Annotated in this window: 47 protein-coding genes (1 of these 47 cut by a window edge); 19 read left to right on the top strand and 28 right to left on the bottom strand. The window is 54.8% G+C overall.

The features are described 5' to 3' along the window. Positions 1–384: 384 nt before the first annotated feature. The 4 genes from msrQ to ilvC all read right to left on the bottom strand — a co-directional run bounded on the left by msrQ (position 385) and on the right by ilvC (position 4,072). Positions 385–1,008, bottom strand: a complete 624-nt coding sequence (gene msrQ / locus AACY09_RS19870) for a protein-methionine-sulfoxide reductase heme-binding subunit MsrQ (protein ID WP_339490494.1) — start codon at positions 1,006–1,008, stop codon at positions 385–387. After that, positions 1,008–2,021 carry a protein-methionine-sulfoxide reductase catalytic subunit MsrP gene (gene msrP, locus AACY09_RS19865; RefSeq protein WP_339490492.1) on the bottom strand — a complete coding sequence of 338 codons (1,014 nt, stop codon included), beginning with the start codon at positions 2,019–2,021 and terminating at the stop codon, positions 1,008–1,010. Before msrP ends, msrQ begins: the two co-directional genes overlap by 1 nt. A gap of 63 nt (positions 2,022–2,084) precedes the next feature. Then, on the bottom strand, positions 2,085–2,900 hold the full coding sequence (pssA, locus tag AACY09_RS19860; RefSeq protein ID WP_339490490.1) for a CDP-diacylglycerol--serine O-phosphatidyltransferase: 816 nt from the start codon (positions 2,898–2,900) through the stop codon (positions 2,085–2,087). A 155-nt stretch (positions 2,901–3,055) separates the two neighbouring features. After that, entirely contained in the window at positions 3,056–4,072 is a 1,017-nt protein-coding gene (gene ilvC, locus AACY09_RS19855; RefSeq protein ID WP_339490488.1) for a ketol-acid reductoisomerase, read from the bottom strand. A 125-nt stretch (positions 4,073–4,197) separates the two neighbouring features. Here ilvC and ilvY point away from each other — a divergent pair, with 125 nt between their 5' ends. Continuing rightward, the gene (gene ilvY / locus AACY09_RS19850; RefSeq protein WP_339490486.1) at positions 4,198–5,082 is read left to right on the top strand and encodes an HTH-type transcriptional activator IlvY; all 885 of its coding nucleotides are present in this window, start codon (positions 4,198–4,200) and stop codon (positions 5,080–5,082) included. 52 nt (positions 5,083–5,134) lie between these two features. Here the strand turns inward: ilvY and ilvN are convergent, their stop codons facing one another. Both ilvN and AACY09_RS19840 read right to left on the bottom strand, forming a co-directional pair. Continuing rightward, positions 5,135–5,626 (bottom strand): acetolactate synthase small subunit, encoded by a 492-nt coding sequence (ilvN, locus tag AACY09_RS19845; protein WP_339490485.1) that lies wholly within the window; start codon positions 5,624–5,626, stop codon positions 5,135–5,137. A gap of 2 nt (positions 5,627–5,628) precedes the next feature. Continuing rightward, positions 5,629–7,353: an acetolactate synthase 3 large subunit gene (locus AACY09_RS19840; protein WP_339490484.1), complete on the bottom strand. Its 1,725-nt coding sequence runs from the start codon at positions 7,351–7,353 to the stop codon at positions 5,629–5,631. Positions 7,354–7,759: 406 nt separating this feature from the next. On the opposite strand from AACY09_RS19840, the gene AACY09_RS19835 reads away from it, so the two are divergent. Next, positions 7,760–8,200 carry a DUF4124 domain-containing protein gene (locus AACY09_RS19835; RefSeq protein ID WP_339490483.1) on the top strand — a complete coding sequence of 147 codons (441 nt, stop codon included), beginning with the start codon at positions 7,760–7,762 and terminating at the stop codon, positions 8,198–8,200. A gap of 39 nt (positions 8,201–8,239) precedes the next feature. On the opposite strand, the gene AACY09_RS19830 is transcribed toward AACY09_RS19835, so the two are convergent. Genes AACY09_RS19830 through mrcB form a run of 3 tightly spaced genes read right to left on the bottom strand, consistent with a single transcriptional unit; the run spans position 8,240 to position 11,605 of the window. Continuing rightward, the gene (locus AACY09_RS19830) at positions 8,240–8,569 is read right to left on the bottom strand and encodes a YqcC family protein (RefSeq protein WP_339490481.1); all 330 of its coding nucleotides are present in this window, start codon (positions 8,567–8,569) and stop codon (positions 8,240–8,242) included. Next, the gene (locus tag AACY09_RS19825) at positions 8,569–9,270 is read right to left on the bottom strand and encodes a tetratricopeptide repeat protein (RefSeq protein ID WP_339490479.1); all 702 of its coding nucleotides are present in this window, start codon (positions 9,268–9,270) and stop codon (positions 8,569–8,571) included. Before AACY09_RS19825 ends, AACY09_RS19830 begins: the two co-directional genes overlap by 1 nt. Positions 9,271–9,286: 16 nt before the next feature. After that, positions 9,287–11,605, bottom strand: coding sequence for a penicillin-binding protein 1B (gene mrcB, locus AACY09_RS19820; protein ID WP_339490477.1), 2,319 nt, complete (start codon positions 11,603–11,605; stop codon positions 9,287–9,289). 118 nt (positions 11,606–11,723) lie between these two features. Between mrcB and AACY09_RS19815 the strand changes: the two genes are divergently transcribed. The 3 genes from AACY09_RS19815 (at position 11,724) to AACY09_RS19805 (ending at position 14,701) form a co-directional block, all read left to right on the top strand. Next, on the top strand, positions 11,724–13,286 hold the full coding sequence (locus AACY09_RS19815) for a bifunctional aminoglycoside phosphotransferase/ATP-binding protein (RefSeq protein WP_339490475.1): 1,563 nt from the start codon (positions 11,724–11,726) through the stop codon (positions 13,284–13,286). Positions 13,287–13,522: 236 nt separating this feature from the next. Beyond that, on the top strand, positions 13,523–13,795 hold the full coding sequence (locus AACY09_RS19810) for a TfoX/Sxy family protein (protein WP_087515845.1): 273 nt from the start codon (positions 13,523–13,525) through the stop codon (positions 13,793–13,795). Positions 13,796–13,900: 105 nt separating this feature from the next. Then, entirely contained in the window at positions 13,901–14,701 is an 801-nt protein-coding gene (locus AACY09_RS19805; RefSeq protein WP_339490472.1) for a Crp/Fnr family transcriptional regulator, read from the top strand. A gap of 611 nt (positions 14,702–15,312) precedes the next feature. On the opposite strand, the gene AACY09_RS19800 is transcribed toward AACY09_RS19805, so the two are convergent. The 5 genes from AACY09_RS19800 to AACY09_RS19780 form a co-directional block, all read right to left on the bottom strand. Further along, the gene (locus AACY09_RS19800; RefSeq protein WP_339490470.1) at positions 15,313–16,197 is read right to left on the bottom strand and encodes a ChaN family lipoprotein; all 885 of its coding nucleotides are present in this window, start codon (positions 16,195–16,197) and stop codon (positions 15,313–15,315) included. Between the two features lie 9 nt (positions 16,198–16,206). Next, positions 16,207–16,929, bottom strand: coding sequence for a heme ABC transporter ATP-binding protein (locus tag AACY09_RS19795; RefSeq protein ID WP_445323898.1), 723 nt, complete (start codon positions 16,927–16,929; stop codon positions 16,207–16,209). 44 nt (positions 16,930–16,973) lie between these two features. Then, positions 16,974–18,005, bottom strand: coding sequence for a FecCD family ABC transporter permease (locus AACY09_RS19790; protein WP_339490467.1), 1,032 nt, complete (start codon positions 18,003–18,005; stop codon positions 16,974–16,976). After that, complete coding sequence (locus AACY09_RS19785) at positions 18,002–18,898, bottom strand: heme/hemin ABC transporter substrate-binding protein (RefSeq protein WP_339490514.1); 897 nt, start codon at positions 18,896–18,898, stop codon at positions 18,002–18,004. Before AACY09_RS19785 ends, AACY09_RS19790 begins: the two co-directional genes overlap by 4 nt. 224 nt (positions 18,899–19,122) lie before the next feature. Next, positions 19,123–20,187, bottom strand: a complete 1,065-nt coding sequence (locus tag AACY09_RS19780) for a hemin-degrading factor (RefSeq protein ID WP_339490466.1) — start codon at positions 20,185–20,187, stop codon at positions 19,123–19,125. A 187-nt stretch (positions 20,188–20,374) separates the two neighbouring features. Between AACY09_RS19780 and AACY09_RS19775 the strand changes: the two genes are divergently transcribed. Both AACY09_RS19775 and AACY09_RS19770 read left to right on the top strand, forming a co-directional pair. Beyond that, on the top strand, positions 20,375–22,693 hold the full coding sequence (locus AACY09_RS19775) for a TonB-dependent hemoglobin/transferrin/lactoferrin family receptor (protein ID WP_339490464.1): 2,319 nt from the start codon (positions 20,375–20,377) through the stop codon (positions 22,691–22,693). Between the two features lie 128 nt (positions 22,694–22,821). Next, positions 22,822–23,154, top strand: a complete 333-nt coding sequence (locus tag AACY09_RS19770) for a Rieske (2Fe-2S) protein (RefSeq protein ID WP_339490462.1) — start codon at positions 22,822–22,824, stop codon at positions 23,152–23,154. Positions 23,155–23,164: 10 nt separating this feature from the next. On the opposite strand, the gene sfsA is transcribed toward AACY09_RS19770, so the two are convergent. Together sfsA and AACY09_RS19760 are read right to left on the bottom strand one after the other, a co-directional pair. Then, positions 23,165–23,872: a DNA/RNA nuclease SfsA gene (gene sfsA, locus AACY09_RS19765; RefSeq protein ID WP_339490461.1), complete on the bottom strand. Its 708-nt coding sequence runs from the start codon at positions 23,870–23,872 to the stop codon at positions 23,165–23,167. Next, entirely contained in the window at positions 23,862–25,043 is a 1,182-nt protein-coding gene (locus AACY09_RS19760; protein WP_339490460.1) for a pyridoxal phosphate-dependent aminotransferase, read from the bottom strand. The genes sfsA and AACY09_RS19760 overlap by 11 nt, the downstream gene beginning before the upstream one ends. 382 nt (positions 25,044–25,425) lie before the next feature. On the opposite strand from AACY09_RS19760, the gene dksA reads away from it, so the two are divergent. From dksA to AACY09_RS19745, 3 genes are all read left to right on the top strand, one after another. Then, positions 25,426–25,869: an RNA polymerase-binding protein DksA gene (gene dksA / locus AACY09_RS19755; RefSeq protein ID WP_339490459.1), complete on the top strand. Its 444-nt coding sequence runs from the start codon at positions 25,426–25,428 to the stop codon at positions 25,867–25,869. Positions 25,870–25,968: 99 nt separating this feature from the next. After that, positions 25,969–26,856, top strand: a complete 888-nt coding sequence (gluQRS, locus tag AACY09_RS19750; protein WP_339490457.1) for a tRNA glutamyl-Q(34) synthetase GluQRS — start codon at positions 25,969–25,971, stop codon at positions 26,854–26,856. Between the two features lie 59 nt (positions 26,857–26,915). Then, the gene (locus AACY09_RS19745) at positions 26,916–27,446 is read left to right on the top strand and encodes a hypothetical protein (protein ID WP_339490455.1); all 531 of its coding nucleotides are present in this window, start codon (positions 26,916–26,918) and stop codon (positions 27,444–27,446) included. 45 nt (positions 27,447–27,491) lie between these two features. On the opposite strand, the gene AACY09_RS19740 is transcribed toward AACY09_RS19745, so the two are convergent. The 8 genes from AACY09_RS19740 to AACY09_RS19705 form a co-directional block, all read right to left on the bottom strand. Beyond that, complete coding sequence (locus AACY09_RS19740) at positions 27,492–28,661, bottom strand: iron-containing alcohol dehydrogenase (protein ID WP_339490454.1); 1,170 nt, start codon at positions 28,659–28,661, stop codon at positions 27,492–27,494. 7 nt (positions 28,662–28,668) lie between these two features. After that, a complete protein-coding gene (locus tag AACY09_RS19735) occupies positions 28,669–30,057 on the bottom strand; it encodes an aldehyde dehydrogenase family protein (protein ID WP_339490453.1) in 1,389 nt (462 codons plus the stop codon). A gap of 66 nt (positions 30,058–30,123) precedes the next feature. After that, positions 30,124–31,497 carry a glutamine synthetase family protein gene (locus AACY09_RS19730; RefSeq protein ID WP_339490452.1) on the bottom strand — a complete coding sequence of 458 codons (1,374 nt, stop codon included), beginning with the start codon at positions 31,495–31,497 and terminating at the stop codon, positions 30,124–30,126. Between the two features lie 159 nt (positions 31,498–31,656). Then, a complete protein-coding gene (dctP, locus tag AACY09_RS19725) occupies positions 31,657–32,706 on the bottom strand; it encodes a TRAP transporter substrate-binding protein DctP (protein ID WP_339490450.1) in 1,050 nt (349 codons plus the stop codon). Positions 32,707–32,845: 139 nt separating this feature from the next. Continuing rightward, positions 32,846–34,171 (bottom strand): TRAP transporter large permease, encoded by a 1,326-nt coding sequence (locus AACY09_RS19720; protein WP_339490449.1) that lies wholly within the window; start codon positions 34,169–34,171, stop codon positions 32,846–32,848. After that, entirely contained in the window at positions 34,171–34,677 is a 507-nt protein-coding gene (locus tag AACY09_RS19715) for a TRAP transporter small permease subunit (RefSeq protein ID WP_339490448.1), read from the bottom strand. Before AACY09_RS19715 ends, AACY09_RS19720 begins: the two co-directional genes overlap by 1 nt. A 204-nt stretch (positions 34,678–34,881) precedes the next feature. Next, on the bottom strand, positions 34,882–35,826 hold the full coding sequence (locus tag AACY09_RS19710; RefSeq protein WP_339490447.1) for an alpha/beta fold hydrolase: 945 nt from the start codon (positions 35,824–35,826) through the stop codon (positions 34,882–34,884). Positions 35,827–35,901: 75 nt separating this feature from the next. Beyond that, positions 35,902–36,792, bottom strand: a complete 891-nt coding sequence (locus AACY09_RS19705; RefSeq protein WP_339490446.1) for an esterase/lipase family protein — start codon at positions 36,790–36,792, stop codon at positions 35,902–35,904. Between the two features lie 250 nt (positions 36,793–37,042). Here AACY09_RS19705 and AACY09_RS19700 point away from each other — a divergent pair, with 250 nt between their 5' ends. Next, positions 37,043–37,273, top strand: a complete 231-nt coding sequence (locus AACY09_RS19700; RefSeq protein WP_339490445.1) for a hypothetical protein — start codon at positions 37,043–37,045, stop codon at positions 37,271–37,273. A gap of 4 nt (positions 37,274–37,277) precedes the next feature. On the opposite strand, the gene AACY09_RS19695 is transcribed toward AACY09_RS19700, so the two are convergent. After that, positions 37,278–38,174, bottom strand: coding sequence for an AEC family transporter (locus AACY09_RS19695; protein ID WP_339490444.1), 897 nt, complete (start codon positions 38,172–38,174; stop codon positions 37,278–37,280). Between the two features lie 197 nt (positions 38,175–38,371). On the opposite strand from AACY09_RS19695, the gene osmE reads away from it, so the two are divergent. The 8 genes from osmE to AACY09_RS19655 all read left to right on the top strand — a co-directional run bounded on the left by osmE (position 38,372) and on the right by AACY09_RS19655 (position 45,164). After that, complete coding sequence (gene osmE / locus AACY09_RS19690) at positions 38,372–38,737, top strand: osmotically-inducible lipoprotein OsmE (protein WP_339490442.1); 366 nt, start codon at positions 38,372–38,374, stop codon at positions 38,735–38,737. A gap of 140 nt (positions 38,738–38,877) precedes the next feature. Next, a complete protein-coding gene (locus AACY09_RS19685; RefSeq protein ID WP_339490438.1) occupies positions 38,878–39,546 on the top strand; it encodes a TetR family transcriptional regulator in 669 nt (222 codons plus the stop codon). Between the two features lie 141 nt (positions 39,547–39,687). After that, positions 39,688–40,188, top strand: coding sequence for an urease accessory protein UreE (ureE, locus tag AACY09_RS19680; RefSeq protein WP_339490436.1), 501 nt, complete (start codon positions 39,688–39,690; stop codon positions 40,186–40,188). Then, entirely contained in the window at positions 40,185–40,859 is a 675-nt protein-coding gene (locus AACY09_RS19675; RefSeq protein WP_339490434.1) for an urease accessory protein UreF, read from the top strand. The genes ureE and AACY09_RS19675 overlap by 4 nt, the downstream gene beginning before the upstream one ends. A gap of 14 nt (positions 40,860–40,873) precedes the next feature. Continuing rightward, the gene (ureG, locus tag AACY09_RS19670; protein WP_339490432.1) at positions 40,874–41,488 is read left to right on the top strand and encodes an urease accessory protein UreG; all 615 of its coding nucleotides are present in this window, start codon (positions 40,874–40,876) and stop codon (positions 41,486–41,488) included. A gap of 26 nt (positions 41,489–41,514) precedes the next feature. Next, entirely contained in the window at positions 41,515–42,087 is a 573-nt protein-coding gene (locus tag AACY09_RS19665) for a HupE/UreJ family protein (protein WP_339490429.1), read from the top strand. A gap of 153 nt (positions 42,088–42,240) precedes the next feature. Beyond that, the gene (locus tag AACY09_RS19660) at positions 42,241–43,152 is read left to right on the top strand and encodes a glycerophosphodiester phosphodiesterase (RefSeq protein ID WP_339490426.1); all 912 of its coding nucleotides are present in this window, start codon (positions 42,241–42,243) and stop codon (positions 43,150–43,152) included. Between the two features lie 1,424 nt (positions 43,153–44,576). Then, positions 44,577–45,164 (top strand): LOG family protein, encoded by a 588-nt coding sequence (locus tag AACY09_RS19655; protein WP_339490424.1) that lies wholly within the window; start codon positions 44,577–44,579, stop codon positions 45,162–45,164. A gap of 112 nt (positions 45,165–45,276) precedes the next feature. Here the strand turns inward: AACY09_RS19655 and AACY09_RS19650 are convergent, their stop codons facing one another. From AACY09_RS19650 to AACY09_RS19640, 3 genes are all read right to left on the bottom strand, one after another. After that, on the bottom strand, positions 45,277–46,050 hold the full coding sequence (locus AACY09_RS19650) for a type IV pili methyl-accepting chemotaxis transducer N-terminal domain-containing protein (protein ID WP_339490421.1): 774 nt from the start codon (positions 46,048–46,050) through the stop codon (positions 45,277–45,279). A 527-nt stretch (positions 46,051–46,577) separates the two neighbouring features. Continuing rightward, complete coding sequence (locus AACY09_RS19645; protein ID WP_339490417.1) at positions 46,578–48,548, bottom strand: type VI secretion system Vgr family protein; 1,971 nt, start codon at positions 48,546–48,548, stop codon at positions 46,578–46,580. Between the two features lie 335 nt (positions 48,549–48,883). Further along, on the bottom strand, positions 48,884–49,529 hold the 3' portion of the coding sequence (locus AACY09_RS19640) for a hypothetical protein (protein ID WP_339490414.1). Its footprint extends 416 nt past the window's final position; the window shows 646 of its 1,062 coding nt (coding positions 417–1,062); the start codon falls outside the window, past its right edge; its stop codon occupies positions 48,884–48,886.

The following is a 49,529-nucleotide window of genomic DNA, read 5'->3' as shown; positions in this document are numbered from 1 at the left end:
TTAAGTCTTTCGTCTCAACCGAGGCGCGCATTCTACAGCAGCCTCATTTACTGTCAAGCTATTTTTCGAAGTTCTTTTCCGAAGAAAACCGTTTCTACTCAACCACTTGCGCTATCCGATCAAACCAACTTCTCGTTAGCGGGAGGCGCATTCTACAGCGTTCAAACTCGCTGTCAACACCTCTTTTTCTACCGCCTTCGATCACCGTGGCGATCACTCCAAAAGGCTTTAAAACACCCTTCAGAGCCCGGCGCATTCTACACAACTTTCGTTGCTTTGCAACCCCTATTTTTAAGCTAACTTCTTGTTTTACAAGAGGTTTTCCGAGAGGTCTACGCCGGAAGAGGTGCGCATTATAGGCACCTCAGATTTGCCGTCAAGGGTTTATTGCGGATTTATTACCGGATTCGCTGTTTTCGTTCGAATACGCGGTAAAAGCTTGGCTACAGCCGGCACACGCAAGAGCATCAACGCAGCACCAATCAAGGCATATAGGCTCCATTCCTTCAGGTCAGCCCGGACTATCCAGAGCATATGCAACAAACCCAAGGCCAGAATCCCATATACAGCACGGTGCAGTTTCTTCCAGCGTCGCCCCAAACGCCGCTGACTGTAACGGTTGGAGGTTACTGCGAGCGCCAACAAACCGAGGAAACCAAGGGCCCCTACTATTATATAAGGGCGTTTACGCAACTCGACGCCAAGCTGTGCCCAATCGAGCCCCAAGACAAACACGCAATATGCGCTCAGGTGCAAGACGACAAAGGCAAAGCTCCAAAGGCCCAGTTGGCGGCGAGTAATGACCCAGCCCGACCACCCCGTAAGTTTCTGCAGCGGCGTCATGGCCAGCGTAATAAAGAGCAGGATGAGGGTTCCCAAGCCAAGCCGGTCGACCAGCGTCTTACCCGGATCCGGCCCGAGGGCAAAGGTCCATGCCTCATACAACCAGTACATAGGCACCGCAGCAATCACGACAAACACCAGCAAACGAAAAAGCGGATAACGCATTAGTAGTTAACCTTCAGATCCATACCGGCATATAGCGATGCGACTTCATCGCCATAGCCATTAAACATTAAGGTGTCGCGGACATTGGGACTGAACAAACCACTCGGCAGCCGCCGCTCACGGGCTTGGGTCCAACGTGGGTGATCGACGTTCGGGTTAACGTTGGCGTAGAAACCGTACTCGTCAGCAGCAATCGCCTGCCAGGTACTTTTCGGCTGCTCTTCAACCAGGCTGATACGCACAATCGACTTTATGCTTTTAAAGCCGTACTTCCACGGCACGACTAAACGCAGCGGTGCACCGTTCTGATTAGGCAGCACCCGGCCATACATGCCGACAGCAAGGATCGCCAGTGGATTCATTGCCTCATCGAGGCGCAGGCCCTCAACATAGGGCCAGTCGATCAAGCCAAAGCTCGACTGCTGCCCTGGCAGGTCTTTGCGATCAACCAGGGTTTCAAAACGAATGTATTTTGCCTTGCTGGTTGGCTGCACCTGCTTAAGCAGCGCCGAAAGCGGAAACCCCATCCATGGAATCACCATTGACCATGCCTCTACACAGCGCAGGCGGTAGATCCGCTCTTCCAACTCATAAGGCTTGATGAAGTCTTCCAATGCATAACGACCAGGCTTTGCCACTTCGCCATCAATAACCACGGTCCAAGGCTCGGTTTTCAGTGCAGTTGCATTGGCGGCAGGGTCGCTTTTGTCGGCACCCAGCTCATAGAAGTTGTTGTAGTGCGTGGCATCCTTGAATGGCGTGATCGCCTCGCCTTTAACGGTGACAGCTTGCCACTTGGTGGACTGCAGCTTTTGTTGGAACCACGCAGGGCCATCAATCGCTTCGACATCAGGGTAGCGCGAGGCCTCTTGCGCAAACGACATACCCGGCACGGCCGAAAGCGCCAAGCCAGCAAGAGAGCCACCTAAAAAGGTACGACGAGAAAGGTAAAGCGCTTCAGGGGTCACATCCGACTCTTTGCAAGCGGATGCAGAAGGAACCTTGATCAACATTGGGAACTCCGCGGCTACAGGTAAACATTGACCAGTAGACCACGAAGCCCCATTGAAATTACATCACGCGGCTTTTTTACGGCGACGTAACTGCAACAAATATTGAATCGGCCCCGAAAACGCATAGGCAAGGAAGATGATCAGCAGGATGCGTGGCGGATCACTAAAGATTACGGCAAAACCCAACACCACCGCGAGGATGGCAACAAAGGGTACCCGCCCCTTCAGATCAAGGTCTTTGAAACTGTGGTATTTGATATTGCTGACCATCAACATACCCGCAGCAGCAACCAGGATCGCAACCACGAAGGCCATCTTCGAGCCCTGAATACCGAAATCGCTAAACGCCCAAACAGTGCCCGCAACCACGCCAGCAGCAGCCGGGCTGGCCAAACCAATAAAGTAGCGCTTGTCAGTGCTGCCAATCTGGGTATTGAAGCGAGCCAACCGCAGTGCCGCGCCCGCCACATAGATAAAGGCAACCATCCAACCGACTTTACCTAAACTGCCCAGTGCCCACTCAAAGGCCAGCAAAGCAGGTGCAACGCCGAAGGCAACCATATCTGACAACGAGTCATATTCGGCGCCAAATGCACTTTGGGTATTGGTCATGCGTGCGACACGGCCATCGAGACCGTCCAGCACCATGGCCACGAAAACCGCCGCGGCCGCTACATAGTAGTTGCCGTTCATGGCATTGATGATCGCGTAGAACCCGGCAAACAAATTGGCGGTGGTGAACAAGTTAGGCAGCAAATAGACGCCGCGATGACGAACCTTGCGACCTTCGTCGTCATGGCCCTCTTCTTCGTGTTCATCGACCGGCAAAAGACTTTCTGCGTCGGGAGCCGTATTCGGCTCTTCTGGGCGTTCGCTCATGGGTTTACCTTACAACTGGGTTGAAAATTCAGCGCCTATGGTAACGCGCCGAGCACATTATATAAGCCTATTCATTACGCGCTTTATACCAGAAGGATACGTCATGCATAAAAAAACGCGGCCATAAGCCGCGTTTTTTCATAAGTCGCTAAGACTTAGTTTTTAGCTTTGTCGACGATCTTGTTCGCGGAGATCCACGGCATCATCGAGCGCAGCTGCTCGCCAACCACTTCGATACCGTGGGCAGCGTTGTTGCGACGATAAGCAGTCATCGAAGGATAGTTAGCAGCACCTTCCTGGATGAACATCTTGGCGTATTCACCATCTTGAATGCGCTTCAGAGCGTTACGCATAGCCTGACGGGATTCGGCGTTGATCACTTCTGGACCCGTCACGTACTCACCGTACTCAGCATTGTTCGAGATCGAGTAGTTCATGTTGGCGATACCGCCTTCGTACATGAGGTCAACGATCAGCTTCAGCTCGTGCAAGCACTCGAAGTAAGCCATTTCCGGCGCGTAGCCAGCTTCAACCAGCGTTTCGAAGCCCGCTTTAACCAGCTCAACGCAGCCGCCACACAAAACAGCTTGCTCACCGAACAGGTCGGTTTCAGTTTCGTCTTTGAACGTGGTTTCGATGATACCGGTACGGCCGCCGCCCACGCCCGAAGCGTAAGACAGTGCTACGTTTTTAGCGTTGCCCGAAGCATCTTGGTAGATGGCGATCAGATCAGGGATGCCAGCGCCTTTTACGAACTCGGAACGCACAGTGTGGCCCGGTGCTTTTGGCGCGATCATGATCACGTCGAGGTCGCTGCGCGGAACAACCTGGTTGTAATGAATCGCGAAACCGTGGGAGAAGGCCAACGTAGCGCCCTGCTTGATGTTCGGCTCGATTTCATTCTTGTACAACTGCGATTGGAATTCGTCTGGCGTCAGGATCATGACCAGATCAGCACCCGCAACAGCAGTGGCTACATCAGCAACTTTCAAGCCGTGGGCTTCAGCCTTGGCGACAGTTGAAGAACCTTTACGCAGGCCAACAGTGACATCTACACCGGAGTCTTTCAGGTTGCACGCTTGAGCGTGGCCTTGCGAACCGTAGCCGATAACAGCAACTTTCTTGCCTTGGATGATCGAGAGGTCACAGTCTTTGTCGTAATAAACTTTCATGTTCTTGGCTCTTTTAATCGAAGAATGAGTGGGTGCAAGCACCGCGACTGAGACACTTTAAGTGATCAAACCCATTGCGTAAAATGATATATTTGCAACACAACATGCCGATATATGAAATAACCATGGATAGCCACGCACTTATACTTTTCCTGTCTTTAGCAGACAACCTGCACTTCGGTAAAACCAGCCGCGAGCAGCACGTCAGCCCTTCCGCTCTGAGCCGCAGCATCAAGCAGCTTGAAGACGAACTCGGCGCAACGCTGTTTCTGCGCGACAATCGCTCGGTTCGCCTGACCCGTGAAGGGCAGCAGTTCCGCGAGTATGCCAAAGAGGTGATCAGTGGCTGGCAATCCATGCGTCAGACCTTCAAACAGGATCAACTGATCCTGCAAGGGGATCTCTCGCTGTATTGTTCGGTGACGGCCAGCTACAGCTTTCTCTATGACATTCTCAGCAGCTTCCGCCAGGATTTTCCACGCATTGAGATGAAGCTGCACACAGGCGACGCCGCAAAGGCAGTTGAGCGCGTGCAAGAAGGCCTTGAAGACTTGGCCATCGGCGCCCGCCCCGATAGCCTGCCCGCCGGGGTTGCATTTCAACCCATTGCCCGCTCAGCGCTCTGCTTTATCGGCCCCCAGTCGCCTCAGCTATTAACCGACGAACAGGTCAAGCACCCAAGTGCAGCGAGTTGGCGCGATGTGCCAATGATCCTCTCGGAAGAAAGCTTGGCGCGCACGCGCACTGATCGCTGGCTGAAAAGCCACAACATCAAACCGCGAATATATGCCCAGGTCAGCGGCAACGAAGCCATCGTCAGCATGGTAAGCCTGGGTTTTGGCATTGGCGTAGTACCGCAAATCGTGCTCGACAACAGCCCGTTGACCACGCGCATTCGCACTTATGATATCCAGCCACCACTCACCGCTTACGACATTGGCCTTTTTGCTCTGGAAAAACACCTGAAAGAGCCGCTGATTAATGCGTTTTGGAATCGCCAACGCAGATAAAAAGCTAAAAAAAACCCCGCAAAATCTGCGGGGTCTTTTTAATTCAGCGCAATCAGATGCTCAGTACCTTGTCGCCACGAGCAATGCCGGTAACGCCACTGCGCACAGTTTCCAGAATCGAGGCGGTGCCTACAGCCTGAATAAAGCTGTCGAGCTTGTCGCTCGTACCCGTTAACTGAATCGTGTACACGCTGGTAGTAACATCGACGATCTGGCCACGGAAGATATCCGTTGTGCGCTTGACCTCGGCGCGCTGAGCGCCTGTCGCCTTGACCTTAACCAGCATCAGTTCACGCTCGATGTGCGAGCTCTCTGACAGGTCAACCAGCTTGACCACCTCGACCAGCTTGTTGAGGTTTTTGGTGATCTGTTCGATGACGTCATCATGGCCAGCCGTCGTCAACGTCAGGCGCGACAGGGTCGGGTCTTCAGTGGGCGCTACGGTCAGGCTTTCGATGTTGTAATTACGCTGAGAGAACAGGCCCACCACGCGGGACAATGCACCTGGCTCGTTTTCCAGCAACAGGGAAATAATGTGTCGCATGATTAAGTCCGCTCCGTCTTGCTCAGCCACATGTCGCGCATTGCACCGTCTTTGATATGCATCGGGTAGACGTGCTCACTGGTATCAACCTGAATATCGAGGAACACCAGGCGATCTTTCATCGCGAAGGCTTTTTCCATCATCGGTTTCAGGTCTTTAAGGTCAGTGATGCGCATGCCAACGTGGCCATAGGCCTCGGCCAACTTAACGAAGTCCGGCAGGGACTCCATATAAGAGTGCGAGTGACGGCTGTTGTAGTTCATGTCCTGCCACTGGCGCACCATGCCCAACGCACCGTTGTTCAGATTGACGATTTTCACCGGCAAGCCGTACTGCAGGCAGGTCGACAGCTCCTGAATATTCATCTGGATGCTGCCTTCACCGGTTACGCAAGCAACGTCATCATCCGGGAAGCTCAGCTTGACGCCCATTGCCGCCGGGAAACCAAAGCCCATGGTGCCCAGACCGCCAGAGTTGATCCAACGGTTCGGCTTGTTGAAGCGGTAGTACTGCGCAGCAAACATCTGATGCTGGCCCACGTCGGAGGTGACATAGGCATTGCCATCCGTCACTTCGCTCAGTGTCTCGATCACTGTTTGCGGCTTGATGATGGTGCCGTCACCCTTGTCGTAAGGGAACATGCCGCGATCACCGCGCCATTCTCCAATCTGCTTCCACCAGCTGGCCAGCGCCTCTTTGTTTGGCTTCTCGCCAATTTCCTTGAGGATCGCGACCATCTCGGTCAGTACGCTCTCAACCGGACCGACAATCGGCACATCAGCCTTGATGGTCTTGGAGATCGAAGCCGGATCGATATCGATGTGGATAATCTTTGCATTCGGGCAGAACTTGGCTGGGCCATTGATTACACGGTCATCGAAGCGCGCGCCAACGGCGAAAATCACATCCGCGTGGTGCATTGCCAAGTTGGCGGTGTAGCTGCCGTGCATGCCGAGCATACCGAGGAATTGACGATCCGTACCCGGATAGCCGCCCAAGCCCATAAGCGTGTTGGTCACAGGGAGATTGAGCATCTGCGCCAGTTCGGTCAGTGGCTCAGCCGCATGACCCAAGATAACGCCACCACCGGAGTAGATGATCGGACGCTTGGCCGCGAGCAGGACTTCAGCCGCCTTGCGAATCTGACCTGAGTGGCCGCGCAAAGCTGGGCTATAAGAACGCAGTTTGACCTTCTTCGGGAAGACGTACTCGAACTTCTCGGCCGGATTGGTCATGTCTTTCGGAATGTCGACAACAACCGGGCCCGGGCGACCTGACTCAGCCAGGTAGAAGGCTTTTTTCAACACTTCAGGAATTTCTGAGGCGTGCTTGATCATAAAGCTATGCTTCACGATAGGACGCGAGATACCGATCATGTCGGTTTCCTGGAAAGCATCGGTGCCGACCATGCTGCTCGGTACCTGACCCGACAGAACCACCATCGGAATGGAGTCCATGTAGGCAGTGGCGATACCGGTAACTGCGTTGGTTGCACCGGGACCTGAGGTCACCAGCACCACGCCAGCTTTGCCTGTCGCGCGAGCGTAGCCATCGGCCATATGCGTTGCGGCTTGTTCATGGCGAACCAAAATGTGGTTCACCTCTGGTTCTTTGAACAGCGCATCATAGATATGCAGCAAGGCACCACCTGGGTACCCGTAAATATTTTTAACGCCTTCGTCACGCAAAAAGCGCACGACCATTTCAGCGCCGGATAAAAGCTCCACGTTGATCACCTCTAAACGCCAGAAACCGTCCATAAGGGAACGGTCTAAAATAGGTTTTACTGCTAAGCAGAGCATGAGCGACGGTGGTCGCCGACGTACGTCAGCTACTACTGAGCAAGTATTGGGAACGCCCCAAAGTGTTGCGGGGACTTCCCACCCAGCGCGAGGTAACGCGTTGCGGGTGTTGCAAGGTCGGCGCGGGTGTGCACCTCATCTCTACTGAGCTAAAGCCTGCTTGCGGCTGACTCCACTACAGCGAACGTGGGATTGTTGGGATTGCCGACCTTTAAGTCAAGTAATCTGTGCATGAATCGACAAACTTCTGCTGTGACATAGCGCAGGATGACGCTCTAAGGCTATTGGTTATAGTAATCTTAGGCATCGCAGTACTTACTAAGGAAACAGCATGCGCCGTATGATTCTCACCACCAGCCTGCTACTCGCTTTCAGCTCTGCAGCGATGGCAAGCCAGGTTTATAAGTGGGTTGACGCACAAGGGGTGACCCATTTTGGCGCGCAGCCGCCACAAGGCCAGCAGAGCACTGAAATCAATACCGCAGTGCCGACGCCATCAGGCGAGCCTGCGATAGACGACCCTGCGCCGACCTTCAACGACATCGCTGACCCAGAACAAGCTGAGATCGACAAGAAGGTCAAGCAGGAAGTGGCGGCCAAGGAAGCCGAACGTAAACAGTACTGCACGGATGTGCGAACCAGTCTCGCGCAAATAGAGAACAACCCGCGTGTTCGTGTGGAAATCGATGGGGAAGTCCGGCGGATCAGCGAGGAAGAGCGGCAGAAACGCATTGCTGAAACCAAGAAAGCCATTAGCGAAAACTGCCAGTAAAGCTGGCAGTTTTAAAGCTAAAACAACCTGCGGCGCGACTCAGTTTGCGCCAGTCAGTATTTCGTCAAACTCGCCGAGCAATTTGATTAGCTCGCGCGACTGAGCATTGCCCACCCCATACACCTGCTCCGCCATTGGCTGAATACCGGAGACGTTTGGCAGCGGCGCGCCCTGCTCAAGTATCACCTTCATACGCGGCAAGAAGATCCATTGCAGCCATTGATCAAATGGCATGCTGTCGACGCAAAAAGGTTCATGGCTGGCCATGGCCTCATCGCTGGGCGGCAAATCGGCCCACCACCCCTGCGTGCGCAGTTCGCGCTCGATCAACAGCAACTGCTCAGCTACTTCAAGTGTCCGTGCATCCATTACAAAGTGGCCTTCGCGCGCTCGCGGGCTTGGGCTGCGCCAGCAGCATCACCTTGCTTTTCACGAGCCTGCGCAACCAGATCCCACAAGCTTGCCTGCAGTTGTGGGCGGCCATTGGCATAGCTCAGGCCACGGCGAGCAAACTGTTCGGCTTGCGCCGCATCACCTTGAGCCAGACGGACTTCAGCCAGACGATAAAGCACCTGTGGCTCACGCGGCGCGATACGCTGGGCGCGCTCAAGACTTGAGGCCGCACCGTCCAAATCGCCACCGCCTTGTTGCTGTTGTGCCGTGGTCAACAGCGCCAGCACTGGGCCATCCAATTGTTCATCCGCAGATAAGCCACCTGCAGCACCAGAAGAACTGCCGCTATTGCTGGCAGGCGCTTGCGGCGCACTTGGCTGTGAATAAGGATTCGTCGGCGCCGAATCGGTGGTAATCGGCCCGGTGGTAATTGGGGAAGTAATCAAAGGTTGGCTACCAGAGCCACCAGGGGTGCCCGGGATCATCACCACAACCCCTGAATCTTGCGGCTGAGTTTGTGGCGCATTGGTAGGCGCAGCCCCACCGCCAACGCGATCCATACGATTGGCAGAGGCCGGGGCACCGGAATCCACGACGGGGATCGAGCCATTTGGCACGCTGGAGCAACCGGCCAATACTGCCGAAGCTGTTAATACTGGAATCAACCACTTAATCACGTTATGCCCTCTTCCCTTAATTCATCCAGCCACGAACCCAGTCCATGACCGAGTCAACCGGAGCTTGAATACCACATCCCGAGCCAGGTGCTGGCTCACTGCCGCGAATATACGGCATCTGCACGGCACCCGGGCAGCTAGAATCAGAACCTTGACCCGTCTTCGCATCAACCCATGCCTGAACCACGTTATCAGGTTGCGGCATATCCAACGGCAGCGGATCGGCTTTACCCATGAAACTGGTCCACACCTGCAGCGCGCCAGATGCACCGGTAAGCGGTGTTGGGCCGTTATCGTCACGGCCCAACCAGACAACCGCCAGCACATCCTGACTGAAACCAGCAAACCAGCTGTCACGCGAGTCATTACTGGTGCCGGTCTTGCCTGCCAAGTTCAGCGACCGTGGCAGCGTGCTGTAAACAGAGCGTCCAGTGCCTTCACGCATCACTCGCTGCATCGCGTTTTGCAGCAGGTAAATCGAACCGGCGTCAAAACGTTGTTGAATCTGGAACGGATAGCGTTTGAGTGGCTCGCCTTCTGCCGTCAGCACGCTACGAATACCACGTAATGGCGTATTAAAACCGCCATTGGCAATAGTCTGATACATCCCCGCCACTTCCATCGGGCTCAACGAACCTGCACCCAGCAGCATTGACGGATACGCAGGCCATTCACGCTCAACACCGAGACGCGCCAAGGTTTTGAGTACGTTCGGCACACCCAGTTCCAAGCCTAACTTGGAAGTCGACAGGTTGTAGGAGTGGGCCAAGCCCTGATACAGAAAAATCGTACCGTGGGACTTGCGATCATAGTTCTGCGGACGCCACACCTGGCCATCTTGGCCCTTCACCGAAAACGCTTCATCCTTGATAAAGCTGGTCAAGGTGTACTTGCTAGGCTGCTCCAGCGCAGTCAGGTATACCGCAGGCTTGACCAACGAGCCGATCGGACGCACCGCATCTATCGCCCGGTTGAAGCCGGCAAAGTTACGCTGACGCCCACCCAGCAAAGCCTGAACCTCACCCGTCTCTGGATTGGTGACAACCATGCCCGCTTCAACCTTATCGACACCTTTACGGCCCGACAGCCGCTTGAGTGTTTGACTGAGTGAGTCCTCGGCCTTGAGCTGCATGATCGGGTCAAAACTGGTGAAGATGCGCAGGCCTTCCTCAGTTAAATCTTCATCACGATAATCTTGGCGCAGTTGACGCTTAACCAGATCGAGGAAGGCCGGGAACGAGCCATTCGACATGCTGCCGCGGGTGGTCACACCCAACGGCCGCGCCTTGGCTGCAGCGGCTTGCTCAGGGGTAACCACGCCTTGGGTTGCGAGCAGATCAAGAATCATATCGCGGCGGGTTTTAGCACGTTCAGGATGACGTCGCGGGTTGTAATAGCTCGGCCCTTTGACCATGCCGACCAACAATGCGACTTGCTCCAGGTGCAACTCAGACAATGGCTGGCTAAAGAAGTACTGGCTGGCCAACCCAAAGCCATGCACGGAACGGCTGCCATCTTGCCCCAGGAATACTTCATTGAGGTAAGCCTCAAGGATGTCATTCTTGTCGTAATGCAGTTCCAGCAGCAAAGCCATCATCGCTTCCGTGGCTTTGCGTGTGAGGCTACGCTCGTTAGTCAGATAAAAGTTTTTCACCAACTGCTGGGTCAAGGTACTGCCGCCCTGACGCAATTGACCAGACGAGGCATTTACCCAGATAGCACGGGCAATGGATTTGGGCGACACACCATGGTGATTGAAGAACTCGCGGTCTTCCACTGCCACCAAGGTCTCCACTAAATAAGGTGGGACCTGATCCAGCTTGATCAGCACCCGGTCTTCACGCTGCGCAGGGTACAAACCGCCAATCAGCATCGGCTCCAGACGCGCCACCGCGAGCTTGCCGCCGTTAGCCTTCGCCAGGCCAGCCACATAGTCACCCGAGAACCGCACATTCACATGCTGCGCAGGCTCAGCACCTTCATAAAACTGAAAGCCCCGCGAATACAGCTCAATGCTGTTACCCGAAACTGAAACCCCACCCGGCCCGTCAACGGTTTTTTCACGGCGATAGCCCAATGCATCCAGTTCTTTAAGGAAGTCACTCTTCGCCAGTTTTTCACCGACGAACAGCTCCAGAGGTCTGGCATAGACCTTGGCGGGCACAGTCCAACGCTTGCCGGAGAATTTCTCTTGGACAACTGCATCGAGGTAAACCGCAAAGCCTGCAAACACCACTAAGCCAACTAAACCAAGCTTTACAGCCCAGCCAAGCCAAGGACGAGTGCCGCGCGAGCGACGTTTAGAACGGGAACGGGAAGATTTAGGTCGAGTCATGGCGCGGCATTATACGCATTTTACCGGGCGCAAGCAGGAGCCGCCCGCCAGTTTGCAGACTGACGTTCAGAGGCCATAATGAGCGCCACTATTTGTCGTTTAAATCCAAGGACCCTCCGTGAGCCAAGCCCTGATTGAAGCCCTGCAGAACCCGGCCTTGTACCCGCATCCGGTCGATAGCTTTCAAGTGATTGAAACCCATATTTCCTGGGTGCTGCTCACTGGTGAATATGCCTACAAGATCAAAAAACCGGTTAATTTTGGTTTTCTCGACTTCACCGACTTAAGCGCACGCGAGCATTTTTGCACTGAGGAGCTGCGTCTCAACCAGCGATTGGCCAAAGGCCTGTACTTAGAGGTTGTAACAATAAGCGGCAGCGCGGACGCACCCAACTTCTCTGCAGAGGGGCCGGTAATTGATTACGCGCTTAAAATGCGTCAGTTCCCGCAAGAGCAGATGCTCAGCGAGATACAAGCGCGCGGAGAGCTCAGCGAAGCCCACATAGACGCCTTGGCCGAGCAAATTGCCCACTTTCACCTGAGCGCCCCACAGGTTCCACAAGATCACCCGTTGGGAACACCAGAAGCAGTCATGGCTCCGGTCATGCAAAACTTCGAACAAGCGCGCGCGATGCTTTCGGACAAAGCCGATCTGCAGCAACTCGATGCACTCCAAGCATGGGCAGAAACCAGCTTTGACCGCCTGAAGCCACTGCTGGCAAAACGCAAGACAGAGGGCTTTATTCGTGAATGCCATGGGGATATTCACCTTGGCAACATCACAATGCTCGACGGCAAAGTCACCTTGTTTGACTGCATTGAATTCAACGAACCGTTTCGCATGACAGACGTGACTGCAGATGTTGGGTTTCTGGTCATGGACCTTGAAGACCGTGGCCTCAAATGCCTGGCGCGGCGCTTCGTCAGCAATTGGCTGGAGCACACCGGCGATTACGCATCGCTTGAATTGCTCAACTTCTACAAAGCCTACCGCGCGATGGTACGTGGCAAGGTCAGCCTGTTCCGCTTGGGACAAGAGCAAAGCGCGGTGCAGCGAAAGGTTATTTTACGCCAATACCGCAAATACGCCGCCTTGGCTGAAAGCTACAGCTCGATTCCTTCACGCTTCCTGGCCATCACCCATGGCGTCTCTGCGGTTGGCAAAAGCCAGGTCGCCATGCGCATGGTGGAAGCCCTTGGCGCCATTCGCTTGCGTTCTGATGTCGAGCGTAAACGCCTGTTTGGCGAACAAACAGACGCCAATAAAGGCAAGCAAAACCAAGGCATCTACGATCAAGACGCTAGCATTGCAACCTACCAACGCCTGCATGAGATTGCTGATGCCGCCCTGCATGCCGGCTTCCCTGTGGTGATTGACGCCACCTATCTCAAGCATGAGCAGCGTCAAGCCGCCATGCAGATCGCCGAAGAAACGGGCGTGCCGTTTTTGATCCTCAGCTGCAATGCACCGACTGAGATTATTGCTGGCTGGCTCAAGCAGCGTCAGCATGAAGGCCAAGATCCATCAGATGCAACGATGTCAGTGGTCGAGGCACAACTGGCCAATCGCGAAGCATTGACCACCACTGAACGGGTCAACGAGCAATGCATTGAAACCAATGACAGCGCCAGCCTTGACAGTTTGGTTGCGCGCATCCGCCAGCGCTTGCCAGGCTTGTAACAGCTGCAAATAGCACCGGGGCAGGCAATCTGCCCCGGTGTCATCAAATACCTTTCCCCACGTGTTTCGATGACCTGATCCCTGCCCTTTCCATCCTTGATTTATGAGCCTGCTGCGCTTGCCGGAACAGCAAGGATGTCAATTCGCCACACTTTTCTCAGGTGCCGCTACACTTTCGTTCAGGTAGATAACAGCGATTGCTAAAAACCGCAGATTAGCGGCGCCATGGAGGCTCGATGAACGATGAGCTGCAACACCTGAAAAACTTGGGGAAAACATCTGCGCAGTGGCTGCATGCGGCTGGGATCCATAGCGCCAACGACCTGCGCAGGCTCGGCGCAGTCAGCGCCTATCGAGCGGTCAAGGCGCGTGGCTTCAGAGCATCAAAAGTATTGCTCTATTCAATTGAGGGCGCGCTGCTTGATGTCTACTGGAACGAGCTGCCAGAGGCGCATAAAGCCGAATTAAATGGCCAATTGGACGCAGGAAGCTCGCGCAATAAGAGCTAGCTCACAACCTCCACCAAGAGTGATTTACCAAAACTGCAGCCCAGCATATTGTCGGAGGGATGTTCGTGCGTTTATGCCTGCCAAGCCAGTTCAAGGAATCACATTATGTATCTACTCGGGGAGCAACCCACTTACGCTGACCAGCTGATTAACCGGCTGCAGAGTATTCCCAGCCAGTTGCTGGAAGGTTTGGCCCCCTCGGGAGAGATCATTCATCTCGATCAGAACGATGATCTGAATAGCTGCCTGCCCGAAAACAACCTATTCCTCATAGAGAATGGCTTACTGCATGCCTTGGTCGACGAACGCCCGCTGTTCTACTTGCAAGAAGGCGACCTGCTCGGTTTGCGCCAAGGGCTTGACCTGCCCAGCTGTCGCTACAGCTGCGATGAGCCCCTGAGTTTGATCCCCTACTCGCGGGTAGACGCGTTCAATCACATCTACGCTGACCAGCGCCGCCAAGAACTGCTGATTCAATACCTGATTGGCCACACCGCGTTATTGTCCGATGCGCTGGTCCGCCTGAAGCAACCCGACATTCGCCCCTCAACCGGCTTCCAGCACTTTGCCGCAGGCGAAGAGCTGATCCACCAAGGTGACGAAGCCGAGCATGTGTTCGTGATCATCGACGGTCATGCAGAGGCTTTCGTTGACGGGCATAAAGTCGGTGATGTGCAGAAAGATGAAATCTTTGGTGCCATGGCCGTATTCACCCACGAACCTCGCAGCGCCACGGTTATCGCCTCTGAAGCATGCACCGTCATGCTCATCCCCAAAGACCAGTTTCTCAGCCTGATGCAAAGTAACCCACGCATCGCCCACAGCCTGATCGAGAACATGGCCCGGCGCATCGACCTGCTCAATAAAGAAGTCACCCAATTACGCTTGAGCAACGAAGCCAAGTAGCCGTACACGCTGATGACAGAGCCGGCCTGAAGCCGGCTTTGTTGCATCTGCCATCGATGAAAATCGCCGGCTCGAAAAAACTGAAAAATGCCTGTTGACATGATAATGAGAATTGTTATTATTAACTCAACTGATCGCGAGATCAGCCGATATTCTTCAGAGACCTTCAGTCGGCCTCTCCAGTTTATCTCCTCATCAGGCTAATCACGGTTATTGACCCGGCACTTTTGCCGGGTCTTTTTTTTGCCCATAAAAAGCTCTTTGAAATTAATTTCATCGGAGTGTTGACATGATAATGAGAATTGTTATTATTCAATCATCTGGTCGCGAGATCAGCTGATAACCTCAAGAGACCTTCGGTCGGCCTCTTCAGATTATCTCCTCATCAGGCTAATCACGGTTATTGACCCGGCATCTTTGCCGGGTCTTTTTTTGCCTGCGCAACACAGACCACTCACGTGGACTCCGCTTCATCTGCGCACCATTCACAGCCGTTCATCTGCGCCGTAGAGTGGCCGACGCTTTTTTCGGCCACCTTTGATGGCTACAAATATCTGCAGCTTTACCACCCATGGTGGACAAGCCTCACGTTGTCGCAACGTACAGCAGGATTAAGGCTTACGTAACTCAGCACAGTGGTCTTTGTCTTCCACTGCGGCGGTGTACCAGACGTAATCGGCTTGATCGGCGCTGACCGGCTTACCCACCTCACTGAAAATCAGCACAGCATTGATGGTGCTGTCGCCAAGATCACGCAGATGTACAGGCACGCCCAGATCGCGGCGCACATGAAAGGCACCCGCCAGTAATACCGCAGGTTTGTCTGCCTGCTGCAGACGTTCAGCCATCCGCCGATCACGTTGCTGTTGCACCACCAACATGGCGGGCAGCTGGCTGTCGGGAAGCAAGCCGCAATGCGACTCGCGGATTTGCTCAAGCAAAGGCTCACGTACTGCTTGGGCCGTGGATGCGCTGCCACTGAGTACTGGCTGCTTGCGGTAGATCTGCATCATCTCTGCGCGATCCAGATTCGCCGCCAGCAGGTTGGCTCGTTGCTCCAGCGCATAGCGCACGATTGGCCCATACATTGACCAGTCCCAGCCTTGTTGCCAATCAAGCTGCTTGGCTAAATCGGCAATTGGCTGACCTGCTTGCAGGGTTTTCTGCGCCTCATCGACCGCACTTTGCTGGCTACTGGTGAGCATCTCCAACACGATGCTGCCCTGCTCACGCTGACTGGCCATCGCGCGTAGCAACCACAATTCCAGCGCATGGTGATCGGGGTTGTCATGCTGCTCGCCGATTAATACTTGGCCAGCCGCAGACAACCGCTCCACCAATTCAGATGCAGTGAGCAACTCACCGCTGCGCAAATCTTTAATTTGTCCCAGGTTGGCGGCGTCTCGGCCTTGCGGGCTTTGCCATTCAGGCAGCGTCGGCAGCGCCGCCTGACAACCTGCGAGCAAACCGATACAGATCAATAAAGCGAATCGCATAACCCTTCCTTATCGCGCTATCACCAGCGGATGCCCCCGCTCTGGGTGTTGCTGAATTAACACTTCAAGGCCGAATACTTCACGCAGCGGCTCAGCGCGCAGAACCTCTGCCGGACTGCCAAGTAAGCAGGCTCGCCCTTGATCGAGCAGCAGCAGTTGATCGCAATAGCGCGCGGCCAGATTAAGGTCATGCAAAATTACCATCACCGCAGCCCCGCCTTCGGCAAACGTGCGCGTGGCCTGCAATGTGGTGTGTTGATGAAGTGGATCAAGCATCGATGTCGGCTCATCCAGTAGTAAGGTCTGCCCTTCACTGCCCGGCCACAATTGCGCAAGCACACGGGCTAAATGGACACGCTGACGTTCACCACCAGATAAAGCCAAATAGCTGCGTCCGGTCAAATGCGCGGCATCAGCAGCCGTTAAGGCCTGGGCGATGATCTCAGCATCGCGCGCAGCACCGCTGGCGTGCGGCAATCGCCCCATGGCTACGACCTCTTCGACCAGAAAGCCAAAATTAAGCGTCGAACTTTGCGGCAACACGGCTAACCGCCGCGCTCTTTCACTGCCGGGCCACTCCGCCAACCGTCGCTGATCCAGAAACACCTCGCCTTCAGTGGTCTCAAGCTCGCCGCTTAACGCCCCAAGCAACGTACTTTTACCCGCTCCATTGGGACCCAACACGCCCAGCACTTGGCCTGGTAGCAACGCCAGGCTAATTCCAGATAACACCGTGCATGGCCCGCGCTTGACCGCTACATTCTCGGCTCGCAACATCAGGCGCGCCCCCGCAATAATAAGTAGAGAAAGAACGGCGCACCGATTAACGCGGTGACAATGCCGATTGGCAATTCCGCGGGTGCGAGTATCAGCCGGGCAAACAAATCAGCGAAGAGCAACAAACTGGCACCCGCCAACGCCGATGCAGGCAGCAATAAGCGATGATCAGGGCCGGCCAGCAACCTGACCACATGGGGAACCACCAAGCCAATAAAGCCGATCATGCCCGCAGCCGCTACAGCCGCACCAACACCCAACGCGGTGCAGAACACCAGCTCACGCTTGACCCGCTCGACATCAATACCCAAATGCCGCGCCTCAGACTCACCCAGCAATAACGCATTTAGAGCACTGGCACGACGCGGTAACCACATGCCAACAGCCACAGTGACAATCAGCAAAGGCCAAAGCCGCGGATAACTGGCGCCATTAAGGCTGCCCAGATTCCAAAAAGTCAGGGTGCGCAATGTGGCGTCATCTGCCAGGTAGGTGAATAAACCAATTGCAGCGCCAGCCAGTGCGGTCAAGGCGATGCCAGCCAAGAGCATGGTGCCAACATGGGTAACACCATCGCGGCGACCCAGCCGGTAGACCAGTGCGGTTACCAGCAGTCCACCCGCAAAGGCACAGGCCGACAATAGATAAGGCGAGATAGCAGCAGGAATACCGCCGAACATTGTGCCACCGACAATTGCCATGGCAGCGCCCAACGCTGCACCGCTAGAGACGCCGACCAAACCCGGGTCTGCCAGCGGGTTACGAAACAGCCCTTGCATCGCCACCCCGCACAGCGCCAACACAGCACCCACCGCAGCCCCTAAAAGGCTGCGGGGCATGCGAATTTGCTCAATGATCAATTGCGCTTGCTCAGCCCCAACCACGGGCATACCCACGAGGTTTAGCAAGGCTTTCACGGTATCTGCAGGGGTCAGACTCACCGGCCCCAATGCCAAAGACAAGCTGAAGGCGCACACCAGCAGCACGCCCAGCGCAATCAGCAGTAAGCGTGGTTGGACAACTAATTTCATGGGGTCAACTTGGCGTCAGCAGTCAAAGGTTGGCGCTCAGGATAAAAGGCTGCGGACAAGGCCGCCAGTCCATCTGGTAAACGCGGGCCTAAACCACCGACCAACAAAGTCGGATCAAGGCTGATAAGGCGCCCGTCACGTGCAGCGCGAGTCGCGGCCAGAGCCGGGTTGTGCTTAAGCAACGCTTGTTTGGCTTGTTCGCCCTCAAGGCTGCGATCCGCAATAACAATCACCTGCGGATCAAGCCCGATAAGCGCCTCGCTAGACAAGGCTTTATACCCACGGTGAGTGGCCAGATTGATTCCGCCTGCTTGCTTGATAATCCAATCTGCCGAGGTCTCAATGCCACCGGCCATAGGACTGCCGCCAGTATGCCCGAGTAGCAACAACACCTTAGGTGCAGTTTGCTTTGCCTGCGCTTGGCTGACCCACTGCTGCTGACGTTCTAACCGCTGTTGATACGCGGCAAATACCTGCGTTGCACGTGGCGGGTCACCGAGCAATTCTCCAATGCGCTGCAGGCTACCTTGCAATGCCGATAACTGCGGGCTAACAGACAAACGCTCAATATTCACCCCGGCACCTTGCAGCTGGCTCAGCACCGGCGGCGGCCCCATTTCATCGCTACCGATCATGACATCCGGCTTCAGCGCGAGAATGCCTTCGACGGCAAGCTGACGTTGATAACCAATACTGGGCAACTCGCGCAAAGCAGCGGGATGCTGGCTGGTGGTGTCTACACCGACCAGCTTCGACTCGCCGCCCAGTTCAACCACCCACTCACTGATAGAACCACCTGCACTAACCCAACGTTGCGGCAGCGGTTCGGCCTGGGCGATACCCCAGAACATCAAACCTGCCGCCAGACTTACAACAACTCGACCAATCCACATACTCATATACTCCATGACACCAATGGAATCTCTGAAAAACTGCTGCGCTAAAGATTACTGCGTTGAAAAACTGCTCAAAGTGCTCATTTAGAACAACTAAACTGCGCCTTCTCGCACCTTTTCGCCTTGTACTCCCGGCGCTCGCGACCTTTTTCAGCGGATCCCTATCCGCTCAAGGCGCCAACGCGCGCTGCGTTAACACCCGTGCAATAGAACAATAGGCGCTATTGCGCGGCTACCGGCAGAGATTCCACTAACTCACGCCAGGTTCTGAGCTCTGGGATACCGGGCTTACGCGCACCAAACAGTTGGATCACCAACTCACCATCAGCGTCAAACGCCTCCAGGCTGGTGATAACCCCGTCACTGCTCGGTTTACGCACGCGCCAGAGCTCGGTGATGGCTGGAGTTTTAAGGTGCAAATTGAATTCTGGGTCAAGCACATTGAACCAAGTGTCCATCCAGCGCAGTTTGCGCACAGGACCAGTGTGGATCTGGATGCAATGGCGGTTGCCGACAAATACCATAATGGCGATGTCGCGCTCACCCGCCTGCTCCATGGCGCGGGTCAACTCAGTCGGATCCAAGGGTTCAGCCCACTCGCTGCCCGCTAGGCGTAACGCTTGGGTGCGCGCTGCACCGTGTTTTCGCAGCAAGGCAAAAAAGTGATGCGTGTCTTTTAACGCAGACCAACCTTCGCGCAGGGCTTGCTGATCAATCTCGCTGTCCGCCTTGAGCGTTTGGGGCGCAGGCAGCGCCTGCAGTTGCAACTCGGCAGATTGCTGCGAGGCACGGAAGCGCTCCAGCAACGGCTCCCATCCGGCCAAGTTGCTGGCATCGGTCAAGAACACTTTGTGAACGGCCATGCCTTGATGGTCAAACATCTGAATGCTGCGCTGAGTGCCTTTGTCGGTCGGCTCAGTGATCGCAAATACACTGTTCCAGCCGCCCAGAAACAAGCGCAGGTCGATATCGGGCGAAACCACCAAGCCCATTTGCCCGCCAGCGCTGACGGTGACGTCGCGGTAAAGGCCTTTGCGTTCATGCACGCAATGCTCGTTTCGCGTCAGCGCCATGACATAGCCCAATTCGCCAAACGCAGGCAGCAGTTCAGCCCAATCAGGGCGCAAACGCACGGTATCAACCCCCAAGCGACTGGCGACCAACTCAGCCTCGCTAACGCTCAGGTGCGCGGCTGCATCACGTGCGCGCAGTCGAGGCTGGGTGCCCCGAAGTTGTTGCCAGTTTCGATAAAGATCACTGGCTTGCACAGGGTTGAGATTACTCATAGCTGAACGGCTCCAAATTAACGTTTTTCACTGGCGTGGCACTGATATCCGCACCAGCAAAGGGCGATGGGTATTTTTATTTGTTAAGTGATAATCATTTGCAATAGCATATCAATATCATTACTGTTTGCGCAAATGCCAACAAGCACTCACAGAAGCTGCCCAACACACCCCTTCAGGAGTTTTCATGTTTGCCACTGCACCCTTTCCCTTGCGCTCATACCTGACGCTTATGTTGCTCAGCCCTTCTTTAAGCATGGCGGCTTCAGAACCTGCTCAATTGCCCGACACTGAAGTTACTGGCGCGCCAGTCCAGACACCGCTGCCGACTACAACTCGCACCGATGCTGAAGAATTGGATAAGCGTTTTATCCGCAGCTTTGATGACTTGGGGCGACGCTCTGAACCCGGCGTGAACTTTAATCGCAGCAATGAGAGCATCAATATTCGCGGGCTTGATCGTGATCGGGTACTGACCACCATCGACGGTATTCGCGTGCCTTGGATGACCGATGGCGCGCGAAGCCAAGGCCCAACTGGCGGGGCTCAGGGCGGTTTGGATGCAATTGACTTCAACAGCTTGTCGTCAGTTGATATTGTGCGGGGGGCGAACTCCAGCCAAGCCGGTTCCGGTGCGCTGGGCGGCGCGGTGCAGTTGTTTACGCTCAACCCGGATGACCTGCTGAGCGAAGGCAAAGACTTTGCCTCATTGGCCAAAACTGATTACGACAGTGCTGATAACAGTTGGGGACTGAATGCAGCGCTAGCGGGTCGCTACAACAACACCAAGTGGCTGCTGCAAGCCGGCAAGCGTCAAGGTGATGAGCTGGAAACTGCAGGCAATGACAATGTGCTGGGCACTCTGCGCACCGAAGCCAACCCGGCAGAGGTTGACCGTCATAACACCCTGTTCAAGTTACAACAGGAGTTCGATGGCGGGCAGCAGCTGGGGTTTACCGCTGAGTATTTCAAGCGCGAAAATGACATCGACACACGCACCGGCCAAGGCACCACGTACCTCGCCGGCGAAAACAGCACTCAAGAGGACACCAAGCGCCAGCGTTTATCGGTCGACTACGACTTCAAAGCGCTAGACAGCGATGGCTGGATTGATCGTGCACATGCCATTACCTACTGGCAGAAAATCCAGCGCGAAGATGATCAGGACGCCGTGCGCGGCCTAGACTCCCGCGCGGGTATTCCCGACTTTGTATTCCAGATGTTTGGCGTTCCAGAAAATCCTTATAAATACCCAAGTGGGGTTTTCCAACGTAATAACCGCATTGAGAAAACGCTGTATGGCTTCACTGGCGAGGTCGGTAAAAAGCAGCAGCTTGCGGGCTTAGATCACGATTTCAGCCTAGGCGGTGAGCTTTACTGGATCGAGACTGAACAAGCCTCGAAAGGTCAGGACAATTGCCCTGCCAACCTGGTCACGCCCTCGCCCGGATCACCGGTATACATGGGCCCAAGCGCTTGTGATTTTCTGCATACCAATCAGGCCGACAGCCCAGAAGCCAAGGGTCGCCAATGGGCGATTTATGCGTCGGATGAGATCAGCTTCGCTGACGGCGTATTTAAACTAACCCCTGGCCTGCGCTATGACGCTTACCAAGTTGAGCCAGATGCAGGCGGTGCTTACGCCAACAACGTCAATCCAAACAACAACGCCTCGCTCAATGACAGCGATGACAGCGATGACAGCAAGCTGTCCGCGAGCCTATTGGCCACTTGGCAGGTAGCTGAACAAGCGTTGCTCTACGCGCAGTGGGCGCAAGGCTTTAAAGCGCCAGACGCCACTCAGCTATATATGAACTACGGCGCTTCCGGCACGTATCTGCGGGTGGGCAACCCGGACCTTAAGCCGGAAGAAAGCAATGGTTATGAAGTTGGCGGCCAATTCGGCAGCAATCAGCTGGGAGGCTCGTTGAGTCTCTTCGATAACCACTACAAGAACTTTATTGATGAAGGCGTCACCCTCGACAGCCAGCAAATCGCTGACTTGGGGCTTGATGCCAGCGATTATCCATTCGGTGTCACCCGCACTGAAAACCGTGACAAGGTCCGTATCTACGGCGCCGAAGCGACCGCTCATTGGGGCTTTGCCCAAGACTGGAAACTTTGGGGTGCTGTTGCCTGGGCGCGCGGTGAAGACCGTAAAACCAATCAAGACCTAAACTCGGTTGCCCCCCTGACAACTACTGTCGGCTTGAGCTACGAACATGAGCGTTTCGGCAGCGACTTGATGCTGACCGCCGCCAGCGCCCGCGACCATGTTGAAACAGATGCCGACTTCAAAGCCCCCGGATATGGCGTCGTCGACATGACCGCTTATTGGCAGCCTGCGGCGTTAGACGGGGTCAAGCTGCAAGCCGGTGTGTTCAACCTGCTCGACAAGAAATACTGGAACGCGCTCAACGTACCCGACGGCGCACGGGTTCAACCTGATGACTACTACAGTGAAGTCGGGCGCAGTGTGCGGGTGTCCGCATCCTGGCAGTACTAAACAGACGACCAGAAATGGTGGCCGAAAAAAAACGTCAGCCACCCGGCGTAAAAAATCGCGCAAGGACGCGCACCCTATTCTGCTCACCACAAGATGCGCGATAATGCGCGCTAATTGTGGAGAGTCTCATGATGTATCTATGCGCCAGTGAGGCGCTTGCAGAAAGCCGGAGCCTCGGTTTTGAAGTCGCCGGGCAAAAGCTGTTGATCGTGCGTAAAGATGCGCAGGTGTTTGCCTATCGCAACAGCTGCCCACATCGCGGCGTATCGCTGGAATGGCTGCCCGACCAATTTCTCGACAGCAGCGCCAGCTTGATCCAATGCGCCACGCATGGCGCCTTGTTCCTGATTGACTCCGGCGAGTGCGTCGCCGGGCCGTGCGCGGGGCAATCACTGGATGCTCTGGGCTGTAAAGAGGACGAGCAAGGTATCTGGGTCAACCTCGCACAGCACGCCCTATAAGTTGTGCGATTTAGAGCTTCACGTCCAAGGGACGTGCGACACGAATTCCTGCCGGACTGATATCCACCCCGTACGCCAAGACTTCAACCCCGGCGTCCTTGGCCTCACCCAATGCAGAGGCGTAGGCCGGGTCTATTTCACTGGCGGGGCGCACAGCTGTGATCCCAGACAAGTTCACGCAATAAAGCTGCACGGCCCGCACGCCACCTCTCGCCAGCGCAGCCAACTCACGCAAATGCTTGGCGCCGCGCTCAGTACGGGCATCGGGAAAGGCGGCTACATCGGTCTCGGCAAACCCCAAGGTGACACTTTTAACTTCAACGAAGGCGAAACCTGAAGGGTATTCAAGGCGAAAATCAATCCGGCTGCGCTCCTGTCCGTAAGGCACCTCGCGCTTAAGCGCGGTAAAGCCCTCGAGTTCGGTAATAACCCCAGCATGGAGCGCCTCTTCAACCAACGCATTGGCGCGCGCTGTATTAATACACGCCAGACGTCCATGGGGCGTTTCGCCTATTTCCCAACTGCCCGGCAACTTGCGCTTCGGGTCATTGGAGCGACTAAACCAAACCCGCGCGCCTTCACTCATGCAGTTGAGCATTGAGCCAGTGTTGGCGCAGTGAATCGTCATTAGCTCGCCGCCCGTGGTTTCGATATCCGCCAAAAACCTTTTATAGCGACGCAGCAAGCGGCCTTCTTCCAGCGGTGGATCAAACTGCACGGGCACCCCAGCTTTTCAGACCCCGGGCGATGCGCTCGACCGCTTCCTGCAGGCGCGGCAAGCTTTGTGTATAGGCAAAACGTAAATGTTGCGCGGCCTGATGGCGGCCAAAATCCAGCCCGGGGGTGAACGCGATATGTTCGGTTTCGAGAAAATGTTCGCAGAAAGCAAAGGCGTCGCCACCGAATTCGGAGATGTCTGCATATAAATAGAAGGCGCCCTCCGGCTCCACCGCAATTTTAAAGCCCAACTCACGCAGCGCCGGCAGCAAGAAGTCTCGACGCTTACCGAACTGTTCGCGGCGCTGCTCGAGAATTTCGATAGTGGCGGGCTCAAAACAAGCCAGCGCCGCATGCTGGGCCATACTCGGCGCACTGATGTAGAGGTTTTGCGCCAGTTTCTCAAGCTCAGGCACCGCCGCCTCCGGCGCGACCATCCAGCCCAGGCGCCAGCCGGTCATGCCGAAATACTTGGAGAAGCTGTTAAGCACAAAGGCCTCATTGTCGACCTCAAGCACACTGGCGGCTTCAACGCCGTACGTCAGGCCGTGATAGATCTCATCAACCACCAAATGGCCGCCACGTTGTTTAACGGCTTGAGACAAGCCCGCCAACTCATCGCGCTGCAGGATAGTGCCTGTCGGGTTGGCCGGCGATGCAACCAAGGCGCCGACACTCGAGGCATCCCAATGCCGGGCAACCAGTTCAGGCGTTAGCTGATAACGCACATCGGGGCCAACCGGAACCAACTGCGCCGCCCCTTCGATCAAGCGCAGGAAATGCCGATTACACGGATAACCGGGGTCAGCCAGCAACCAATGCTTGCCCGGGTCCACCAACAAGCTGCTGGTCAACAGCAATGCGCCGGAACCGCCCGGCGTGATCAGTATCCGTTGCGGGTCAATATCGAGCTGATAGCGCTGTGCATAAAAAGTCGAAATCGCCTCACGCAGTTGCACAATGCCGCGTGCCGGCGTGTAGCGGGTGTGCCCGGCAGCCAACGCGGCCTGACCCGCCGCCACTATTGGTGCGGCGGTGGTGAAATCCGGCTCGCCGATTTCAAGGTGAATAACATCATGGCCGTCCGCTTGTAACTGGTTCGCGCGGGCCAGCAGCGCCATCACGTGGAAGGGTTCAATTGCGCGGCTGCGTGCACTGTAGGGATGGGCCATGGAACTGCCTTGGCAAGTAAACAAACGGTGGATTCTAACCAACCGGCAAGTAAAACGGCAGCGAAGTCGCCCGTAAACGTCTTAGACAAAATAAAAACAATTAAATCTACTGCTTATTACCTTCTTTCCTGAACAGCCGACGAAATCGCTGCAAGCCATCTACCACAGGGCTCTGCTGCAGATGCAAAGGCGGATTACCAATAAAAACAGACGCATATAAGCGCATCGAGCTGGAAAAACCGTCACGCTCTAGACAACCGGGAGTAGCGCGATGGGTATTGTTCTGGTAAGTTCGCCCGCTTGCAGCCGCAGGGCCGACCGAAAATCGGCTAATGGATATCATCCTGCGCAGTAGAATTGAGAAAGTGAGAGGCGGTCATCCATGCCCACCAAAGCAAAAGCAAAAAGCGGTCAACTGATTCGTGGCTTCGAACCCTACCAGGAAACAAAGGGTGAAGAGTACATGGGTGAGCCTATGCGTGCGCATTTCACCGGCATCCTCAACAAGTGGAAGCTGGAGTTGATGCAAGAAGTCGATCGCACAGTTCACCACATGCAGGACGAAGCAGCCAATTTCCCGGATCCAGCGGATCGTGCCAGCCAGGAAGAAGAGTTCAGCCTGGAACTGCGCGCCCGTGATCGTGAGCGCAAGCTGATCAAGAAAATTGACGAAACCCTGCAGCTAATCGAAGACGAAGATTACGGCTGGTGTGAGTCGTGCGGTGTGGAAATCGGCATCCGCCGTCTTGAAGCCCGCCCAACTGCAACGCTTTGCATTGACTGCAAGACGCTAGCGGAAATCAAAGAAAAGCAGGTCGGTTCCTGATCTGAAAAACGGGGCGCCAAGGCGCCCCGTTTTGTTTCTGCCCTGTGCTCTCTCCAGCACACTGGCATGCATTGGGTTGTCTAAACCTGGCTCGCTAGCATGAATAATTCTGTCTACATTGGGCGCTTTGCCCCCACTCCCAGCGGTTACCTGCACTTTGGCTCTCTCGTCGCGGCTCTGGCGTCCTATCTGGATGCGCGCGCTGTCGGTGGACGCTGGCTGGTCCGCATGGAAGACCTTGATCCACCTCGCGAAATGCTCGGCGCCCAAGCGGCGATCATGACCTCGCTGGAGAATTATGGCTTCGAATGGGATGGTGAGTGGATACGCCAAAGCGAGCGCCATGAGCACTATCAGCACGTTTTAGAGCAGCTGTTCAGCCAGGGACTTGCCTACGCCTGCACCTGTTCACGCAAGCAACTGGAACCTCACAACGGAATATACCCTGGTTTTTGTCGCAACCTCGGCAAACCACTCGATGACGCGGCAATCCGCTTGCGCGTGCCTGAACTTGAGTATCACTTTACCGATCGGGTGCAGGGCGAATTCCGTCAGCACTTGGGCCAGGAAGTCGGCGATATGGTAATTCGTCGTCGCGACGGTTTGTATGCCTACCAGTTAGCGGTGGTGCTCGATGATGCCTGGCAAGGCATCACCGATGTGGTGCGCGGAGCCGACCTGCTCGACTCGACACCCCGTCAGTTGTACCTGCAGGAGCTGCTCGGTTTCGCCCAACCACGCTATTTGCATGTGCCCCTGATCGTTCAGCCCGATGGCCACAAGCTGGGCAAGTCCTATCGCTCCCCACCATTAAAGGCTGATCAAGCAACTCCGATGCTACTGCGCGCCCTGCGCACCTTAGGCCAAGCGACACCGGATGATGCTGCCGATGCAAGCCCTCAAGCGCTGCTCAAATGGGCAATCCCGTACTGGGACAGCAGCTTAATACCGCGCCGTCTGACGCTGGCCGAAAGCGAGTTGCGCTAGACACAACTCTGTATCCTTATATCCTTAGCCACTTCACAGATCCCCAAACAGGTTGCCAGATGAAAGCCCAGCTCGAAGAATTGATCAGTAAAATTAGCTCGGGCTGCATGCTCCCTGAAGAAGTGGCAAAAATCGCCGATGAAGCAGCTCAGGCCTATGCCGACCCGCAAGGGTTCTTGGCCGCCAACCCAGACATCAACTATGACGACAGCTTTCCCATCCCACTGGGTGAATGGATGGTGATCGGCAGCTTGCCGGAAACCGTGCTGTTTCAAGCTGACAGCTATGACGTGCTGTTCCAGCAGATTGTCGACTCCTTTGGCCCGCAGGTCAGCTTTGTGCTCAAACCCAAACAGTTGGTCAAGGTTGAGCCACTCAAAGCCCTTAACCGCATCCAGGTACAGCTCAGCAGCCTGAGCCCGGAAACCAAGGGTTATGTGTTGGTCGATTTAAGCGAGCCGCTCGATGACGAACTGCAGGCGGTGTTGGTGTACAGCAGTGACGTGGAGCGAGTCATGGCCTTGGCGGTCGAGGCGGGTATTTATGCAGCTCCGGCCTATGAGACGCTAAAAGCCGCACAGGCCGAGTAATACACTGCGCCGCCCTGGGGTCGGCGCAGTCATCTAGCCAGCCGTTTACAACTTACCGTCCAACGCACGGAGAAATAGCTGGCTGTACTGCGCCGCGCTGAAGGCAATGGGATTGGTCCCGGCTGAGGCATCGGCATGGGCCATATTACCAACGCGCTCGATCTGTGCATCGTCTATGCCGATCTCGAGCAAACTGTGCGGGATCCCCACCTCTTCGCGCAGTGCCAACACCCAATCAAGTACCCCGTTGAAGCTTATATCCTTCAGGTTCAGATAACGTGCAAGCTTCTCCATCTGCTCGGCGATCCTGGCTTTATTAGCCTGCAATACATAGGGCATTAATACGGCGTTGAGCAAACCATGGTGGGCGTCATACAACGCGCCAAGTGGATGCGCCAAGGCATGCATCGCGCCTAGCCCACGCTGGAATGCCGTCGCGCCCATACTCGATGCGACCAGCATTTGCAGGCGCGCCTCAACATCTTCGCCATGGCTCACTGCCCGTGGTAAAAACTGCTGAATCATACGCATCCCTTCAAGCGCGATGCCCTCCGCCATGGGATGAAACAGCGGTGAGCAATAGGCCTCAAGGTTGTGCGACAACGCATCCATGCCGGTCGCCGCCGTGATTCGGGCGGGCAATCCGAGGGTTAGTTCCGGGTCAAGAATCACCACCGCCGGCAGCATCCGCGCGTGGAAGATAATGCGTTTGATGTGCGCATCTGTATCGGTAATCACCGAGGCACGACCCACTTCGCTGCCAGTGCCGGCTGTTGTGGGTACCGCCACCACAGGTGCCATGCCCGCTACAATGACCCGATTGCAGTTGTCGCCAATGTCTTCGAAATCCCACAAGGGCCGATCTTGCCCAACCATCAAGGCGATGGCTTTACCGGCATCCAGTGCCGAGCCACCACCAAAGGCAATCACCCCGTCGTGTCCACCGGCCTTGAATGCGGCGACGCCCGCCATCACGTTGTCGCCCGTCGGGTTGCCTTTTATCGCTGAAAACAAGCCGACCTTCAGACCCGCGTCATGGCATTGCGCACGGGCATCCTCGATCATTGGCAGCGCTGCAAGGCCAGGATCGGTAACGATTAACGGCGCCTGCATGCCCAGGTTGCTGCAGGCCTGTGCCAGTTCGGCGATACGCCCAACACCCACGCGCATTGCGGTTGGGTAATTCCAGTTCATCCGGTACTGATCAAGATTCATATCGACCTCACAATTCGGTTTTGAAGTGGAAGGATTTAGGCCGGGTCAATTGCTCAAAGCCGACGCTCGACAAGGTGCAGCCGCGCCCTGAGTTTTTCACCCCGGTCCACGCCAGCGCCGGGTCAAGATAATCGCAGCGGTTGAGAAATACAGTGCCCGCTTGCAGTTGATCCGCCAACACCATTGCCGCCTCGGCATCACGACTGAAAATGGCTGCGGTCAGGCCGAATTCACTGTCGTTCATCAACGCCAATGCTTCGTCATCGTCGCGGACTTTCTGCACCCCCACCACCGGACCAAATGACTCCTCTGTCATCACCCGCATACTGTGATCGACATCGGTAAGCAGTTGCGGTGCCATATAAGCCGTGCCACGTTGATCCATCTCGAAGTCTGTCGGGTCTATGTGCGCGGTGGCGCCCTGACGTGTGGCTTCTTCGATTTGTCCGCGAACGAAGTCCGCTGCCTGCGCTTTTACCAAAGGCCCCAATGTGGTTTCCGGATCATCCGAACGCCCAAGCTTGTAGCTGTTAACCAGCGCTACCGCCTGCTTTACAAACTCTTCGTACAGCGATTCGTGCACGTAAATGCGTTCAATACCGCAACAGGATTGACCGGAGTTGAAAAAGGCGCCGTCGATAGTGGTCTCGACAGCATGTTCCAAGTCCGCATCAGCACGCACATAAGCGGGGTCTTTGCCGCCAAGTTCCAAGCCAGTACTGATGAAGCGCCCGGCAGCAGCGCGCTCGACCATGGTCCCGCCCGGCACTGAACCGGTAAAGGCAACATGTTGCACGGCAGGCGCCTGAATCAGCTTTTCGGTGTCTTCGTGACTAAGGTGCAAATACTGGAATACCCCTTTTGGCAGCCCAGCTTCATGAAATGCTGCCACCATGCGCTCAGAACACAAAGGCGTCTGCGCAGAGTGCTTGAGCAATACTGTATTGCCGGCCAATAACGCCGGTACAACAGCATTGACCGAGGTGAGATAGGGGTAATTCCACGGCGCAATTACCAAGGCGACACCAAGCGGTTCACGACGGATAAATCGGGTAAAGCCCACTTTTTCAGGCAGTTGAATATCGGCTAAGGCCTGCTCAGCGATATCCGCCATATAGCTTGCGCGCTCGACAAAACCTTTGATTTCGCCAGCGGCGTAGCGAATCGGTCGGCCCATCATCCAGCACAACTCTTGCGCCAGCAGGCCCTCTTTCGCACTAAAGGCCTCGGTGGCTTTACGGACAATGGCAATACGCTCAGTCAAGGGCGTTTGCTTCCATGATTGCTGGGCTTTTTCTGCCTGCTCCAAAGCCGTTTCGATTTCATGGGCAGTTGCCAAAGCTCGCTCAACATAAACCGAGCCATCGACCGGTGAAATACATTTTAACCTTGCCATACAACACTCCAAACATTGACCGAGCCTAGCCGCCTTGTGGCAGGCGTAATCGTTATCGCAGCAGCGCTAAATAATTTCAAAGTAGCGCTCAAGCTCCCAGTCACTGACATGTCGGCGGTACTCACGCTCCTCCCACTCACGACTGGCAGCAAAGTGTTCGACAAAGGCATCACCAAACATCTCCCGGGCCGCCGTTGAGGCTTTTAAGCGCTGCGCCGCGTCCCATAAAGTGCGCGGCAGTGCCAAGTGCTCGGGGTGTTTTTGTTCGTAAGCATTACCCACAACGGGGTCGGTCGGTTGCCATTTTTGCATTACTCCATACAGCCCTGAAGCCAGCGCTACGGACAACGCCAGATAGGGGTTGGCATCTGCGGCGCCGAGGCGGTATTCCTGACGCTGGGATTTATCGCTACCGGGAATCACCCGCAGCGCAGCGGTTCGGTTCTCCACGCCCCAGGTCGCATCGGTCGGCGCCCAGAAACCCGGAATCATTCGTCGGTAGCTGTTCAGCGTAGGCGCGACCATGCATAAAAATTCAGGCATCAGGCGCTGTTGACCCGCGAGAAAATGGCGCTGAATTTCACTCATATTGTGGTCTTGGCTGGCATCATAAAATGCTGATTTGCCATCGCTTCGGTTGCGCAGCGACACATGAATATGGCCGCTTTGCCCCGGATACTTACCCGACCACTTGGCCATAAAGGTCGCCATCAAGCCATTGCGCTGAGCCAGCACCTTCATAAAGGTTTTGAACAATGCGCCTTTATCCGCAGCGTCCGCGGCATGGTCATAAGCAATCGCGGCTTCCAGCACGCCAGGGCCGGTCTCGGTGTGCAGGCCTTCGATAGGAAAATCCATGATCTCGGACATTTCGAGTATCTGTTGATACAACTCGGCATGCACCGAGTTACGGATCATCGAGTACCCAAACCAATCCGGGGTGAAGGGCTTGAGATTGCGATAGCCCTTCTCGCGCACTGATTCGGGCGTTTCATCGAACATGAAAAATTCATACTCAAGCGATGCGAACGGATCGAAGCCCATGTCTTGGCAACGCTCAATCACTTTACGCAAAGTGCCGCGCGGGCAGACCGCTTCCGCTTGTTGATCAAACTCCGCGAGAAACAACAGCATGCCGTTTTCAAAGGGAATATCACGGCAGGTGTGGGGCAAAATACGCACCGGCGCATCGGGATAACCCGTGTGCCAGCCGGTGTAGCTGGCGTTGTCATAGAGTTGATCTTTGACATCCCAGCCGAGCACCACATCGCAGAAGGCAAACCCATGTTCCAGCGATGAATAGAATTTGCTGCGGCTCATGTACTTACCGCGCATGACGCCGTCGTTATCAAACAAACCGACTTTGATATGACTCAGGTTTCGCTCCTCGATGATGCGTTTGGCATCCTCGATGGTTTTAACATCCCGCGGATTGAGCATGACGCCCCCTGTCTAATTGTTATGGCCAACATCCCGTGTCAGCTGGGTGAACGCATTTACCAGGTCCTGAATTGCAGCAGGCTGATTCGGCATTAATCAGCACCTCTACGCACAACGCCTGAGCCCACTGTGTTGCAGACTCAGGCGTTATTACTGCGTTTAACGATACGGCGAGCCGGCCTTGGCCATCAGCGCATTGTATTTTTTGAAGATCTCGACCACTTTGGCGCAGCGCGGGCTGGTCTTGGCAATCTCATCCCAGAAGACCTGGGCTTCGTCCTCAACCTTTTTCCACTGCTCCGGTGGAATGCTGGTGAGCTGCATCTTGCTGCCTTCAACCCGCAACTTTGCCTCTCCGCCCCAATACCAGTGCTGGCGGTAGTAGTTAGAGCTGTCCATGCACAGTTTGAACAAGGTCTGCAGATGCGCTGGAACCTCGGCCCACTTCTCCGAGTTAGCGAAGTAGGAACCGCACCAGGCGCCTGAAATATTATTGGTCAGAAAGTACTTGGTGACGTTAGCCCAACCGACGGTGTAATCCTCGGTAATCCCTGACCAGGCAATGCCATCGAGTTCGCCGGTTTGCACCGCCACCTCAACATCTTCCCAAGGCAAGGTCACCGGAATCACGCCGAAACGAGAGAGAAACTTGCCGGCAGTTGGAAAGGTAAAGATGCGCTTGCCTTTGAGATCATCAAGGCTCTTTATCGGCTCAACCGTTGCGAAATTACAGGGGTCCCACGCGCCCGCACCGAGCCAGGTAACACCTTCGACTTCGCCGTAGGCCTCTTCCCAGATTTCTTTGAGCCCGTACTGCTCAAACAACACAGGAACATCCAGACTGTAGCGTGTGGCAAACGGGAAGTAACCGCCAAACACGGCGACATCAACCGGCGCCGCAATGGAGTCGTCATCGCTCTGCACAGCGTCAATGGTGCCGCGTTGCATGGCGCGAAATAGCTCGCCAGTCGGCACCAACTGATCGGCAAAATACAGCTGGATTTCCATCTGCCCATTGGCGGCTTTGTTGAAAGCATCAATAGAAGGCTTGATCACATGTTCTGCCAGCGCAGGGCCGGCATAGGTTTGCAGCCGCCAAGTGATCTTTTTCGGTTCAGCGGCGTAAATATGTGCCGAACCGAGTGCCGTAGCCCCCACTGCACCAGTAGTCACCGCAGCGGTTTTTAGAAAATTACGTCTTGTGCTCATGCTGTGCTCTCCAAGTGTCGATTAAATCGCAGACCGACGCTCACTCCTTTAGTGGGCGTGCGTTATAAGGCTGGCGAAAACTCGCTAACCCCTTGTGCGCACAACATGAACAACGCGCACTAATTACCCAATGCAAGCCTCATCGCGCGTAATGCCATTGCGGCAACCACAAGGCTATTTGCGGAAACACCATCACCAACATCAGCGCCAGAATCATGATCAACACGAATGGCGTAACGGAGACATAAATGTCGCGCAAGGTGACTTCAGGCGGCGCCATGGCACGCATCAAAAACAGGTTGTAACCAAATGGCGGCGTCATATAGGCGATCTGGCAGGTGATGGTGTAAAGCACGCCATACCAGACCAGATCAAAACCCAGGGCCCCCACCAGAGGCACATATAGAGGCGCGACGATCACCAGCATTGCCGTGTCGTCAAGAAACATGCCCATCAAAATGAACGACACCTGCATCATGATCAGCACCTGCCACGGGCTCAGGTCCATGCGGTCGATAAAGAAGGCTTCAATCGCCTTGACCGCGCCCAAGCCATCAAACACTGCGCCGAAGCACAGGGCAGCCAGGATGATCCACATAAACATGCAACTGATGGCCAACGTCTTGCGTAGGGTTTCTTCCATCACCACGCGGTTTAACCGGCGCTTGAACAGCGCCGCCAAGGTCGCAGCCGCTGCGCCGACCGCAGAGCTTTCGACCAGGCTGGTGATGCCCATCAGGAACAAGCCGGTCATGCTGAAAAAGATAAACAGCGGCACGATACCGGCTTGCAATAGGCGCATTTTCTCGCCCCAAGTAATCTGTTTGCGCTCTTCTTCGCTCAGCGCCGGGCCAAGTTCAGGTTGCAAGCGGCAACGAATCGCGATGTACAGGACAAACATCCCAGCCATCAGCAGGCCGGGGAAAACACCGGCCAGCCAGAGTTGCCCAACAGGTTGGCGAGCGATCATTCCGTAAAGCACCAGCACCACACTGGGCGGAATCAAAATGCCCAGGGAGCTGCCCGCTTGGATAACCCCAGTGACCATGATCTTGTCGTAGCCCCGGCGCAGCAGCTCAGGCAGAGCAATGCTTGCACCAATCGCCATGCCAGCAACGCTCAAACCATTCATGGCCGAGATGGCCACCATCAAGGCAATAGTGCCGATGGCAAGGCCGCCATTTAAAGGCCCCATCCACACATGAAACATGCGGTACAGATCTTCAGCCAAGCCAGATTCAGAGAGCATATAGCCCATAAACACAAACAACGGCAACGTCAGTAACGGGTACCATTTCATCAGCTTCATGGCAGCGCTGAAAGCCACTTCCGAGCCGCCATCGCCCCATAACATCAGCGCGGCGACAACGGCGACAAACCCAATAGCGCCAAATACCCGTTTACCGGTGAGCAGGAGCAACATCATTGAAGAAAACATCAGCAAGGCGATGAGTTCATACCCCATTACAAGGTCTCCCCACGCGCCGCTGCGACATCTTTGAAAAAGGTGGCGAGCGCCTGCAACAGCATCAGAAAGATGCCAATGCACATGATTATCTTGATCGGTGCCATCGGCGGCGACCACGCCGAATAGCTGGTTTCCTTGTATTCAAGGGCGTACACCGTCGAGGAAATACCGCCGTACAACAAAAACACCAGGTAGAAAATCAGCAATATCACGGTGAAAGCATCCACCAGTGCCCGAGTGGTAGGCGACCAGCGAGTGTAAATAAGGTCCATGCGCACATGCGCATCAAGTTGCATCGAATAGGCGCCGCCTAGCAGAAAGTATGCAACCATCAAAAACTGCGCGCTCTCCAAGGTCCAGGCCGCGGGCTGAAAGAAGGTTTTACTGATGGATGAATACAACAAGACGCCCAGCATGGCGAAAATCAAGTACATCGCAAACCGGCCAACAAGCCGATTGATTTTCTCCACTCCCCGAACAAAGCCACAGATAAGCCTACGCATGGCGATCCCTGCTTTCTGATAGTTATCTGGTTAGCCTAGTCGAAGATCGGATAAAGCCAACACAAGCCACTCAATGTGCGAGCGGCCGGGTAATTTCTCGGTGCGAATCACGCGCCGAGCATAGCTAGATATCTCTAAAAACACAGAAATCTCTAGTGCAGCAGCTTTCAGAGATTCCCTAATCCTTCACACTGAATATAGCCGTCATTGGCCAAGAAATGCTGTCAGTGCGGCGCTGGTATTCAAGGGGTCTTCTTCTTGTGGGACATGGCCAAGGTCTTCAAAGATCAGCAGGCGGCTACCGTCTATATCACTGGCGAACCGCTCAGCATTCGCCGGCGTAATCAAGCGGTCCTGACCGCCCCAGATAATCAACGTCGGCACCTTTAGCTGCTTCAACTGTGCATAGTCAGTGTTTTTCACCTGTTTGAAGCGCTCAATAAGGGCTTGGCGATTACCTTCACGCAGGGTTAGCTGGTAATAGCGCTCGACCAGCTGATCCGTGACCTTTGTCGGGTCGCCGTAAACATTGCGCACACTGGATTCAATCATCTTGCGTGGCAGAATTTTGCTCATCAACGGCCCCAGAATTGGGTTCTGCGCCAGGCGAAAGCCCAAAGGAACAGAGCTGGATTGGCGCGGGTAGCCTGCCGCATCAATCAGTACCAGATGCCCGACGTGCTGCGGCTGTTTAACGGCGAATAGCCACGCCAGCTGGCCACCAAAGCTATTGCCCACCACGGTCACCTTCTGCAGTTTAAGCTGCGCGAATAGCTGCTCCAGAAAGCGCTGGTAATGGTCGAGACTGTAGTCACCGTCAATAAATGGGCCCGTCAGACCAAAGCCGGGCAAATCGATACTGATAATCCGGTGCCTGGCTTTGAGCTGCGCCGCCCAACCTTGCCAAGTGTGTAAGCTTGCAGAGGTGCCGTGCAGCAGGAACAGTGGCTCAGCATCGTCACGCGGGCCCTGGTCGCGGATATGCACCTGCAGGCCATCAATATTGACAAAGGTTGAAGGCGCTGGCGCCCAACGCGCCTTGAGCTCATCAACTGATCGGTCGGGCGCCCAACTGATCACAACAAAGCCCAACACAAACAGAACCACCATCAGCACGAGGCCACGCAGTATTTTTATCAAGCGACGCATTAGTTATCCTTGATCTGAGGGGATGGAAACACCCCAAACAGGTAGCCCCACGCCCTATCGGGGCAGGTGAAGGGGTCACAATCCTGCATCGTACAAACGCTGGGCATGCTCTACATAAAGTCGCACTGGGTCCGCGCCTTTACCGACGAGGCCGAAAGTCTGGTTGATGATATCGAAATGATCCAGCGGAAAATCGTCACCAATCACAGTGCCCAGATGCGAGCTATAGCGCCCAACCATGCCGTCACACTGGCCTTTTTCGCGGCGAAAGGTCTTGGCAAATAGTCGGCACGCCCGGTTCGGCCCATCGAAGCGGTTGCCGCCGCGATCAGTAATCCCCGGCTGCAAGGTGCCTGACCACGAGTAATAGCGAACCCCATTAACCTCTGCGGCACCCTCGCCGCCCCAAACCTCGGGCAAACCTTGTGGATACTTGCGATTGAATTGCGCAACCCCTGCACTCGTTAACGAACCATGTGCGGCGGCAATATCCACCGGCAAGGGCGGCCCTTCATAGCCCCGCTCAAGCCAGCCCATCACCCGCACAAGACTACGCAGCAGCAACCTCAAACATTTTTCAGAGACGCTGCCGGCAGCGGCTTTATGGGCCAGATAGTCACCCAGCTCAGAGCCATGATTAGGCCCGGCAATTGAGGTTACAGAGGCGACCCACTCTGGGTGTAACGCAGCAGCATAGCGAGCAGTCAAAGCCCCTTGACTGTGGCCCAGCAGATGCACTTTTTCAGCGCCTGTCTTGGCCATTATGTTCCTGACATGAACCAACAACTGCTCGCCTCGAACCTCGCTTGAGTTCAGCGGCGAGACCTGCACCGCAATCACCTTGGCCCCCAAGGCGCGTAACGCTTTGACGATCCCATACCAATAGGGATAGCCGAGCAAGCTCACATAACCCAACATCCCTGGCACCAAGACCAAGGGGTAGCGCACAGTCGCAGATTGGCTCATCACCTGATTTCCTTGTTGCAGCTGATTAAAAAATCACGGTGCAACGGGCATTTTAATCATGCCCACCCATACGACTTGACGCTGTGTTACAGCGTAGCTGACCTGGCCATAAACCTTAACTCAGAGTGATGCTCTGCATTGATCATCAGCACAGTCGATGAACACTATTAAAGCGCTCAAGTTCTTATTTCCAGCCCGATCTCTAGTATTGACTCCCGTAAGCATCACCACCCCAATCAAGGAGTCAGTCATGAAAAGCAAACTCGCTATCAGCTTGGTCCTAAGCCTATTCGCGGCAAACGCATTCGCACTGCCAAGCTTCAGCCCGCAACCGCTGTTAAGCGAACAGAAAGACAGTCAGCACGTCATTAAGGTTGTTGATCCATTGGCCGAGAACGGCTCGTCACGCACCCCAGGCGCACAATTTCGTGTTGCTGAAGGTGGTGCACAGCGCACCTTGGATGCACGGACTACAGGTTGATCCGTTATATGACCAATAGCACCCAAACCGGCAGCGTCAGTGCACTCAGGACGGTGGATAAAAACACCGTGGAACTGACGCTGCGAACATCGTCCTGAGTCTTAGCAAAGCCGAGAATATTTACTCCACTCGGGCAGCCAGCCATTATCACCAGCACGGCCCGTGCGCCATCATTCAAGTGCGGCAAGAGCCCGCTAAACCACCAAACCAGTGCCGGAAAGACCATCAGCTTGATGACAGTCAGCACCAGCACACTGCTGCTCGGGCGCAAACGAAAGCGCGATAGGCTCGCACCCAGCACAATCAAGGCGCAAGGCAATGCGGCTTGTCCAAGCCACGAAACCATCTTCCACAAAGGCTCTGGCGCAGACCAACCTGACGCATTGAGCAGAGCACCTGCCAATAAGCCGATAATAATGGGGTTCGCCAGGCTTTTAAGCAGCGCAACCACATTGACTCGCTCAGGGCTGCCAAATGCGGCATAGAAGCTCTGCATCGAAAATAGAATCAGACTGTGAACCACCAAAATCGCGAACAGATGAACTAGACCATCATGGCCCATCAAGGTTGTAACGATAGGGATGCCAACCAATACGTTGTTGGAAAATACTGCCGCCAGCCCAAGCGGCGTCGCCCGGCCCTGCTGACGCTGGACGACAAGGTTGACCAGACTGAATATCAGCGCCACGGGAAGAAAATAAGCGAGTAACAAGGTAAGCGACAAACCGTCAGCCAGCGGCGCTTTGGCGATGCCCGTAAATAACAGCATCGGCAAAAAAAGTTTGAACGTGATAGTCGCCAAACCCGCGGCGGCCTCAGCCGTCAACCATTGGCGCCAGCCCAACAAATAACCGAGTACGATCAAGCCAAAGATTGGCAAAATTGCGAGAACGGCAGGCATATCCTCAAGGCTCCAAAACTACTTGATAACTGCTCGACGCGCCCCGACGTGCCAGCTAGAGAGCCTGCAAGCATACCTGCAGAGCAGTTTTATTTCGACGCCTCAACAACTCCACAACACAACTTCTAAAGCGATCTACAGTCATAAGTCTGATGCATTTGCTAAAAAGTAATTGCTGATCTCAACGGGAGAGCACTATGAATAACAAAGTTCTAGGCGTTGCATGTGCACTGACGGTCTTCGCTGCACTGTCAGGTTGCGCGGGAGATAAGCCTGAAAACCCAGTTGACTACTTCACCTTCAATGACCAGCCACTGGTTCGGGATGTGGTTGAGGACATGACAAAAAAAGAAGTACTGCAGGTGGGCGGCAAGCCTTCAGCGGAGATGAACCGCAGTGTTGATCCAGGTACTTGTAATAATTATGTGCTCAACAATGAAGGTCATGAGCAGCCGTACTATGTCAGCTTTAACTCGGCCGACCGGGTCGATAGCAAAGGCTTTATGACCTGCGAGCAGATGGAAGAAAATGCCCGAGCCCGCTCACGTGTTCTCGGTTACTGATTGACTGAGTGCCAGGCGCTTGCGCAGGGCTTTATAAATGCTGCGCCGCCTAAGCGCAGCAGGCACAATCACGCTAAAATCGGCCCCCTGTTGCGAGCCATTTGTTAAAGTGAGCTGCAATCTTCCGGAAGTTTTGACTGATGCAACCTCGCGCCGAACAAAAACTGCAAACTCGCCACGCCCTCATGGATGCGGCCCGCAGCCTAATGGCAGGTGGTCGGGGCTTTTGCAGCCTTAGCCTGCGAGAAGTGGCGCGATCAGCAGGGATCGTACCCACAGGTTTCTACCGCCACTTTCAGGACATGGACTCACTGGGCCTTGCACTTGTGGCCGAAGTCGGCGAAACCTTTCGCGGCACCATCCGCAAGGTGCGCCACAACGAGTTTGAACTGGGCGGTCTGATCGACGCCTCCGTGCGTATCTTCCTCGATGCGGTAGATGCCAACCGCCCTCAATTTATCTTTCTTGCCCGCGAGCAATTTGGCGGTTCACTGCCTGTGCGCCAAGCCATTAGTGCATTGCGTGGACGAATCATGTCCGACCTCGCTGCAGACTTGGCACTAATGCCCAAGCATCAGCACCATGACCGCGAAGAGCTGGAGTTGCTCGCGGACATGATCGTAAAAACCGTGTTCGCCACACTGCCCGAACTGATAGACACCCCTGCAAATCCACTTCCTGCCCACTTGCAACCGGCAGCCAAGATGATTGAGCAACTGCGAGTGATCTTTATCGGCGCCAAATACTGGCATGTACCCGGCTCACAGCCACTGGCCAGGCACACAAGGCGCACCAAAGTGGCGCAGTAGCTCGCAAGCTGCACCAAATAAAACCTGACTAACGCATCAAAATCACCACGCCCGCGCTACAACCCGCACCAATTCTGCGCCACGCCGCATTGGCAAGCCCCTTGCTCTGTAACCCAGTATTGTCCTGCTGGAACCTTTCGCATGCTGGTGATTCATCAACGTATCAAGTCCCAAGAGAAATGCGACGCTGAACTGCTGCTCACCTTTGAAGCACGCAGTAAAAGCCGTCTGCGCTGCTTCACCACAACCGGCGAAGACGTCGGCCTGTTTCTTGAGCGTGGCCAGCCCCCGCTTCACCATGGCGAATGCCTGCAAGCTCAAGATGGCCGAGTTATCCGGGTCAGTGCCCGTGCTGAAGACCTGTTACACGTCACCTGTGACAGCCCATTTGAACTGATGCGGGCGGCCTATCATCTCGGTAATCGCCATGTCGCCTTGCAACTGGGCGATGGCTGGCTGCGGCTGCCCAATGACTACGTACTCAAAGCCATGCTCGAACAGCTTGGCGCCCACGTTGAGCTAATCGAAGCGCCTTATCAACCCGAGCATGGCGCCTATGGTGGCGGCCACCATCATTCTCACGCAGGCGATGCCGAATTCAGTTACGCGCCCCGTCTGCACCAGTTTGGTGTGCGCAAGTGAATAAAGCCTGGGCACTGTTGCGGCTGGCCAGCCCACAACTGCCCATTGGCGGTTACAGCTACTCTCAAGCGCTGGAAATGGCAGTGGAGCAAGGTTTGGTCAAGGATGCGGATGGCGCGCAGCGCTGGATCAGCGACCAACTGCTGTGCAACCTCGCGCGCTTCGAAGCACCACTGTTACTGGCCCACTGCCAAGCTGCAGCAAGGGATGACTGGAGTGCCCTGAAGTCACTGACGGCGCAACACCGCGCCAGCCGCGAAACCCGCGAATTGCGCCTCGAAAGCCGGCAGATGGGCTATTCACTGCAGCAACTGCTGCAGGGCCTTCCTGAACTTGATGCGCCAGCCCGCGAAGTGTTTGAGCAGGTGCAGGAACCCGGACTGGCACTGGGCTGGGCCCTGGCTGCGCGCGCTTGGCAAATTGACGCTCAGGATGCCTTGGCCGCATGGCTTTGGGGCTGGCTGGAGAATCAACTGGCGGTACTGATGAAAACCCTGCCGCTCGGCCAACAAGCCGCACAACGCCTGACATCAACCTTGCTGCCTGTGCTGCAGCAAGCCCAACAACATTGCAATCAAACTGAACCCGCTCACTGGGGCAGCGCCGCGTTTGGCCTGAGCCTGGCGAGCATGGCGCATGAGCGCCAGTACAGCCGACTATTTCGCTCTTAAAAGGAAACTCCTCTATGAATAGCCAACCTTTGCGCGTCGGCATTGGCGGTCCGGTCGGTTCCGGCAAAACCGCTCTGACTTTGGCGCTGTGCCTGGCCCTGCGTGAACGCTACAACATCGCCGTGGTGACCAACGATATTTACACCCAGGAAGATGCACAGTTTCTGGTGCGCAACGAAGCGCTTGCTCCCGAGCGAATCATCGGCGTTGAAACCGGCGGCTGCCCGCACACTGCGATCCGCGAAGATGCGTCGATCAACCTTGAAGCGGTTGATCAATTGAATAAGCGCTTTCCCGGGCTCGACATCATTCTGGTGGAGTCTGGCGGTGACAACCTTTCGGCGACGTTCAGCCCCGAACTGTCTGACCTGACAATCTATGTGATCGACGTGTCGGCGGGCGACAAACTACCGCGCAAAGGCGGCCCCGGGATTTGTAAATCAGACCTGCTGGTGATTAACAAAATCGACCTCGCTTCACTGGTTGGCGCCTCGCTCGAGGTCATGGACCGCGACACCAAGAAAATGCGCGGCGACAAGCCATTTGTTTTCAGCAACCAAAAAATTGGCCAAGGCCTTGAAGACATCATCGCGTTTATCGAACGCCACGGCATGCTCAATGCTGCCTGACTTGAACACCCACAAGGACGCTTAACATGAACCTGCGTAAATCCCTGTTTGCCGTTGCCCTGTTTCTAACCCCTGCACTGGCATTTGCTCACCCTGGCCATCATGAATCTGGGCTGTTGGCGGGCCTGTCCCACCCAGTGTTTGGCCTCGACCACCTGCTGGCGATGCTCGCTGTAGGCTTGTGGGCGGCACAACAACAAGGAGCGTCGCGCTGGACTTTGCCGGTAACTTTCGTCAGCAGCATGCTGCTTGGTGGCGTGCTTGGGTTTAGCGGAGTTGAAATCCCACTGATGGAAACCGCTATCGCCGGCTCAGTCCTCGCATTCGGCCTGCTGGTAGCCGTCGCTGCCCGTCTGCCGGCCGCTTTTGCGTTGGCACTAACCGCTGTGTTCGGCCTCAGCCATGGCGTGGCCCACGGCCTTGAATTGCCTGCATTGGCCAGCCCTGCCACCTATGCCATCGGCTTTGTTGCGGCGACCGCAGCCCTGCACGCCAGCGGTTATGCGATGGTGCGTTTCCTGCCACAAGCTGCTGCACCGCTGGTGCGTATAGCCGGTGCTGCTTCGGCGCTAACCGGTGCCTGGCTACTTGCAAGCTAACTAAATGCAGCCCGCGTCACTCCCTACAGCCTCTCGGCTGTAGGTTTTCTCCTCTCAATGCGCACAACTGTGCTCCAGGTCGTCACCGCCTTGGTCGCCGCTCTGTCATAGTCAGTATTCCCAATGTGATGCCCCTGACCAGACGGAATCAATATGTTGCGTGTCGCCCGCTTTCTAATTGCTCCCACCCTGCTAGTCGCCATTACGCTTACAGTGCTGTCGCTTACCAGCAAGCCGGCGCAAACACCCAAGGTACTCAATTCATTTGGCGGTAACCCACTGGTTATTGCTCACCGGGGCGGGCGCGGCCTATGGCCAGAAAACAGCCTGTTCGCCTTCCAGCGCGCCAGTGCACTGGGTGTGGATATGTTAGAAATGGATATACGCCTCTCCAGCGACGGGCAACTGGTGGTGATCCATGACGAGACGGTGGATCGAACAACCGACGACGAAGGGCCAGTGGCCAACTTCACTCTGGCACAGCTGCAACAAATGGATGCAGGCTACAACTGGTCGGCAGATGGCGGCCAGAGCTATCCCTACCGTGACCAAGGCATTGGGATTCCGTCATTTGAATCAGTGCTGCAGGCGGAACCCGAAATAGCCAAAGTTATTGAGTTGAAGACCGCTGATACGGCCTTGGTCGACAAACTGTGCGAGAGCCTGAACACTTACTCACAGCGCGAGCGGGTGATTATTGCCAGCTACTACGAATCAAGCCTGCAACGCCTGCGTGAACGCTGCCCCGGCGTCGCCACCTCTGCGAGCCCCAACTCAGTTCGGTTATTTCTAGCCATGAACTGGCTGGGAATAAGCCGCGCCCTCTCACCCTCCTACCAAGTCTTGCAGATTCCCCCACGCCATAGCGGCATGGAGCTTGCCAGCAGCGCTTTAATCAAGTCAGCTCAGGCGCGTGGCCTCAACGTACAACTGTGGACAATTAACGAGCAGCCGACCATGCGTAAACTTCTGGATCTGGGGGCAGAGGGCCTGATTACAGACTATCCAGACCGTGCACTGCAGTTACTGGGCCGCTCAACCCGCATTAGCGCCTTGAGCGATTAAATTCACGGCGAACCATTCCACATCTGATCAAAAAACGTACAGCAACCGCCACACCTAGTGCTACGTCGCTCACAGGGGTTAACCCGCAGGTTATCCACAGAAGCTTGCACAGAGATCTGGGATAACTGTGCAAGGTCAAATCTCAAGCACATGAAATAGTTGAATAATTTCTTGACTATCCACCCTGCTTTTCACTTTTCAATCGCTGTACAAAAAACAACCAATACGCGCTAAGCCCCGATTTAACTGGGCTGTAACAATACATACAATAGTTATCAACAAGGCTACCCACAATAGTCGGGGACAAGTGTAGAGCCGTGTCGAGCTGGGTAAAAACGCCGCTAACCTGCTGATTTCACTATTTAATCATTATTGATCAGAAAACATACAACCTGATCAACTCCTAGTCTCATCGGGCTTTGCTGAGTTAACCCGCAGGTTATCCACAGAAGACTGCACAGAGAAACTGGATAACTCGATAAGATTATTGTCTACCGGCGTATTTGGATGAGAATTCACTTGACTATCAAGGGCTATAAGCGGCCTTTTAGCCGCCAAAAGCAGCTGATCAAAAAACAACCAACTCATTAGAGGCCTAGTGAACTGTAGCCTTTATTGATAAGTACAACAGTTATCAACAAGGCTACCCACAATTGCCGTGGACAACTTTTCCGGATGTTTAAATGGGCTCAGCACCCGTAATAACAGCTCAAACCCGCCATTGATCAAAAAACGAACAACAGCTCACACACCTAGTGTTTAAAGGGCCCCAGCGCTTAGCCCGCAGCTTACTCACAGGACGCTCCACAGAGAACTTGAATAACTGTGCCGTGAACGGCTGTCCACATTTGAAATATCTAAAGTTTCGCGCGATTAAATCAGGCAATCTCGCCCCCAGCGCAGTTCGATCAGAAAACAACCAATCCTCTGTAAGCCGCATAATTGCTGGCGCTGAGCGATGCATACATTAGTTATCTACAGGCCTACCCACAATAGCCGTGGACAACTTAATCACAGGGCCAATGAAGTGGATAAGTCAGTTGCATTGCTATTCAGGCTGAGCACACCTGCATTGATCAAAAAACATACAATCACTCGTAACGCCCAGCACACAAGGGCTGTGGCCTGATACGCCCATGTTACCCACAGTTCATTCCACAATATCTGTGTGCAAACCGGGCTAAACCTATTAGGCCGATCAATTCAATCAACAAGCCTGCCTGGGCCTGCAGGGCTAATCTAGCTTCAACACACAGGAGCGCACTTATGAACACCCAACAGACTCAGCTCAGCCAACTGCTGCAAAGCCTGCTTGCTGCTTATGCAGGCGGTAACAGCGGCGTTAGCCCCACCTAACAGAGCACAAATGGTGTTGAACGCTTAATCCGGCTAACCTGAGCGCCTAATTGCTAGAGAGAAAAGCCATGCATTTGCGTTCTATCTGTGTGTTCTGCGGGGCAAGCACCGGGGCGAATCCCATCTACCGTGACGCGGCCGTAAATCTGGGCCAATACCTTGCTCGGCAAAATATTTGCCTCGTTTACGGGGGCGGCGCTGTGGGTTTAATGGGCGTTGTTGCGGATGCAGCACTGGCAGCCGGTGGTGAGGTCATCGGCATCATTCCCCAGAGCTTAAAACGCGCTGAAGTAGGCCACCAGGGCCTTACCCGGCTGGAAGTGGTTGATGGCATGCATGCCCGTAAAGCACGCATGGCAGAGCTCAGCGATGCCTTTATCGCTCTGCCCGGCGGGCTTGGTACCCTTGAGGAGTTATTCGAAGTCTGGACCTGGGCGCAGCTTGGTTACCACAACAAGCCACTGGGCCTACTCGACGTAAACGGCTTTTACAGCAAGCTTGGTGAGTTTCTAGATCAATTGGTGCAAGAGCAATTCGTCCGCGCCAATCAGCGCGCCATGCTGCAACTCAGTGAGACGCCAAGCCAACTGCTGGAACTGATGCAAAACTGGCAACCCCTGGAGGCGCCACGCTGGCAGCGCGAAAAAACCGATTAGGCCTCACTACGGCGCATATGCAACTGCGCCGTAAACGCTACAACCAAGGCCCTGTCGCACAACAGAGGCAAACGCTCAGCCCACCCCAAAATAGCCCTGCTCAATCAACCTGTCACAGGCTATCGGCAGTTAAACCTGCATACAGGCGAGTCATAAGGTTTAGCTGGCGAAACATCGAGTCCGCATTAATCGCAACAATAGTCGGCACGAAATCCTTAGCGGACAATGCCTTGCTCGCGAACTGCCACTTAGCATCCGTCTTGCGCAGCGCTTCGGCGATTTCAGGGTTAGGCGCGGTGCTGGTTTGAAGCTCCTGCATAATGGTGCCGAATTCCGCAACGGACGCGTTGAAATCCGCGTCCAGATTCGGCGCCGTAACACCCCATGCACGTGCCATATAGAACATCGCCGTGCGCTGGGTTAATACTCGGTTCCAACCACTGCGGTTGATCGAGTGAGAGGCTGCATCACCATTGTGTTTCTCAAACAGATCGGTTGTCTGCTGGCATTCCTTGACCAGTTTCTCGGCCGTGGCCAGCACAACCGGGGCTTGAGCTTTATCCGGCTGGGCGGTAATCAAAGGTTTGTATTCAAGCCAGAGCGCATCAACCTTCGCCAGCGACGCACGGATCTCGTCGTTCGAAGCATAGTCTTTCAGCTGCTGATGGTGGTTCTCAAACAACGCGATGCTCTCGTCACGCTGACGCGCAGCAGCATCGACCTTCACACCAGAGCCAATCATCATGTAATCCTTGGCAATAATCTGCCCTAGGCTGCGCTGCAGGCCAGCCATATTCATCGCCTCCAAAGGCGCCATTTGTGCCCAGCTGAAAAGGCTAAAAAATAAGCTGCAACCGAGCAACAACGAACGCATAAAACCTTTCATAAGGTAATTCCTAAATTCGCCTTCAGGCGAGAATCAACAGAACATCGAACACAACGCAAGCGAGGGCGTTATGCGGACAGGGGACGCTGTACTGTTCTTATGAAAATGGGCGTGCGTGAATGAAAGGAGATAAGCATTCCGACGCCTGCAGCGGGCGCGCATTCTAAACCATGACATTGCTAGCTGTTTGCTACTGTTCACAAAGTTTGGAATCACTGGTGATACACACCAGTGAATACCCAAGGAAATCGATCATCGCCCAAACAGCGACCGCAATTAAGGATAAAGCGTCTACAGGGCGAAGGTTGAAACTCGCCCGAACAAGCGCCGAAACTATACTCGGCAGCCGTAAAAGATAATCAATAGGACTGGGGCTCTCAGACAGGCTTGTGCAGCCTTCTCTCTATCTGTTGATTACCTCGAATAAACTCAAGCCTGCCCCCTCGTTGCCGTCAGGATAGAGCCTCCAAACCATTAATTTATGCCCGCGTACTTCAGTTACACCACATACAGCAAATAAGCGCCGATTAACGCCGCCGTTGAGCAGGCATTAACACCTCACCCAGCACGGACTGATCCGCAGGCTGACCTATTTTCGGCAAAAGCAAGGCAATGCCTGAACCAACACCTGGCGAGCCACCTGAATTGATCTTGATAACAGCGCCATTGAAGGTAATGCCACTGGGATCTACTTTCACAAAGCTGCCGCCGCCTTTCGCGGTGAGCTCCATGCCTGCGTCGATAACCACTTTGCTGCCCGCGTAGTAGTGAATTTCATTACCGGCTTCGACAAACTGCCCCACGCCGATTTTCGCGTGCTGGGTAGTGCCGACATTTAGGTGATCGCTGGCATCCACTGCGGTTTTGCGGTCTAGATGGGTGGTGCGATGTTCTTCGGCTTTAAATTCGCTGTAGCTGTTGGCTTCTACCGTGTCGTGGCGTTCATTACCAACCCGAATTTTTTGGTCATGCTCAACCCGTTGATCCCAGTCACGTTGAGCGTGAACGAAGATTTGCTCTTGACCAGCCTTGTCTTCAATGCGCAGTTCGTTATACCCGGCACCGCCAAGGCTACTGTTGGTCTTGAAGGTGCTGCGGGTTTTGTTTTCCGGCAATGCGTAAGGCACGGCGTTTTCTTTATGGTACAGGCAGCCGCTAACGTACGGCTGGTCCGGGTCGCCCTCAAAGAAGCCCACCAATACTTCCATGCCAATACGCGGGATGGTCACTGCACCATAACTGTTACCGCCCCAACTGTTGCTTACCCGCAACCAGCAACTGGTTTGCTCATCAGCTTGGCCAACACGATCCCAAAAGAACTGCACCTTGATGCGGCCGTATTCATCACAATGAATTTCTTCACCCTTGGGGCCGGTGACAATCGCCCGTTGCGCGTTTTGTACTTTGCCTTTGCGGTGTTTCAGCCCTGGTCGGTAAGAAATATCCCACGGCGTGGCTACGAAACTGTTGCGATAGCCTTGGGTAAAGCCATCCTCAGCTTTAACGTCGCTGCTGACCGACTCCTCAAGCACCTGCGGTTGACGACCTTGGTGTTTGACGCTGTGGATCAGCCACAGGTCGTTGTACTGCGCCCGTGGGTGATTATTCAAACTGAGAAAACTGCCACTGACTAAGCTGGCATCGCTACGCCCTTCGGCCACTTCATAACAACTGCGCAAACGCTCCAGCGCTCGTTTGGCCAAGTGTTTGCCGCGAGCACGCTCGGTAAAGCGACCGGGGTATTCATACACCTCAAGCTCAGGCAAGAACTCAGCTTGGTATTCACCTTCGAGTGTGAGCTTGGGTTTCTCAAAGTTGTAATCACGGAAGCTGGCCGAACTGCTGCGGGTTTCAAGGCTGACCAGCAATGACTTGATAACCGCGCCATCAGCCGCCATACCGCTGTCGGGCTGATACACCAAAGGCGCAAGTTTGGGGAACACAGTCTGATCATCGCCAAACACCAGCACATGACCGCTGGCACTGTGCTGAAAGTGAAAGCTAATGCCCTCTTCTTCGCACAGGCGCTGAATAAAGTGCAGGTCGGTTTCATTGTATTGCACACAGTAATCGCGCTCAGGGTAGACATAGGGCCCCAATTGAAAGCGATAAGCATCAGCCTGAATACCCTGTTTGTGGAGCACATCGCTGATGATTTGCTGCACATTCATGTGCTGAAAGATGCGCTGATCAGCGCTGTGCATCAGGTAAGCAAGCTGCGGCCGAAGGCTGACTCGATATCGGGTCAGGCGTTTTCCGGAGTCGCCCTGCTCAGCCGAATAAATAACCCCATGAACGCCTTTTTGCTCGGGGCCGAAGCATAGGTATGCAGGCTGATTGATGAGGGCGTCGAGGTCGAGATCGGGCTTTTCGCTAACCAGTTCAACATCAAACTCATAACACTCGTTGAGGGCCTCAGAGCCATCAAACTTGAGCACTTGAAGGTCTGAATTGAAGCCTGATACTGCCAGAGAAATCTGGGCTTGATTGGCATCCATCTTACTGCCCTCCGTCCATGGGTTATTTTGGTACACAAGAGTGCCGTATACGGCGTTCAGGAACAATGCTCGCATGTCGTTAGCATGCACTGGGTCAATAAATTAGCGCACAACCCGTTCACAAGAATGGGTTGGCCTTTAGCAACCCGGCTTGAACGCAATAAAGACTCACCTTTGTCTGGGCGGGCGTGCGCTCATGAACGCTTGCGGCGTCCCGAAATAATTAAACGGGCCGCGCTATCAGCGCCGACATACCCAGCCACTGCGGCAGTTCACGAAAGCATCAAACAGCCGCACCACCGTTTAAGATAATCAGGGTTAGTTAACCACTAGCCCTAGTCAACATACTCAACGTGCTGCGCCATTAAGTTAGGGCGATGCAGGGTGTCGATACCAAAGATACGGCCAGACATTTCCTTGAGTTTAAGGTCGAAGGTTTCATCTTCCATGTCGATCCAGTAACGCTTAGGCCGACTGGTTTGTATGTCATGTTCGGCGCTTACTGGGTCGAGGTACCTAGTGGCTTCGAAGCATGGCAGCTCCGGCAAAGGGCGACTGACATCCATGTAATTCTGCAAAAAATCCCAAAGCGCAAAAGCCAAATTTGGCGTGCGGTCAGCCGCAACCAGTGAGCCGAAGTTAATGGTGATATCACGATAGCGATGAGCCAAGTACAGCACATTCATCGGCAACCCTTGCCGGTCCGGCGAGGTACTCAGGTATGCATCGAACTCGTAAAACGGCGCGGTGATCTCACCAATAGTGCCGCTGCGCTTATATTCACCATTGTTGTCATAATCGAAGACAGTGACCAAGCCGGTACGCCGATTAACCTCCCAAATTGGGCCACGTGAGGGTTTGAACCATAGTTTGGGGAATTTATTGAGAACTAGCCAGCCGAGCCCCCAGCAGAATAAGGGAACGCCTACAAAAGCAGAAAGGATTGGTCCGAATTCAATTATTGAATCCCACCATGACTGC

Origin of the sequence: Pseudomonas sp. EL_65y_Pfl2_R95, from assembly GCF_963971045.1 — a bacterium.
Classification (GTDB): Bacteria; Pseudomonadota; Gammaproteobacteria; order Pseudomonadales; family Pseudomonadaceae; genus Aquipseudomonas.
The sequence above is the reverse complement of the archived record's forward strand: the minus strand, read 5'-3'. Positions and strand labels throughout refer to the sequence as shown.

What these genes read in the sequence shown, in the direction of transcription:
- msrQ (WP_339490494.1), bottom strand. Translation starts at nt 1,008, where the DNA reads ATGCGTTATCCGCTTTTTCGTTTGCTGGTGTTTGTCGTGATTGCTGCG.
- msrP (WP_339490492.1), bottom strand. Translation starts at nt 2,021, where the DNA reads ATGTTGATCAAGGTTCCTTCTGCATCCGCTTGCAAAGAGTCGGATGTG.
- pssA (WP_339490490.1), bottom strand. Translation starts at nt 2,900, where the DNA reads ATGAGCGAACGCCCAGAAGAGCCGAATACGGCTCCCGACGCAGAAAGT.
- ilvC (WP_339490488.1), bottom strand. Translation starts at nt 4,072, where the DNA reads ATGAAAGTTTATTACGACAAAGACTGTGACCTCTCGATCATCCAAGGC.
- ilvY (WP_339490486.1), top strand. Translation starts at nt 4,198, where the DNA reads ATGGATAGCCACGCACTTATACTTTTCCTGTCTTTAGCAGACAACCTG.
- ilvN (WP_339490485.1), bottom strand. Translation starts at nt 5,626, where the DNA reads ATGCGACACATTATTTCCCTGTTGCTGGAAAACGAGCCAGGTGCATTG.
- AACY09_RS19835 (WP_339490483.1), top strand. Translation starts at nt 7,760, where the DNA reads ATGCGCCGTATGATTCTCACCACCAGCCTGCTACTCGCTTTCAGCTCT.
- AACY09_RS19830 (WP_339490481.1), bottom strand. Translation starts at nt 8,569, where the DNA reads ATGGATGCACGGACACTTGAAGTAGCTGAGCAGTTGCTGTTGATCGAG.
- mrcB (WP_339490477.1), bottom strand. Translation starts at nt 11,605, where the DNA reads ATGACTCGACCTAAATCTTCCCGTTCCCGTTCTAAACGTCGCTCGCGC.
- AACY09_RS19810 (WP_087515845.1), top strand. Translation starts at nt 13,523, where the DNA reads ATGAACGATGAGCTGCAACACCTGAAAAACTTGGGGAAAACATCTGCG.
- AACY09_RS19805 (WP_339490472.1), top strand. Translation starts at nt 13,901, where the DNA reads ATGTATCTACTCGGGGAGCAACCCACTTACGCTGACCAGCTGATTAAC.
- AACY09_RS19800 (WP_339490470.1), bottom strand. Translation starts at nt 16,197, where the DNA reads ATGCGATTCGCTTTATTGATCTGTATCGGTTTGCTCGCAGGTTGTCAG.
- AACY09_RS19790 (WP_339490467.1), bottom strand. Translation starts at nt 18,005, where the DNA reads ATGAAATTAGTTGTCCAACCACGCTTACTGCTGATTGCGCTGGGCGTG.
- AACY09_RS19785 (WP_339490514.1), bottom strand. Translation starts at nt 18,898, where the DNA reads ATGTGGATTGGTCGAGTTGTTGTAAGTCTGGCGGCAGGTTTGATGTTC.
- AACY09_RS19780 (WP_339490466.1), bottom strand. Translation starts at nt 20,187, where the DNA reads ATGAGTAATCTCAACCCTGTGCAAGCCAGTGATCTTTATCGAAACTGG.
- AACY09_RS19775 (WP_339490464.1), top strand. Translation starts at nt 20,375, where the DNA reads ATGTTTGCCACTGCACCCTTTCCCTTGCGCTCATACCTGACGCTTATG.
- AACY09_RS19770 (WP_339490462.1), top strand. Translation starts at nt 22,822, where the DNA reads ATGATGTATCTATGCGCCAGTGAGGCGCTTGCAGAAAGCCGGAGCCTC.
- AACY09_RS19760 (WP_339490460.1), bottom strand. Translation starts at nt 25,043, where the DNA reads ATGGCCCATCCCTACAGTGCACGCAGCCGCGCAATTGAACCCTTCCAC.
- dksA (WP_339490459.1), top strand. Translation starts at nt 25,426, where the DNA reads ATGCCCACCAAAGCAAAAGCAAAAAGCGGTCAACTGATTCGTGGCTTC.
- gluQRS (WP_339490457.1), top strand. Translation starts at nt 25,969, where the DNA reads ATGAATAATTCTGTCTACATTGGGCGCTTTGCCCCCACTCCCAGCGGT.
- AACY09_RS19745 (WP_339490455.1), top strand. Translation starts at nt 26,916, where the DNA reads ATGAAAGCCCAGCTCGAAGAATTGATCAGTAAAATTAGCTCGGGCTGC.
- AACY09_RS19740 (WP_339490454.1), bottom strand. Translation starts at nt 28,661, where the DNA reads ATGAATCTTGATCAGTACCGGATGAACTGGAATTACCCAACCGCAATG.
- AACY09_RS19735 (WP_339490453.1), bottom strand. Translation starts at nt 30,057, where the DNA reads ATGGCAAGGTTAAAATGTATTTCACCGGTCGATGGCTCGGTTTATGTT.
- AACY09_RS19730 (WP_339490452.1), bottom strand. Translation starts at nt 31,497, where the DNA reads ATGCTCAATCCGCGGGATGTTAAAACCATCGAGGATGCCAAACGCATC.
- dctP (WP_339490450.1), bottom strand. Translation starts at nt 32,706, where the DNA reads ATGAGCACAAGACGTAATTTTCTAAAAACCGCTGCGGTGACTACTGGT.
- AACY09_RS19720 (WP_339490449.1), bottom strand. Translation starts at nt 34,171, where the DNA reads ATGGGGTATGAACTCATCGCCTTGCTGATGTTTTCTTCAATGATGTTG.
- AACY09_RS19715 (WP_339490448.1), bottom strand. Translation starts at nt 34,677, where the DNA reads ATGCGTAGGCTTATCTGTGGCTTTGTTCGGGGAGTGGAGAAAATCAAT.
- AACY09_RS19710 (WP_339490447.1), bottom strand. Translation starts at nt 35,826, where the DNA reads ATGCGTCGCTTGATAAAAATACTGCGTGGCCTCGTGCTGATGGTGGTT.
- AACY09_RS19705 (WP_339490446.1), bottom strand. Translation starts at nt 36,792, where the DNA reads ATGAGCCAATCTGCGACTGTGCGCTACCCCTTGGTCTTGGTGCCAGGG.
- AACY09_RS19700 (WP_339490445.1), top strand. Translation starts at nt 37,043, where the DNA reads ATGAAAAGCAAACTCGCTATCAGCTTGGTCCTAAGCCTATTCGCGGCA.
- AACY09_RS19695 (WP_339490444.1), bottom strand. Translation starts at nt 38,174, where the DNA reads ATGCCTGCCGTTCTCGCAATTTTGCCAATCTTTGGCTTGATCGTACTC.
- osmE (WP_339490442.1), top strand. Translation starts at nt 38,372, where the DNA reads ATGAATAACAAAGTTCTAGGCGTTGCATGTGCACTGACGGTCTTCGCT.
- AACY09_RS19685 (WP_339490438.1), top strand. Translation starts at nt 38,878, where the DNA reads ATGCAACCTCGCGCCGAACAAAAACTGCAAACTCGCCACGCCCTCATG.
- ureE (WP_339490436.1), top strand. Translation starts at nt 39,688, where the DNA reads ATGCTGGTGATTCATCAACGTATCAAGTCCCAAGAGAAATGCGACGCT.
- ureG (WP_339490432.1), top strand. Translation starts at nt 40,874, where the DNA reads ATGAATAGCCAACCTTTGCGCGTCGGCATTGGCGGTCCGGTCGGTTCC.
- AACY09_RS19665 (WP_339490429.1), top strand. Translation starts at nt 41,515, where the DNA reads ATGAACCTGCGTAAATCCCTGTTTGCCGTTGCCCTGTTTCTAACCCCT.
- AACY09_RS19660 (WP_339490426.1), top strand. Translation starts at nt 42,241, where the DNA reads ATGTTGCGTGTCGCCCGCTTTCTAATTGCTCCCACCCTGCTAGTCGCC.
- AACY09_RS19655 (WP_339490424.1), top strand. Translation starts at nt 44,577, where the DNA reads ATGCATTTGCGTTCTATCTGTGTGTTCTGCGGGGCAAGCACCGGGGCG.
- AACY09_RS19650 (WP_339490421.1), bottom strand. Translation starts at nt 46,050, where the DNA reads ATGAAAGGTTTTATGCGTTCGTTGTTGCTCGGTTGCAGCTTATTTTTT.
- AACY09_RS19645 (WP_339490417.1), bottom strand. Translation starts at nt 48,548, where the DNA reads ATGGATGCCAATCAAGCCCAGATTTCTCTGGCAGTATCAGGCTTCAAT.